We start from the raw sequence: 57,671 nt of genomic DNA on the forward strand, positions 1-57,671 counted from the left end.
CGGTGTACCGGCTGCTGCTCGAGGCGAACCTGCTGATCTACGCGCAGGACCAGGCGCAGCTCGGGATCGACGCGGACACCGGCAGCATCGTGCTGCTGATGCGATTGCCGCTCACGCCGGACGTGACGGGCGGGACGCTCGCCGATCTGTTCGCGCACTATGCGGAGCACGGCCGCTACTGGCGGCAGAACATCATCGAATCGGGCGACGAGATGTTCAGCGGTATCGCGTCCGGCGAATATTTCTGGCTGCGGGTGTAGCGGAGCCCGACGGCGGCACGCGCAACCGGCACGCGTAACCGGCGGGCCAAACCGGCGGGCCATCCGGCGAGCCAATCGTAACGGAACGTCACAAATTGCTGCGCGGATCCGGCGCGAACGAGACGATAGCGGCACGCATCCATGCGCTGCGCCCCGCGACGAGCGGCGGCGCGGCGCGCGGATCGAGCCCGAGCTTCGTATTCGAAACCCGCTTGCCGAGAGGATCCACCATGTTTTCGACACTCTATTTCGCCGCCGCCGCCGCGCTTGCCAATCCGGCTTCGAACGACGCCTACGCAGCGCGCGTGTTCGACGGCCGCTTCGCCGAAGCGGCCACGCTCGTCGCCGCGCGCTGCGAAGCCGACCCGGGCGACCCGGCCAACGACGTGCGCGACGTCAGCGCGTACGCGGACATCCAGCTCGTGCTCGGCCGCTTCGAGGAGGCCGAGGACACGTTCCGCCGCGCGCTGAAGCTGCTGCGCGATTCGCGCGACCAGACGCGCGTGATGACCTGCCGCAACGCGAGCTGGCAGGCGTTCTTCCAGAACCGTTTCGGCGTCGCGCAGGCGGGCTTCCGACGGATCGCCGACGATCGCGCGGCGAGCGTCGGGCAGAAGCTCGAGAGCCTCGTCGGCGCGTGCGTCGTCATGCATCATCTCGGCCGCGCCGAGGACGCGATGGTGGCGCTCGACGGGCTCGACGCAGCCGCTCGCGATGCCGATCCGCGCTGGCGGCAGCTCGCCGGCGCGCTGCGCGCGGACTTGCTGCTGCAATACCGGATCGGTCGCGCCGACGCGCTCGGCGATCACGTCTACTGGTGCTCCGCGCTGGCCGATCTGCCGTTGTCGGCGTTCGCGGAAACGGGCGCGCCGGCGGCCGATGCCGATGCGCTGCCGGTGCTGCGCACGCGCGTCGACTACCTGCGCCAGGCATGTGCGCTCGCCGCCGGCGACCACGCGGCGCTCGCGCGGATCGATGCGTATGTGAGCTGGTGCGCGAAGGCGGGCCTCGTCGATTACCAGCGCAGCGTGTGCCTTGAAGTCGCGCTCGCGGCGCTCGCGGGGCATGCGCCGAATGTCGCCAGCACGATGATCGCGCCGTATCGCGACGCGGTCGGGCGCTGCGGCTCGCACGTGCGCTGGACCCTCGACTATCTGTACTGCGCGGCGAAGGTGTGCGAGCAGCAGGGGCGGATTCGCGAATCGTCGTCGCTGTATGCGCGCTATGCGCTCGCCTCGGTGCGGCACGTGCGCTCGGACGGCGCGGCGCTCGCGCCGTCGCTCGCGATCGCGCGGTGCGGCACGCACGCGGCGGCGCCGAGCGACGACGTCAGCGCGCGGCTGCCCGGCAAGTACCGGCGCGCGTATCGCTATTTGATGGAGCGGCTCGACCAGCGCGACCTGTCGGTGCGGGAGATCGCCGCGCACATCGACGTGACCGAGCGCGCATTGCAGGCGGCGTTCAAGACGTTTCTCGGGTTGTCGCCGAGCCAGCTGATCCGACGGCAGCGGATGGAGCGGATTCGCGGCGAGCTGCTGTCGGAAGGGCCGCGCGCGGCGAGCGTGCTCGAGATCGCGAACCGCTGGGGGATCCAGCATCGGTCGACGCTGGTCAACGGCTATCGGCGGATGTTCGACGAGGCGCCTTCGCAGACCTTCGACCGGTGAGGACGCGGGGTGGCGACGCACGGCGCGTCGCCACCCGTCGGCTGTTGCACGCCGGGCGATCGTTCCTGCCGCGCAAAGCCGGCGCGCGGGCTCGCCGCGCCAATGCGTCACCGCGTTGCTTCGCTGTCGCGTCGACGCATTACGATCGCGACACCGCCTTCTTGATCATGTCGATCAGTTTCATCTGGAAGCTGTTGATCATCTCCGCCACCGCGAGCAGCTGGTTCGCGAAACCGATTGCACGCTGCATCCTGATCGTCTGCGCGGTCTCGTGATTGATCTGGTGGATACTCGGCATCCCGGTCGCGGCAAGCGTCTGTGCATCGTGGGCGCCGTGTGCTTCATGCTCGGCGGCGGATGCGGGTTTCGAAGGCGGGGTGCCCGCGGCCTGCGACTGAGCGTGCGCGGCCCCGAGCGGCGACGGTTGCCCGTGCGCGGCTTGCGGTGCCGGTGGCGGATCGCTCAGGTCGATGAGGTTGCCTTCGTGCGGGTATGCGGAATGAAGCACGGCCGGTTGCAGGACCGCATGATGCGCGACGGTCTGCAATTCGTCGGGCGTTGCCTCGAGCAGCGACGTTGGCGTACCGGTGGGTTTCGTCGTGGACGGCGGGTCGCTGAGGTTGCCTTCGTGCGGGTATGCGGAATGAAGCACGGCCGGTTGCAGGACCGCATGATGCGCGACGGTCTGCAATTCGTCGGGCGTTGCCTCGAGCAGCGACGTTGGCGTACCGGTGGGTTTCGTCGTGGACGGCGGGTCGCTGAGGTCGGTGAGGTTGCCTTCGTGCGGGTATGCGGAATGAAGCACGACCGGTTGCAGGACCGGATGATGTGCCACCGTCTGCAATTCGGCGGGCGTGGCTTCGAGTAGCGACGCGTTGTTTCCAGTCGCTGCCGGCTTGACGGCGCCGCGCGTCAGTGCCGACGCGTTCAGCGGACGGGCCTCGGGTCGAGACGTCGACTTGCCTTGCGGTCGCAAGCCTCCCAGCACGCCTGACGGCTTCGGTTGAGGGGCCGCGGCGCCGGACAGGGGCGCGCCGATCGACGGCGGATTCTGCGAAGGCGGAGTCGAGCCCCCGGTTTGAATGGGGGAATTGATCGATACTGGCGGCACAATCCGGCTCCTGAAGAAGGTAGACCTTGGCGCCCGAGTGCCGCGCAATGGGCGCACCGGGCGACGTGGCGCCACTGTACGTCGACAGGCGCGCCGCGGCCGACCGCGGTGCGAAGCGATACACCCGCGCGCGAACGTCCGAAGCGACGCGGCTCGCGCGATCGCGATTCGCATACGCCGCCGCGGCTTCGCGCGCATGGGGCATGCTCGCGCATCGGCGCCCGACAATCGGCGAGTCCATTCCCTGAACCGGAGCCGCCGATGAACGCCATCCGCCCCCCCGAACTGATCGAAACCGAGCGCCTTCATCTGCGCCCGCTCACCGCCGACGACGCACGCGAAGCCTTCGACGCGCTGTTCGGCGATCCGGCGACGACGCTCGACCTGCCGTGGCCGATGCATCGCAGCGTCGACGAAACGCGCGCGTGCATCGATCGTCTCGCCGAGGGCTGGCGCAGCGGCGCGTTTTTCAGCTGGGGGCTGTTCGAGAAGCGCGACGGCCGTTTGATCGGCACCCTCGAGATGCACGGTCGCCTGCCGCGCGTCGAGATCGGGCTCGTGACGAGCTTCGCGCCGGGGCGCGTGCGGACCCGCGCATGGTCGGAGATGCTGCGCAGGTTTCTCGACTGGCTGATCGCGCAGCCGGGCGTATACCGGATCGAGGCGTTCTGCTCGGTGACGGGCCGCGCCGCGCCGTTCATGCCGAAGCTCGGTTTCGTCAGCGAGGGCGTCGTGCGCAACTACGAGGCGCGTCCGAATCGCGGGATGAGCGCGGGCGACAGCTATCTGTTCGCGATCACCCGGGCGCCGGGGCCGTTGGGCGAGGCCGTCGCGACCCGCGACGCGCAGGCGTCGGCGCGCCAGGCCGCGTGAACCGGCGAGGCGCTTGCACGGGAGCGCCAGGGCGGCGGCGTGGCCGCGACGATCCGCGCCTACGTTCGCGCCGGGCATCGATTGCCTGCGTCCGATTCGTCACCCCATCCCGCTCGCATGCACATGGCGCGCCCATTGATACCGGTCGAGCCGCAGCAGTTGCGAGATGCGTGCGGCGACGTCGCCGTCGTGCGCGCCGGCGCCGTCCGTGAGCTCATCCACTTTGAGGAACCGGCCGACGAGCACCGTCGACGCCCGATCCCCCGACAGCACCACGGTCTGCGCGTAGCGCCGCCAATCGTCGTCTTGCAGCGCGTACAGGCACCAGCTCTGCAGCGCCGTGCACAGCGGCGTGCCGCGCTCCTGGTCTTCGAGCGTGCGCAGAATGTGCAGCGCGCCGATCCAGTCGCGCCGGCTGATCCGCAGCCGCACGTCGCACAGGTCGACCGCGGCGTTGCGCGGCTGCAGGACGCGCAGCGCGATCAGCAGTTCATCGAGGTCCGCGTGTGCGCTCGCGCGCAGCCCGACCGAAAAGGCCGAGAGCAGCGCGCGCAATGCGGCTTTGTTGCACGATTTGATCGCCATGTCGGTGCGATGCGTCGAGAAGAGATGATCCGTCGGCGATGATCGCCGTCGTACGCGCGCGAGCGGCCGGCGCGTGCGAAGCGACATCGTGCGCGGCGAAGCGATGCGCGCGTTGCGGCGGCGGCGCACGATGCGCGACCGATCGTTTCGGCCGCCGCGACGTCGCTTCGCGCGGTTCGCGGCGCGCGCGCACGCGCTGCCTAAGCTTGTCGTCGAACCGCCGGCGCAGGAGCGCCGTGCGCGTTCTGTTCCCTTTCCTTCAGTCGATTCATATTCATAGCGAGACGATCATGAGCGTTAACGGCATTACATCGACGACTATCCACCCGTCGCAGTTCAACTCCTCGTCGACGTCGTCGACCAGCCGCGATCAGAAGCTCGAGGAGCTGCTCCACGAAATCGAAGCGCTGCTGACGCAGGACGATTCGGGAGACGGCGACGACACGGACATCGGTGGCGATTCGAACGGCAACACGCCGACGGGCAGCCACACGCCGACCGGCGACAACACCCCGACGAACCACGTGACGTCGTCGACGGGCGACAAGCCCGGCGAAGACATGCGCGACGTCAAGCTGAACACGAAGGCGGGCGGCGAGGCGCTGCACCTGAAGATGGACTCGCAGGGCAACCTGTACAACGGCAGCGGCAATTCGGTCGGCGTCGTCGACAAGGACGGCAACGTGAAGCTGAACTCCGGTGCGACGAAGGAGCTGGAGCGCCTCGAGACGGGCGGCAATCCGCTCATGAACGCGAACGTCGGCAAGCGCGGCGCCGGCGGCAACATGGAGTTCACGCCGGACGAAGTGACGGTGAGCGCGGGCGACATCGACCAGAAGAACGACTTCTGACCGCGCGGGCGGCGCGGCGCGGCGGCACTGGACACGCGCTTTCGAATCGGTGCACACTGCGCGCTCGCGCCGCCGCGTCGCGGCCCGTCCAATCATTCGCGGACCGCGACGTCCGCCGGAGTCGAACTTGATCGTGTCGCAACGGGCCGACGCCCGAATCCTCGAGGTGATGCAGGCCCGGCAGGCGTGGGGCACGCTCGCGCTCGACCGCGACGGCGCGATCGTCGCGGCCACCGAGCGCGCGCACGCGCTGTTAGGCCGCACGCTCGCCGCAGGGCTGCCGCTGCACGCGCTGCTTGGCGACGCGGCGGGCGCGGATTCCGCCGCGCTATTCGACACGCTCCAACAAGGATTCGAATTCGAAACCGACGACGCGATCCTGTGGCTGACGCTGCAGCCGGTCGAGCACGATCCGGCGATCGCGGCGACGGTCACGGTCGCCGACATCACGCCGCTGCGCCGCGCGCTCGACGAGCGCGTCGCGTCGCTGCGCTTTCTGGCGCACGACCTGCGTTCGCCGCAGAATTCGATACTCGCGCTGACCCAGTTGCACGACGCCGATCCCGACGCGTTCGCCGCGTGCGGCGGCCTCGAACGGATCGCGCAGCTCGCGCGGCACGCGTTGCTGCTCGGCCAGGACTACCTCGTCGCGTCGGCGGCGGACGATCTCCGGCAGCGCCATTTCGTGCGCTTCGACCTGCGCACGATGCTGCGCGAGCTCGTGCCGAAGCTCGAAGTGGGCGCCGTCTATCGCGGCGTCGCGTTGCAGCTGTGGCTCGACGACGCCGTACCGCTGTGGTTGCGCGGCGCGCGCGTATTCGTCGCCCGCGCGCTGCAGAACCTGATCGACAATGCGGTGCAGGCGTCGCGGCAGGGCGCGCGCGTCGAGATCCGGCTGCACGTGCGTGACGCGCACGCGGAAGTGACGATCCGCGATTGGGCCGGCGGCCTGCCGGGCCTCGCCACGGATGGGCGCATGACCGATTTCGCGCCGCTTGCGAAGCGTGGCTCGATGGGCTTCGGCCTCGGGCTGCAGCTCGCCGCGCAGGTCGCCGCCGCGCATGCGGGCACGCTGTACGCCGAATCGAATGGCGGCGTCGGCACGGCGTTCGTGATGCGCCTGCCGATGCCCGCGCCGGCACGCGCGGCAGCTTCGGCCGTGCCGGACGGCATCGCGCGCTGGCGCGCGAGCGTCGCGCCCGACGGCTGAGCGCCGGCATCCTTTCCTTTCCGCTTGACGAACCCTATTTCCGCGATGTCCGAACCGAACATGCAGCGCACCGTGCAGCAGCCCAAGCAGATCGTCGTCGTCGAGGACGATCCGGTGCAGCGCACGCTGCTCGTCACCTGGCTCAAGGCCGAGGGCTACCGCGTCGAGGCGTTCGACGACGGGCTCGACGCGCGCCGCTTCCTCGGCGACAGCTGGGCCGATCTGCTGGTGCTCGACTGGGACCTGCCCGGGATGACGGGCGAGCGGCTGCTCGCGTGGGTGCGTGGCCGCGCGCGCTCGATCGTCCCGGTGATCTTCCAGACCGTGCATTCGGACGAAGAAGACATCGTGAAGATTCTCGACGCCGGCGCGGACGATTTCCTGATCAAGCCGCTCGAGAAGCAGACGCTGCTCGCACGCGTGCGCGCGTTGTTGCGGCGCTTCGCGGCGCTGTCGGTCGACAGCGGGCGCATGCAGCTCGGCGGCTGCGTGTTGTCGCGCGCGACGCTGACCGTGTCCGACGGCAGCGCGTCGCACGCATTCAGCGCGAAGGAGTTCGACATTCTCTGGCATCTGGCCGAGCACCCCGGCACCGTCGTGCAGCGGCAGGATCTGTTGCGGCTCGTGTGGGGCGCGGAAGCGTCCGCGCAGACCCGCACGGTCGACATGTACGTGAGCCGGCTGCGCAGCCGGCTGAAAGCGGCGGGCCTCGGCTGGACCGTGCATGCGGCGTACGCGACAGGCTACCGCCTGAACCTGGGCGCGGACGCCGAGCCGGCGGATCGCGCATCGTGACGCGGCGCGCGGCCGCGTCGGCTGCCGCCATCGCGCTCGCGCTCGCGAGCCATGCGCCGGCGCTGCATGCGGTGCCGCTCGCGTGGCCGCTCGCGCGCTTCGACTATCGCGTCGGGCCGGTGAGCGCCGCCGCCGCGTTGAGCGAATTGAGCCGCCGCTCGGGCGTCGCAATCGACGTGGACGCAGCGGCGTCGTGCCGGCTCGACGTGCGCGACGCGCTGCCGCCGCGGCGTTTCGTCGACTGGGTGGCGCGCACGTGCGGACTGGCGGCGTACTACGACGGCGCGGTGCTGCAGCTCGTCGCGCCCGATGCGTTCGAGCGTGCGGCGGTGCGGCTCAATTACGCGACGCCGGCCGAGCTGCGCGCGACGCTCGCACGGCAGCGGATCGTCGACGCGCGCTGGCGGCCCGGCTACGACGACGCGGCGCGGATCGTGCGGGTCGCCGGCCCGCCGCGCTATGTCGCGCTCGTGCTCGCCGCCGCGCGTGCGCTCGACGAAGCTGCGCAGGCGCGCGTGCGGACCGAGACGCGCGCGTTCAGGCTGCATGCGCGCGCGGCGGCTGACCGCGCGGTGCGCGGCGACGCGGGCGATGCGTCGCTGCCGGGGCTCGCGACGCGGCTGCGCCGCCGGCTCGAGCAGGACGGCGTCGCGCCGCGCGCGGTGCCCGGCGTGCGCGAATTCACGGCATCGCTGCCGATCGTCGGCGCGGATGCACGCTCGAACACCGTGCTGATCCGCGACGTGCCCGCGCGGCTGGCGCGCGATGCACGGCTCGTCGCGCAGCTCGATACGCTGCCCGCGTCGATTCGGATCGATGCGTTCGGCGCGACGCTCGCGCGCGCGCAGATCGACGCGCTCGGGTTGCGGTGGCGCGACGACACGCAGGCGTCCGTATCCACCGGCGCATCCGCCCCGCGCGTGGCGATCGCGCCCGCGCCGGACGGCTGCGCGCCGATGCGCGCGCGCATCGCCGAGCTTGCCGCGCACGGGGACGCATCGATCGACGCCGACGGCTCGACGCTGACGCTCCCCGACGACAGCGCGGATTTCGGCCGTCTGCGGCAGGTGTTCGTCACGTCGGGCGACGGCGATGCGCCATCGCTCGACGCGCAGCGGAACGGATTCGCGATGCGGGTTACGCCGCGCGAGACCGCGCAGGCGGGCCGTTATGCGCTCGACATGCGGATCGTCGAGCGCTGGGCGGAGCGCGACAGCCGCTCGGCCGGCGCATCGTCGACGCGCGAAACCGTGCACGGTACGACGCTCTCCGCAGGGGAATGCGTGGCGCTCGCGCTGCCGCTTGCCGCCGGACATGACGCGCAGCGGCTCGTGCTGGTGACGCCGCGCGCGACGTCCGCCGATCCCGTGCGCCGGCCGCCGCCGGCATCGCCAGCCGCACAGGCGCGACGCGCGCCGGCCGCGGCAAGCGCAATCGCCAGCTTCCCCGACACCGCGAAGCGCGCGACGTTACGCGCGCATTCGTCGGCGACGCCGCCGGACGGCCTCGGCCTCAGCACGCAGACGCGCCTGCTCGGCAATTGATGCAAGTTCCACGCATTATTGAACGACGGTCTGGCAAGATTTAGACGCGCGACGACAATCGGATTTTGAAATGAGTTCCCCCAGTCGTTTAACACGGGATTCGGCATTTTTTTTACATTTTTTTCCGATTTTAGATCGGCATGAAAAATGCCGGATCGGATGCGTGCCTAACGATTAACAATCGACTGCATCATTTCATTCAGCTCGATCCGATTGTAAGTCGCCCGTAATGCGTCCTTCGTCGAGATCCGGTTGCGGGCCGCGAGCGCGGCGAGGTCGTTGTTCAGGGAGCGCGACATGTTGTCCTCGCGGCGCCGCAGGAACTCGTTGACGAGGTGCAGCTTCGTCGGATCCGCGATCAGCTTCGCGACCTGGTTGTTGTTGTTGAACAGCAGTTCGCTCGCGAGCACGAGGCTTTCGCCGTCCGCGCTCGGAACGAGGCTCTGGCAGACGATGCCGATCAGCGATTCGGCGAGCGCGACCGCGTGCCGGTCGCGCTGCTCGACCGGAAAGAACGACAGCAGCTTGTTGAGCGCGCTGACCGCGCTGCCCGTGTGCATCGTCGCGAGCACGAGGTGCCCCGATTCGCCCGCTTGCAGCAGCGTGTCGGCCGTCTGCGCGTCGCGCACCTCGCCGACCATCACGACGTCCGGCTTCTGCCGCAGCGCCTCGCGCAGCCCGTGCGGGAAATTCGGCGTGTCGGTCGGCACTTCGCGCTGCGAGATGATCGACTGGCGGCGCTCCAGATAGTATTCGATCGGCTCCTCGATCGTGACGATATGCGTGTTGCGCGTCGCGTTGATGTGCTCGAGCAGCGACGCGATCGTCGTCGTCTTGCCCGAGCCCGTCGGGCCCGTGACGAGGATGATGCCCTTCGTGTTGTCGAGCATCGAGCGCACGTAGACGGGCAGGCCGAGTTCCTCGAGCGGCAGCGGCTTGAGCGGCAGCCGGCGCATCGAGATCACGATCTTGCGGCCGCCGCCCGCGCGGTACACGTGGCAGCGCAGCCGGCAGCGCGTGAGGACGAACGGGCGGTCGAGCGTGCCTTGCCGAAGCGCGGCTTCCCAATGCTCGTCGATCGCGTCGAGCAGCGGCCGCATGTCGTCGAGGAGCACCGGTTCGTCGCTCGTCTCGACCCAGCCGCGCGGGGTCTTGATCGTGACGGGGCGGTCCTGCTCGATGTGGATGTCGGTGAACATCTGCTTCAGGTCGATCAGGCCGAGCACTTCGCCCGCGAGATCGCGCAGCGGGGCGGCGGCATGCTGGTTCATCTTGGCAGTTCGATTGAATGGATTGGGCGGCGCATTTCGCGCAGTGAAAGAGGAAATTGAATGGTCTATTTAATTTTGCATGCAAACTAGCTTTTGTCAAACCGTTCGGGGTATATTTGCCGCGCAATAATCACTTCAATAATGCGACTGCGTGCGTAGACCTATTATGTAACGCTGCCGTAATCCCATGTTCGGAAAGCCAGTTCCGGCCGCGCACGCGGTCCGGGGCGTCGGACGCGGCATCCGGGATCATCGAGCAGCAAAGCGCGGGGGCCAGCCGCGCACGGCAGCAGTCGAGTAACGAGGACAATCATGATGCACGGCGCTACGGTCGCCGCGGCCGCGTTCATCGCGACCGCGCTTTTTGCAACCGATTGCGCGGCGAGCGGCCCGCCCGCCGGCACCGATCCGGCGATCGGCGGCCCATTTGTCGAGCGCTTCGATCACACACCGCTGACGGCAACGCGCGTCGACGTCTTGCACGCGGTATCGCCACCGGCGTCAGCCGGGGCCGCGCCCACCACGGCCGCGCGGCCCGCGTCGCTGCCCGTTGCGGACGCACCCGTCTGGGACGTGCGCGCGTCCGACGGCACGATCCGCGGCGTCTTGTTGCGATGGGCGCGCACGGCGGGCTGGCAGCTCGTCTGGGATGCGCCGGTCGATTTCAGCGTCGACGCGCAGGCGACGCTGCGCGGCTCGTTCGAGGATGCGCTGCAAGTGCTCGTCGCGAGTCTCGGCCGCACCGCGACGCCGATCCAGGCGATTCTCTATCAAGGCAATCACGTGTTGCGCGTCGTCGCGCAGGGAGCGGGCTGATGCGCGTCTTTTTCGTCATTTCGTTACTGGCCGCCGTGCTGCTGAGCGGCTGCACCGGGCTGCGCGGCGGCATCGAGCGGGACGTGCGACGCGATTCGGACGAATCGGGCGCGCTCCTCAAGCGCACCGCCGACGGCGACAACAGCGTGCACGCTCTGTCGCCCGTCGTCGTCGACAACGGGCTGTGGGTGTCGGCGGGCGCCGTGAAGCTGCAGAGCCGCGAACAGCTCCCCGCGCTGTTCGACGAGCCGGCGTCGTTCGACCGCGCGGTCTCTTCATTATCCGAATTCGCCGAGCAGATCACGCGGCTCACGCAGGTACCGACGCAGGTCGCCGCGAGCGCGCAGCAGGCGGCCGCGCGTTCGCAGCAAGGCGGCGGCGCGGACGGCGGCGCGCGCGGCGCACCCGTGTTCCTCGACGCGGCGGGCGGGCGCTCGGTGCCGCCGCTGCCGCCCGGCATGCCGGGCGGCGGGTCGTCCGGCGGCGGCAAGGCGGGCAGCGGCGCGGGCACCGGCGCGGACGGCGGCGGCGCCGGCACGTCGTTCGCGCCGGCGCGCATCCTGTACGCGGGCGGCACGCTGCGCGGCCTGCTCGACGCGGCATGCGCGCGCTTCGGCGTCTTCTGGAAATACGAGCAGGGGGCGATCCGCTTCTTCTTCACCGATACCCGCACGTTCCAGGTCAACGCGATTCCCGGCGACTCGTCGCTGAACGCGTCGGTGGTGAGCGGCGCGACGAGCGAAGGCACGTCGGGCGGCTCGCAGTCCGGCGGCTCGGGCGGCGGCGCGACCGGCTCGGGCTCCGGCACGACGGGCCTCACCGCGAACAATACGGCGAACACCGCGGTGAATTCGCAGCTGTCCGTGTTCAACGGGCTGCAGAGCGCGATCCAGTCGATGCTGTCGCGCTACGGCAGCTCGGTCGCATCGCCCGCGACCGGCTCGATCTCGGTGACCGACACGCCCGACGTGATCGAGCGCGTCGCCGCGTTCATGACGCAGCAGAACCGCTCGCTGTCGCGGCAGGTGATGCTCAACGTGACGGTGCTCAGCGTGTCGCTGAAGGCGGGCGACGCATACGGGATCGACTGGAGCCTCGTCTACAAGACGGTGTCGGCGCAATTCGGGATCTCCAACCCGTTCACGCCGGCCGCGCTGACGCCAGGCGACCTGTCCGCGACGGTGCTCAGCCCGACGAGTCGCTTCAACGGCACCAAGCTGCTGATTCGCGCGTTGTCGCAGCAGGGGACGGTGCGGCGCAAGACGTCGGCGTCGGTCACGACGCTCAACAACCAGCCGGTGCCCGTGCAGGTCGCGACGCAAACCGGCTATCTCGCGTCGGTGTCGACGACGAACACCGCGAACGTCGGCTCGTCGACCGCGCTCACGCCGGGCACCGTAACGACGGGCTTCAACATGACGCTGTTGCCGCACGTGCTCGACGATGGCACCGTGATGCTGCAGTTCTCGACGAACATCTCGTCGCTGCTCCAGCTGAAGGACGTGTCGAGCAGCACGGGCAGCGGCGCGACGCGGATCCAGACGCCCGACGTCGACATGCGCAACTTCCTGCAGCGGGTCGCGATGAAGTCGGGCGAGACGCTCGTCATCAGCGGCTACGAAGGCACGAACGATTCGCTCGACGAACGCGGCATCGGCACGCCGAAGATGATCGCGCTCGGCGGCGGCTACGAGGCGCAACGCTCGCGCGAGGTGATCGTGATCCTGATCACGCCCGTCACGCAGCGCGGCGGCGCCTGACGGAGCCGGCAATGAGCGCGCAGGTGATTCAAATCGGCCGCCAGCGCTTCGTCGGCGGCTTGTTCTGGCAGTCGCTGTCGCGGCGCAACGAGCTGCGCGCCGAAGCCGTCGAGCTCGCGAAGAAGCTGAAGTTCGACCTGATGGTGCTGCGGATCGATCGCGGCGGCGCGGCGGCGGGCTATGCGAACACGCGCGACGGCTTCGCACCCGGGCATCTGTCGCTCGGCGCGATGGTGTCGCGCGCGATCGCGCTCGAAGGCGCGTTCTACAACGGACGCCGGCAGCCCGCGCCGAACTGGCTCGGCGCGTTCGCGCTGCCCGACGGACGCTGGGCGTACTTCGCGGTGCGCGACCACGCGTTCATGCCGAACGGCGACTGGGTCGGTACTCGCGAAGAAGCGTTGGAACGGCTTCACACCGATTACGCGTGGGGCGGCTGGAACGTCGTGATCGGCGAGCAGGAGCTCGAGAAGCAGGGCTTCCAGAATTTTCAGCCGAAGCGGCTCGACGATCTGCTGCCGCGCCGTGGCGGCCGGCCGCGTACCGAGCGCTGGTGGGCATTGCGGCCCATCGAGCGGCGCTTGTCGCCGCGCGCCGCGCTGGTTGCCGCGGCGGTCGTGTGCGTCGCGGGCGGCGGCGCGTTCGCCTATTGGCATCATCGCGCGAAGGTCGAGGACGAGCAACGCGAGGCGGCGCTCGAACGCGTGCGCGCGGAGCTCGCCGCGCGGCAGGCGAAGAGCGGCCCCGTCGTTCCGCCGTGGGCGGCGCTGCCCGACGCGGTCGGGTTCGCGCGCGCGTGCACGACGCGCTTCGGCCGGCTCGCGCCGGGCGGCTGGCGGCTCGATCGCTACGAATGCACGCCGGACGCTGCGCACTACACGTGGACGCGCAACGGCTCGAACGTGCGCTACCTGCTCGCCGCGGAGCCCGACGCGATCGTCGACACCGACGGCGAACGCGCGACGCTCGAGGTACCGCTCGCCGCGCCGACGGCGGGCGACACGCCGCTCGTCGACGATTCGCTTGTCAGGACGCAACTTCTGTCGCGTCTCCAATGGCTCGATGCCGTGGCTAAACTGGATCCGCTGCTTCCCGATCAGGCGGCGCGCGCGCCGCTCGCGAATCTCGCGCAGCAGGCGGCCGCCGCGGTCGGGTGGCGCGCGTACCGGCTGAACGCGAGCCTCGGCGGCGTCGCGCCGCCCGAGTTCGTGCGCGCGATCGACGTGCCGGGGCTGCGCGTGCAGCGCCTCGCTTACCAGAACAATCAGTGGACTCTCGAAGGAGTGCTCTATGCGAAATAGTCGCGTCCGATGGATGTGCGCACTTGGCCTGGCGGTGCTCGCCGGCGCCGTGCGCGCGGCGGGGCCCGTGTCGTCCGACGACGACGGCGCGACCGCTGCGCGGCTCACGCGGTTGCAAAGCGAGACGGTGCTGCTGCAGGCACAGTTGAAGAAGCTCGAGACCGAGCAACAGGTCGCCGAGCGATCCGCTCAGCTCGCGCGCGTGCGCGGCGGCGCGCCGGCCGCGCAGTTCGCGGTGACGGCGATCGAAGGCGTCGGCAAGCGCGCGTTCGCGACGCTGCGGATGAACGGCGGCGCCGAATTCGAAGTGCAGCGCGGCGACGCGCTGCCGGACGGTGGACGCGTCGTCGCGATCGAGCCGCGTGCGGTCGTCGTGTCGAATCGCGGGCGCACCACGAGGCTGTCGACGGCGTCGCCGTCGTACGCGGGCAATCCGCCGCTGCCGGCCGACCCGGCCGCGCCGCCGCCGATGCTGCCCGCACTGCCGGCGAGCGGATCATGAGCCACCCCGCGCAACGACCCGACGCGCCGCCCGTGCGCGCGCCGCTGCCCGCCAGCGGCGATGCCGCGCCGCCGCGCGGCCCGCGCGCCGTCAGCGAAGCGGGCGACTTCGCGGCGAGCGTCGAGGAACGCAAGTTCGTCTGCCTGTTCGACGACGGGCGTCTGCTGATTGCCGACGGCCACGAGATGAATCCGTTCGTGCTGTCGTATCGCGCGCGGCTTGACCGGATGGGCCGGCCGTACCGGCCGACGCCCGCGACGCTGATGCAGGTGCGCGACGCGTACCGGCAGAATGCCGCGGGCGGCGGCGAGCGGCTCGATCACACGGTGATGCAGGTGCTCGCGAAGGAGCTGATCGGCCGCGCGTGCCGCGAGCGCGCATCGGACATCCATATCCGCGTGCGCCGCTTCAGCACCGAGGTCTACTTCCGGATCCACAACGAGCTCATGCGCGTGAACGAGCACACGCGCGAGCACGGCGAGCGGCTCCTCGCGACGCTGTACGGCGCGATGACGACCGTGTCGGACAACAGCTACCGGCCGAGCGAACGTCAGGACGCGAGCATTGGCGACCGCGACAAGCTGCCGGACGATCTGTACGGCGTGCGGATCGCGACGACGCCGACCAACGAAGGCAGCCTGATGGTGCTGCGGCTCCTGTACAACGATGCGGGCGACGCGACCGATCTCGCGGCGCTCGGCTTCGCGCCCGAGCACGTCGCGGCGTTCCGCGCGCTGCGCGCACAGCCGCACGGAATGAACATCATCAGCGGCCCGACGGGTTCCGGCAAATCGACGACGCTGCAGCGGATGCTCGCCGCGCAGATCGACGAGTCGCGCGGCAGCCTGCACGTGATCACCGTCGAGGACCCGATCGAATATCCGATCGACGGCGCGGTGCAGACGCCCGTCGCGAACGCGCCGACCGAGGACGCGCGCGCGCTCGCGTTCGCGGCGGCAATCACGAACGCGATGCGGCTCGATCCGGACACGATCATGATCGGCGAGGTCCGCGACCGCGCGTCCGGGCAGACGGCGCTGCGCGCGTCGATGACGGGCCACCAGGTGTGGACGACGGTGCACGCGAACAGCGCGCTCGCGATCGCCGACCGCCTGATCGATCTCGGCCTGCACGCGCGGATGGTCACCGATCACACGGTGATCTCCGGGCTCATCAGCCAGCGTCTCGTGAAGCTGCTGTGTCCGCATTGCAAGCTGCGGCTGGTCGATCATCCGGACCGGATCGAGCCGGGCCTGTTCGCGCGGCTGCGGCTCGCGCTCGACAGCCGGATGCACGACGTGTGCATCGCAGGCGACGGCTGTGAGCACTGCCGCACGGTCGGCACGATCGGCCGCACCGTCGTCGCCGAAGTGATCCTGCCCGATGCGCGGCTGTTCGAATTCCTGCGCGACGGCGACAAGGTCGGCGCGCTCGAGTACTGGACCGGCACGCGCGGCGGGATGACGCTTGGCGAGCACGCACTGCGCAAGGTCGCGGCGGGGCTCGTCGATCCGCGCGGCGTCGAGCGCGTCGTCGGCACGCTCGCGCCGGTTGCGGGCGAAGCGCGACAGCAACTGTCGCTCGTCGGATTCAGCTATGGCACTTGAGCTGAATCGCCGCTGGGCGCAGTTCTGCCTGAATGCCGACGAGCGGCTGCGCGTCTATCGGAAGATCGCGAAGATGCTCGGCAACGGGCTGCCGCTCCTCAAGGTGCTGGAGGAACTCGAATGGCGCGCGTCGCGCGAAGGGCGCAAGCCGCGCGAGCCGCTCGCGATCGTGCTGTCCGACTGGCGGCTCGCCGTGCAGAACGGCCGGATGCTGTCGGAGGCGATGGAGGCGTGGGTACCCGCGACGGAGCAGATGATCGTCGCGGCGGGCGAGCAGGCGGGGCGCATCGAGGACTCGCTCGTGTCGGTTGCCGACATCGTGCAGTCGAGCCGCAAGATCCGCCGCGCGGTCACGGGCGGCGTTGCGTATCCAGTCGGGCTCGTCGTGATGGTGATCGGCTATCTGTACCTGTTCGGCACGCACGTGATCCCGAAGTTCGCGCTGATCGCCGATCCGACGCACTGGCGCGGCGCCGCGCGCTCGCTGTACCTGATGTCGCTGTTCGTGCAGGGCTGGATGCTCGTCGTCGTCGCGGCGCTCGTCGCGGTGTTCGCGGCGCTCGCGTGGTCGCTGCCGCGCTGGCGCGGGCCGCTGCGCATCTACGCGGATCGTGTGCCGCCTTATTCGATCTACCGGCTCGTCACGGGCAGCGGCTTCCTGATCGCGTTCTCGGCGCTGCAGGCGTCGGGCGTCACGGTCGAGCGGGCGCTGCTCAAGATCGGCGCGGTCGCGCAGCCGTGGCTGCGCGAGCGGATCGACGACACGCTGGTCGGCGTGAAGTCGGGCCTCAACGCCGGCGAGGCGCTGCTCAACGCCGGTTATCAGTTTCCGTCGCGCGAGATCGTCGAGGATTTGTGCATCTACGCCGAATACGGCGGCTTCGATGCGGCACTCAAGATGCTCGCCGACGAATGGCTCGAAGAGGGCGTCGCGCGGATTACCGCGCAGATGCGCGTGCTGAACGGCGTCGCGATCGTCGCGCTCGCGATGGTGATCGGCTGGCTCGTGACGGGCTTCTTCGGCATCCAGCAGGAAATCGCCACGATGACGCGCGCGATGCATTGACGTCGCGCATTTTTTAATTCAGGAAAACACACTATGAAACCACTCGCCAACCCTCCCGCCTATCGACATGCACCGGCGTTCTGCCGGAGGCACCGCAACGAGCGCGGTGCGTCGCTGCTCGAGAGCATCGCGTATCTGGGCGTCGCGGCGATCGTGATCGTCGGCGCGATCGCGTTGCTCGGGTCGGCGTTCTCGAGCGCGAATACGAATCGGCTGACCGAGGATCTGAATGCGATTCAGACCGGCACCAAAAAGCTTTACATGGGGCAGGTGAACAACTACGGCACGCAGCCGATGAACGCGAATTTGAGTGCGGCGAAGGTGTTTCCGGGGACGCTGACACCGGACGGCAACGGCGGTGTTTCGAATACGTGGGGAGGGACCGTGACCGTGACCGGTGCGAACCAGACTTTCACAGTCGCTTACACGCAGGTGCCGAGAGAAGTCTGCGTCAACACGTTGACGGCCGGCGGAAACTGGAAATCGGCGAAGATTGGCCAAAAGTCCGTCAATTATCCCGTCTCGCCGAGCGACGCGACGGGCGCTTGCACCGATAACGCCACCATTATCTGGACGTCGAACTGACGCCGCCCGATTCATTCGCCATCACCTACTTCACGTATGTACGCCCTCGCCGCCGCACTGGCCTTCGCGTCGATCGCCGCTGTCTATGCGACGCTGCAAGACCCGTCCGCCATTCCCGCGCTGCAACCGGCGCGCACCGCGCAGGCGCTCGCCGAAAACCTCGCCATCTACCGGCAGGCGACGCTCGACTACGCGCGCGTGCATCCTGGCACGCGCGGCGCGGTGCCGAATGCTCGGCTGCCGTTTCCGGCGTGGTATCCGGGCGCGAACCCGCTATGGCGCAACTACGTCATGGACGGCACCGTTGTCGCGTATGCGTCGGCGGCGCCGTCCGTCAATATCACCGGCGAACTCACGACGCTCGCTGACGGTTCGCTGTTCGCGGGCGTCGCGTATCGCAATGCGGTCGTGCGCCCCGGCAACGCGAATCCGAACGCGCCGGTGAGCGGCGTGCCGCTGCCCGCCGGGTTGCAGATTGCGAACGGCATGCCGGTCTGGATGGGGCAGGCGTACTGATGCATTTCAAGTATTCCCGTCGCCGCGCGCGCGGCATCGCGCTGATCGAGGTGCTCGGCGCGCTGGCGATCGCTGCAGTGATGCTCGCGGGCATCGCGATGATGATGGATTCGTCGCTGGACGACGTGCGTGCCGAGCAGGCCGCGCAATACCAGGCGCAGGTGACGGCCGCCGCCACGCGGGCGTTGAAGCGCGATTACGACACCTGGCTGCAGCGCGCGAACAACCAGACGCCCATCGTGATGAAGATTGCCGATCTGCAGGCGTCGAATGATCTGCCCGCAGCACTTCGGCCAACGAATGCATACGGCCAGAACACGTGCGTACTCATCAAGCGGAGCGCGCTCGGCACCGGGCTCGACGCGCTGGTCGTGACGACTGGCGGCGAGACGATCGGCGACAAGGAACTCGGGCTCGTCGCCGCGAGTGCGGGGCCGGGCGGCGGTTCGATCAGCGGGGCGTTTCCGAACGAAGTGCGCGGCGCATTCGACGCGTGGCGGATGCCGCTCGGCACGTTTCTCGGCGGCAGCTCGCCAACCTGCGGTCCGAACGGCGCCACGCCGCCGAATGTGGGACACCTCGCGAACGAGATCTTCTTCAACGGCCCGGGCCAGCAGATCAACAGCGATTACCTGTACCGCGTTGGCGTCGGCGGCCATCCGGAGGCGAACGCGATGCAGGTGCCGATCTGGCTCACGCACACGTTCACGGACGGCAACCCCGACGCGGCGAACTGCGGAACGGCCGGCAACTTCACGAACGGCAAGCTGGGCGCGGACGCACTCGGCAATCTGCTGAGCTGCAAGAATGGCGTGTGGCGCGGCGCTGGCGGCCACTGGAAGGATCCTGTCGAAAAGACCAACGATCTGCCCACCGATGCATCGAACGAGAAAGGCGACGTGCGCCTCACGCTCGACACATTCCGCGCCTATGCGTGGACGGGCGCCGCCTGGCAGGCGCTCGCGGTCGATCAGAACGACAACCTGATCGTGCCTGGCGTCGTTTCCGCGAACCAGTACGAGATCAGCGGGCGTGTCGTGGTCAACACGCCGTGCGCGCCCGACAAAAATCGTCCAACTGCCGGCCTCATATCGATGGGCCAGGATGGACAAGTGCTGTCATGCCAGGACGGCAAGTGGCTGCCGCAGTCGGGGATCAAGATCGGCGGCACCGACACGGCATGCGCGATCCTGATGGAGACGCCTGGCGCGAGTGATTTTTCGTGCGGGTTTACCTACCGTGGCGGGTATCCGAATCCGCCGCTCATCACCTACGAACGGGACGGCACGTACACGTACACGATCGACCGGCCGGTGAAGCTCGACAACAATGGGCTGATTGCGGTGAGCGCATACATGCACATGAGCTATGCGACCTGCGACCTGAAGGGGCGGGAAGGGCAGATGCGCCTGGTCGTCGAAGTCATCGACCGTCAGGGCGACAAGGTGATCGCGCACAACGAGGCGCAGTCGCCGAAATTGCGCGAAGACGCCGCGACGATCAACGTCACGCTGAACGTGGCCGCCGAGCCGCGCAGCGGATACACGGTCAGGCTTTCCAGCAAATGGGCGACGTACGACGGCTACGCGAAGACGCCGTGGACCTCCTCCTATTGCGGCGGCGGCCAGACCTTCCTTCAGACGCCGCTCGCAACCGGCTGGACCATCAATTCGTTCTATTGAACGGACCTTCGCCGCGCGCGGCCGCCGCCGCGCCCGGATGCGGTTAACTGCACGGGTCTCCCATTCGCGGCGCGCGCCTGTCCGACCGACGGGCGCGCGTCCTCACCGGACGGACCCATGAAGGCCAAGATTTCCATTTTGCTGTCCCTGATGTGCTCGCTTGCGAGCCTTTCCGTCGATGCCGCGCCGATCCGCTGGCGCAGCACCGAAATCCAGTACGCGGCGGAAGGCAAGGACGTGAAGGACGTCCTGCGCGACCTCTCCGCGAGCCAGAACATCGCGGCGAACGTCGCGCCCGGCGTGAGCGGCGCCGTCAGCGGCAAGATGAAGATGTCGCCGCAGCGCTTCCTCGACACGCTCTCCGCGTCGTTCGGCTTCGTGTGGTACTACGACGGCACCGTGCTGTACGTGACGCCCGCGAGCGACATGAAGAGCACGCTCGTCAAGCTCGATCACGCGAACATGGGCGACCTGCGGGACTTGCTCGAGCAGATGAAGGTCGCCGATCCGCGCTATCCGGTCACCTACAACGCGCAGCAGCGCACCGCGCTCGTCGCGGGGCCGCCGCGCTACGTCGAACTCGTGACGAGCGTCGCCGCGCGGCTCGACGAGAATTCCGCGCGCACCGGCGGCACGACGATCCGCGTGTTCTCGCTGAAGCACGCGTGGGCCGCCGACCGCGACGTCAACGTCGACGGCACGACGGTGACGATGCCGGGCGTCGCGTCGCTGCTGAACCGGATGTATCACCCGGGCGACGGCAAGCGCGCGTCGCAGACGACCGTCGGCAAGCCGATCAGCCGCGCCGCGCCGATGACGGATCTTGGCGGCGGGCGCGGCGGCGTGCCGCAATTGCCGCCGCTGCCGCCGTACATGCAGGCCGCGCAGTCGGGCGATGGCGCGGGCATGCCGGCCGGCGGCCTCGGCGGCCTCGGCGGTCAGGGCGGTGATCCGCGTCCGAGCGGCATGGTTGCCGCCGCGATCGCCAATCCGGGCGCGGCGCGCGTGTCGGGCGCCGGCTGGCCCGACGCAAGCGGCGGTGCGAACGGCGTACCGGTGGGCGTGAGCGATTCGACCGACCTGCCGGTGATCCAGGCCGATCCGCGCACGAACGCGATTCTCGTGCGCGACGTGCCGGAACACATGGCGCAGTATCCGGACCTGATCGCGCTCCTCGACGTCAAGCCGCGCTTGATCGAGATCGAGGCGCGCATCATCCAGATCGACGAAGGCGCGCTCAAGCAGCTCGGCGTCGACTGGCGCGCGCACAACAGCCATATCGATCTGCAGACGGGCACGGGGCTCACGTCGCAGAACGCGTATGCGAACGGTTCGCTGAATCCGACATTCGGTTCGATCACGCTGCCTGGCAACGATTCGGTTGGCCTGCCGGCGAGCCCGCTCGGTTTGTCGCTGACGGCCGTGCTCGGCGACGCGGGCCGCTATCTGCTCGCGCGGATCAACGCGCTCGAATCGTCGAACCAGGCGCGCACCGACGCGAGCCCGAAAGTCACGACGCTCGACAACGTCGAAGCGGTGATGGACAACAAGAAGCAGTTCTTCGTGCGCGTCGCGGGCTACACGTCGGCCGACCTGTACAGCATCTCGACGGGCGTGTCGCTGCGCGTGCTGCCGATGGTCGTCGAGGAGGGCGGGCGCACGCAGATCAAGCTCGACGTGCGGATCGTCGACGGCGAGCTGTCGCAGCAAACGGTCGACAACATTCCGGTGATCGTATCGAACGAGATCAACACGCAGGCGTTCATCGAGCAGGGGCAGGCGTTGCTGATCGCCGGCTACAAGGTGGATGCGCGCTCGAGCACGCAATCGGGCATACCGGTGCTGTCGAAGCTGCCGCTCGTCGGCGCGCTGTTCCGCTCGACCGACAGGCAGGACGGCCATAGTGAGCGGCTCTTTCTCGTGACGCCGCGTGTGATCGAGCCTTGAACGGGCGGCGGCCGGCTGCTTCGTGGCGGCGGGCGAGCGTGCGCGTGGGCGAGGTGCCGGCGCGCAATGCGTTCGCCCGTCGATCTGTCGGACCGTCAGGCCCAGGCGGTTCGGCCGCGCGGCTGGGCTTCAGGTTCATGTACACAACAGCCTGGATTACCTTCAGACGGTCGAGTTCTCGCATGTTCATGGTGATCAGTCCAGGATGGCCTTCAGTCGATCGACTTCGCGCAGCGTCGTTAAAAGACCGCGTACCTTGAGCGAGGGATTGGGCACGCGGACCGGCATGCTGGACTCCAGCTAAAAATGCTTTGCTAGCGTTAACGGTTCGGGGTCACCCCGGTGGGCTTGGTGGCGGCGGTGGCGCTGCGCAACTCGCCCATGGTGGACAGCAGTGAGCCTTGCATATCGTCGCCATCCAATGACCAACTGAACACGCCGCCCAGCTGCTGGGCTTTGACATAGCCCAGCTTGGTGCGGATCACATCCGGTGTGTCATAACTCCAGAACTGCGTGCCGTCATAGCTCCACAGCTGCTTGGTGACGGGATGCACATAACGCGCGCCTGCGCGGCCCCCCAGCACACGATAGTCCTCGTAACCCGCCTCGTAAGTGCCGGGCGCGGGGCCGGTGGCGTTTTGATACAGGCCATTGCCATTAGGGCCGGCGGCCACGCCGGTCCAGCCGCGGCCATAGAAGGGGATGCCCACATTGATGCGGTTGCGGGCCAGGCCAGCGCTGACCAGGGCATTCACCGCGTCGTCGATATCATAGAACTTGGCGTCGTTCTGGGCCGGATTGGCCGGATCCGGGTAGAGGTTGGACTGGAAGTTGGTGGGGCCCTGCGCTTCCCAGCCGCCATGGAAGTCATAAGACATCACATTGGCCCAGTCCAGGTAAGCGCCGTAGTTGCTCGGTTCGGTATTGCGGATTTTGTCCACTCCGGCGCCCAGCGCGGCGGAAAGGTAATAGCGACGCTTGTTCTGCTGGCCCAGCGCATCCAGCTGACGGCGGAACTCCGCCAGCAGCAGGGTGAAGTTTTGCTTGTCCGCCGCGTTGTAATGATTGGTGGGCAGGCCACCGGCCACCGGGTATTCCCAGTCGATGTCAAAGCCGTCAAACACGCCCAGCGCCACACCCTGTCCCCCAGCGTTTTCTTGTTGCGGCAGGTTGCCCTTGATGTAGAGGTTGATGCAGGAGGAAACCAGCGCCTGGCGGCTGGCGTCGCTGGCGGCTACGGTGGAGAAGTTCTTGGACCAGGTCCAGCCGCCCAGGGAGATCAGTACCTTGAGCTGCGGATTTTTCAGTTTCAGCTTACGCAGTTGGTTGAAGTTGCCGCGTAGTGGGGTGTCCCAGCTGTCTGCCTGGCCGTCCACGGACTCCGCCGCGGAGAAGCCGCGCTGGTAATCCGCCCAGGCGTCGCCGCCATCGCCATTGCCGCTTTCCGCCACCGTGACCATGCCGCACTGGCCGTTGGCGTAGACATTGCCAAAAGCGTAGTTGAGCACGGTGAGTTTTTTATCGCCGCCGCTGGCCGCCAGGCTTTTCACAAAGTACTGGCGCTGATAAATGCCCCATTGGGTGAAATAAGAGCCCACGTTGTAGCCCACGGTGGGCGTGGGTTCCGGCGGCACGCCGCTGCCTGAGCCGCCGCCGCTGATAGGCGCGCATGAGTTGGCGGCGCGCTGCTGCCAAACGGCCCCTTGGCTGGCTGTAGGCGTTTCCCCTCGCGTCCACCATTGCGCTTGCCAGGTTTGGCCGTTGTACAAGGCGTAATCGCCCGCGTTATAGATCTGGCTGGATTGCCAGGCGCTGCAGCTGGGCAGGGCATAGGCCGCAGAGCTGGCCACGATGAGGCTGCTCGCGCCGATCAGGGGCAGGCACAGGCGGTGAATCGAACGTTGCATTACATTCTCCTTTGCTTTACGGCGGATGCCGGTGATGAAGCCTGGCTTACTTTGGTATGTATTTGGTATTAAATTGGTATCAGTATTGGCCAGGATTTGGGAAATGCAAGGAGAATTTCGGGGCGCTTCCGGAAATCTATGGTCACCCCTTTTTTGCAAGACTGATTTCGATGTCGTTGTTAGCTTGCGTAAATCTATTCGGCGTCGTTTAGGGGAATGACTCCCCGCGCCACGATGAGATTCGCGCCTGGCGGTCCTAAAAACGGAAGCAGTCTCGGGCATTGGTGCTTGGAAAACGATTATTTAGAAAAATCCATCTTGATCGGCTGCAGATGTCGGGGGTAATCGATATCCCGAAAAATCCGGCGATGACAATGTGATAACTGTTAAGTCAACCTGAATACGCTGTTGAAGCGCATCGTATTCTTGAACATCGGCACGGATATGCATTTAAATGCGTAACAATGTCCACGGCGGGGCCCTGCGCGAGATCCGCGCTCGCATCGCTCTCCATACCCGAAGCAGGCGCGGAGGGCTGCGAGTCTCGTTGAGACGTCGCAGCCCGAGCACGCGCTCGAGGGCTGGTTCGACCGCAGCTCATTGCGCGGCTCACGGCGCGCACCTGGCAAACCACGGTCCGTGACGGCGTTACGAGGATGGAGCAGGAGGCACCACGGGCATCACCCAGCAATGAGTATGAGCCTCCCGAGCGAGATGGCCGACGGCGTGCGGCAGCGGGTCGCCAGCGGCACCTATACCACGTCAGAAGTAACGAATCCGCAACGCGCTGCGCGGGCTCGCGGCAACAAGCCGAAGTGACCGACCGCCATTCGATTCGGCCGCGCCGTGGCACCCTTGTATCTGGTATCAGATGAACTGCACCATGGTTGCGCTCCGGCAGTCCAAACCGCCGCCAGCATGCGCCGAAACCCTTGGACTACGACATTTCAACTTTGCTCAGATGCGACATTTCTAAAAAGCTACTACAAATTAAAAATTCGATCATCAGCATTATGTCAAGTTAAAAACTTACCCGATGACCGCGTTGAAATTACGTCAGCAGGCCCGCCATAGGGAAAGCACCGTGAACACTTCTGAATCAAATTCGATCTCGGCCGGATGTCGATTTGCTGCAGACGCAACCGCCTGACGTGCCGTGCGCAGCGGACGTGCCCGGGTCATCTCCATGAAAACCCAATCCAAATCAAGCACCTCGGTTGAATCATTGGGTAGACCGCCGCGCCGCTCGCCGGGAAGGCGGCGTTCGAAATTGAAACACAACTCGATTGTCGATGGACGTATTTCCGCAAGCGCTCGCACTGACGACTCGTTGCGCCATATCAGTGCTTGCTTTCCGCTCGGTTGGCATGTTTCTAGCTCTACATGTTGCCACTTGCTCGATAAATACAGCATCTGCATTTGGGCCGCATAGCCTTGAATCGACCCACCGGTACTGCCCCTGCCCGCTGGACATCCGGCAGATCAGGGCCAGCCGCGCAAACCGGATGCGAATGCAACAAGCTGCGTCACGTGCGGCTTCGGATGGAGAACTTGACATGTTGGCGCTGCAATCGGATCTTCACGGCAACCATCTCCTCAGCGCACTGCCATACGATGAATGGCAAGCGCTCACACCGCACCTCGAACTCGTTCGTTTGCGCGCGGAGCAGTTGCTATATGACTCGGGGCAGCGGATCCATCACGTCTACTTCCCGACCACAGCGGTCATCTCCATACTCTACATGATGGAAAACGGCGGTTCGGTCGAGGTAGCCGCAGTCGGCCGCGAAGGCATGACCGGCGTGCCCGTCCTGACCGGCGGAGAAGCGATGCCCAACCGCGTCCAGGTGCAGTACGCCGGCTTCGCGTATCGAATAAGCGCTCAGGCGCTGAGGCTCCATTTCGCGCGATCCGAATGCATGCAGCGCCTGATGCTGCTCTATATGCACGCGCTGCTCACCCAGATCGCGCAGATGGCCGCGTGCAACCGGCACCATTCGTTGAACAAGCAGCTTTGCCGGTGGCTGCTGATCGAGGTCGACCGAGTCGATTCGTACGAACTGGCGGTAACCCAGCAACTGATCTCGGAAATGCTGGGCGTGCGGCGCGAGGGCGTCACCGAAGCGGCCGGAAAGCTGCATCGCGAAGGCCTCATCCTCCATAGCCGCGGCCATATCCGGGTGCTGGATCGCAACGGTCTCGAAGCGAGCGCCTGCGAATGCTATGGACTCGTCAAGCGGGAGTTCGACCGCTTGTTGCCGCATCGGCACCGCGCGGCCCTGCCCGAGGTAGGCCCGGTTGGGCGGCCGGAGGGCGAAGCGATTTGCAGCCTCACCCCGTTGCACAGCCCCTCTGTCTAGCGCGTGAACACGCCCTAACCCGCATGTGAAATGCGGCAGCGGTGCACCGGGCCGCAAACGCGCTCGGCGCGGCGTTGCCGTGCCCGCGACGAACCGACGGCCCGGCACGCGTGGCACCAGGATAAGGCGAGCGACGCCGATGCGGCGGATGTCGCAAGCGCTTCATTCGGCATCACGCGTGCGAGTCGCAGCGCCCATAGCTGTCGTCGAAACGAACGATGTCGTCTTCACCCAGATACGTGCCCGATTGAACCTCGATGATCTCGAGCGGGACTCTACCCGGATTCTCGAGCCGGTGACGCACGCCGACCGGGATGAAGGCCGACTCGTTTTCGGTGAGCAGCACCTGCTCGTCACCGCGCGTGACGAGCGCGGTGCCACGCACGACGACCCAATGCTCCGCGCGGTGGTGATGCATCTGCAACGACAGCCGCCCACCGGGCGATACGACAATATGCTTCACCTGATAACGCTCGCCGCGATCGATCGAATCATAGAAGCCCCATGGGCGATGCACCTTGCGATGCGAATCGGCCTCGGGCGCCCGCTCCGCCTTGATGCGCGCCACGAGCCGCTTCACGTCCTGCACGTGCGCCCGGTCGGCCACGAGCACCGCATCGGCCGTTTCCACCACGACGACATTGGCGGTACCCACGCATGCCACGAGGCGTCCGTTCGAATGAGCGTACGTGGAAGCCGCACCTTCGAACATGACGCGTCCGCGCGCCACATTGCCGCAATCGTCCTTGTCGAGCGCGTCCCAGACGCCATCCCACGAACCGAGGTCCGACCAGCCGGCTTCGAGCGGTATGACAACCCCGTCGCACGCCGATTCGGGCATGCCGATGCGCTCCATGACCGCATAATCGATCGAGTTCGCGTCGACGCGGGCGAACGCGCCCGGCTCGGGATTGAAGACGCTGCCGCTGGACGCGCCTGCGACGAACGCAGCAAGACACGACTCGTGCATGTCCGGCTGCAGGCGTTGCAACGTCGAGAGCCAGACCGACGCGCGTAACACGAAGATGCCGCTGTTCCACCAGTAGCCGCCCTCGGCGAGGTACTCGGCGGCGCGGTCCGCCGATGGCTTCTCGACGAACCGCTCGATCCGGTGCGCGCCGTCGCCGATCGCGGCACCGACGCAGATGTACCCGAAACCAGTCGCGGCGTGAGTCGGCGGCACACCGAGCGTCGCGATCGCTCCGGCTTCCGCATGGCGCGCGGCCAGCGCAACCGCCCGCTTGAGTGCCGGTGTGTCCTTGATCAACTGGTCGGACGGCATGACGACCAGGATCGCGTCGTCGCCGGCGGCGCATGCGAGCGAGGCCGCCAGTGTCAACGCGGGCGCGGTATCCCGCCGCACGGGCTCGACGATGAACCGCGCGTCGATTCCGCCCGCGCGCAGTTGCTCGGCGATCAGGAATTGAAGATCGGCGCCGCACACGACGACAGGCGAGTCCGACACCTGCCAGCCGGCCGGGAGATCGGTCATTCGCGTTGCAGTGGCTTGCAGCAACGAATCCGAGCCGACGACGTCGATCAGTTGCTTCGGATAATGCTCGCGCGAAATCGGCCATAGGCGTGTGCCCGAACCGCCGGCCAGGATGACCGGCAGAATCCGGGTACGCGGCAGCGCCGTCGACTGATCGACGACCGGACGGGACGCCGGCTGCCGCCCTTCGTCGATGTCGCACCTCTCTGCTTGCACTGATGACATGGTATCGCTCCGCTCTCGAGGAACACGCCACCGTCTCCTGCGACTGAAGCGCATTCAGACGCGCGATGCCTTCCGGACGATCGCGCCCGCCCTTTCACGCATTCACTGTAAGTCGCGTCGATTTCGCAGACCGTGCGTAACGACACATTGGACGTTCGATTCGCGACATGCCCGGTTCATCATGTCGTCGCCACCCGCTCCGCGCCGCGGCCGAGCAGCGAATGGACGACGATCATGACTTTCGGTACCCACTCGCGGTCGCCGTTCGAACGTGCCGATCCCACACCATGAGCGATAGATGGTACGCGAACGCACTCGCGGCGGATGCCGCCGTTGCGAGCACGATACCGACGATGCCGAACCATCGGATCAACACGACATTGGCGAGCGCCTTGACGATGAAGCATGTGATGGCCATGCCGGCCAACGCCTTCAGGCGCCCTTCGCTCGCGAATAGCTGCAGCAGCACCAGTTGTGCGAAATAAAACGGCAACTTCACGAGACTCCAGCGCACCAGATGGGCGACGGTGGCCGTGTCCGCATCCGTGAACGCGCCGTGTTGAAAAATCAGCTTGATGACGAACGGCGCGAGCGGCCAGACGATCGCCGTCACCAGCACGCCAACTCCCAGCATCAGGAAGGACCACTTGAGCGCCATCTCGCGTGCCCTCGCCGGCTCGCCGCTGCTCTGGATATCCGAGAACACCGGCAATGTCGCGCGGCCGATGGCCATCGCGCCCACGCCCTCGAGCAGCGTAATGAGCCGGCCCGAATAGGAGAGCGTCGCGATCGCGCCATCGCCCAGCCCCGCGACGAAATACTGATCAAGGGGCACCGCAAGGCTCAGGACGAGCTGGCACAGCATGAACATGCCGACCGTGCGATGGTTGCGCGACCATTGCGGCGAACGCAGCGAAAAAAAGAATCGGGTTTGCACACCGTCGGTGGTGCGCGCGAGCGTGCCGAGCCACGCAGCTTGCAGCAGGAAACCGATCGTCGTGCCCCACATCAGCGGCGCGGGCGAACTCCCTTGCTGCGAGACGACCAGAAAGAGCAGCACCACGACGGCAGGCAGGGCCTCCAGCAAGGTGTTGATGTGGCGCTCGCGCGCCTGCAGGCGCGCCGCGAACACGCAGATCGTCATCATCAGGATGCCGATCGGGCTCATCGTCATCAACATCGTGCGAGACATCTCGCGCGTCTCGGCGGACAGGTTGCGCTCGAACAGTCCGAGCACCCAGGGCCACGCAACAAGCAACACCGTTGCGCAGACGCTACCGAACACGAGCGCCACCATCTGCAATTCGCCCAGAAAGCGGGTCTGCTCGCCCACCGGCTGCGTGCGTAATCCGACCAGCGTGGGCACCAGCATGATCTGAAGCCCGACGACGAATGCCGCCGGCAGAAATGTAATCAGGTTGAACGTGAGCTGGTAGGCATCGACGACCGGGCTGATGCCGTAGTGGTAGGCGATCGCCATTTCCCGCAGCGCGGCCGCGACTTTGCCGAGCAAGACAAACGTCGAAACCCAGATCGCGCCCCGCGCGATCCGCAAATGGTCGGGATGAAGCCGAGACAGGCGGCTCCGCCACGCTGCAATCTGTGCAATCAATTCACCCTCCCTCGAATGCACCGCGTGGCGAACATCGCGCGCGCGACCGGTACCCGGCGAAAGTCGCGCCGCGAACGCGCGGTTCGTGCCCGGCGGCCCTCCGGCACGCCCTCAATTCCCTACCGCGACGGATCGCCCGTGCGCCTCGCATATGGCGTTGTCGACGACCCGCAGAAACTCGGTTCTGAAGCGCTCCGCGGTAAAGCGAACCGCATTGCCGCGACACACCTCCGGACGCATCGGCTCATGCGCTTCGAAGCGCGTGATCGCATCGACGATCGCCGGTACGCTCTGCTGCATGAAAAACAGGCCCGTGCCGTAGTTCGGATCGTGCGACTCGATGACCGTTTCGAGCGCCCCGCCCCGGCCGTACGCGATGACCGGCGCGCCGCACGCCTGCGCCTCCACGATCGTGATGCCGAAATCCTCTTCCGCGGCGAACACGAACGCGCGCGTGCGCCGCATCAGGTCGATCAGCACGGGTGTCGGCTGATACCCGAGCAACGTGACGTTCGGCCCCGCCAGCGCCTTCGCCCGCTTGAAGTCGGGTCCGTCGCCGACGACGATCAGACGTCGATTGGGGAGGCTCGCGAACGCCTCGACGATCAGCGGGATACGCTTGTACGGCACCATCCGCGAGGCGATCAGATAGAAATCCTCACGGTGTGTGCCGATGTCGAAACGCTCGACGTCTACCGGCGGATAGACGACGGTCGAGCCCACTCCATAGATCTTGCGAATCCGGCGGCCGATAAAGTCCGAGTTCGCGACGAATGCATCGACACCATGCGCCGTGCGATGATCCCAGATCCGCATGTAATGCAGCGCGCTGCGTGCGAGCCAGCTCTTCGGTCCCTTCGTCACGCCGGCCTGGATCAGGTACTGGTGCTGAAGATCCCACGCGTAGCGGATAGGCGAATGCACATAGCTGACATGGACCTGGTCGGGCCCGGTAATGACCCCCTTCGCAACCGCGTGGCTCGACGAAATCACGAGGTCGTACGCGGAGAGATCGAACTGTTCGACGGCCAGCGGCATGAGCGGCAAGTACGTGCGAAAAGCCGTTCGCGCACGAGGCAGATGCTGGATGAACGAGGTCTTCGCATGCTTGCCGCCCAGCGCGGCGCGATGCTCTTCGGGGAAGAAGTCGACGATGCTGAACAAGTCCGCGTCAGGCCAGATCCGGATGATCTGCTCCAGCACGCGTTCCGAGCCGGCATACGTCGTCAGCCAGTCGTGCACGATCGCCACCCGGCCGAACCTCGAATCGCTGACGGCCGTATCGCTTTGCGTCACATGAGCCATGTCGACATCTCTTCAGTATGTGCGGGAAGGAATCGATCCCGGCGACAGGATCGTGCCCGGGTGATCAGTACGCGCCGTGGCCCTTGACGACCACCTTGATCGTCCTGAACAGGATCGCTACATCCCGAAGGAGCGACCAGTTCCTCACATAGGCCACATCCAGCGACACGCGCGTCGCATAATCGGTATTGCTGCGGCCGCTGACCTGCCAAAGCCCCGTCATGCCGGGCCTGACCTGCAGGTAGTACTTGACGTCGGCGCCGTAACGCGCGAGCTCTTCATCGACGATCGGCCGCGGCCCCACCAGACTCATCTCTCCGCGCATCACGTTCCAGAGCTGCGGCAGCTCGTCCAGGCTCGTGCGGCGCAGAAAGCGGCCGATACGGGTCACGCGGACATCGTTCTTGAGCTTGAATCCACTTTCCCACTCGGCGCGAGCCTGAGGATCCGTGTCGAGAAGCTGCTTGAGCATCTGGTCCGCGTTCACGACCATCGAGCGGAACTTCATGCATCGAAATTTGCGGCCATGCTGCCCGACGCGAAGGTGTCCGTAGAACGCCGGCCCGCCGTCACACCATACGACGACCACAAGCGTGATCAGCAGCGGCGACAGCACGACGATCAGCAAGGCACCGCCGACCACGTCGAAACAGCGCTTCACGATCTGCCATGCCGGCACGGACGAGCGCGCTTCGCCGGCCGATGCCGGGGCGCCGCCGCCGATGCCGTAACCATGTGCCGTCTGCCAATGCCCGAGCCATGCCGGCCGCGCGACAGAGAATGCAACGAGGGTGACCGTATGTGAAACGAGAAGCGAAATCCCGCTCACCAGGGTCCAGTAGATGAACCACGGCAACAACGGAGGCTCGCTTCGATGAATCATGAACAGCAATACAAGGCCGCACATCTGCACGACGAACCACGCGAGCGTCGTGCGACTGATCGCGCTTGCGAGCGACTTCATGCATCGCGCGGAGTAGGTGCCGCAAGCGGGGAATACGGACAGTGCAAGCGCGGCGACGAATGCGACCAACGAGGGATCCAGTCGGTGTGGACTGCCCATGTCGGCCATACCGACGTGGGACGTGCCGACCGCGCCCAACACGATCAACGTGACGTCGATCGCTCTGTGGAAATATCCAGGCATTTCAGGTTCCCCCAGCATTGCAGCCACCGCGACGGTCGTGACGCGAAACCGCCGACGTAGCTGGTCCTTCCGCTGATGACGACAGCACCGACCGCGGACCGGAAATGGCGGCTGGCCCCGTCCCTGCGATACTCGGCGTCTGTCGCACGCCACCCCGATTCATGACCAATCGTACGGAAGGAAGCACGCGGGCTCTGTTATGAAACCCACAAAGAAACACGGTAATTCCGCAAAGCGTCTCTTGACGGCTCGTTTTAATTAATTGAACTTTTCATACCGAATCGGGCGGGCGAAATTCGTTCGCGTTGATTTCTCATACGATCATGGAACGAGCGATTGCGCCGTTATCACACGCAACGTTTCCCTCTTGAAACGACAGATTCCCGCCACGCCCTGATTCCACGCGCTGACGATTCACTCCTGTAACGTTTTCCATCGAATTCGGCATTTAAAAATGCCGCCTCTCCGCGCTTACCCTTGGCACGCCTCGTTTCTTCCACTGCTGGCATACCGCATGCTGAGATGTGGATCGAGAAAATCCAGCGCGTATTCGTGAATCAATAGCGGCACCACTCGCCATTGATCCGTTCCGGATCGAAGCCATTCCAATCATCCATCGCCATCCGCCCGAAACCATCGCGTCCTGATCCTGCGGCGGAACGGCACGCTCCGAGGTCTCTTATGCAAAGCAAGCGCGTGCTGATCGTGAACGACTACGATGCCTTCGGCGGGGCCGAGCAGGTCTATCGGTTGTCTGTGGAGACGTTGCGGGAGATGCCCGATGTCGTGGTCGAGAAATTCGACAAGGGCGATGTCGCGGAGGCGAGCCTGGCCGCCAATCCCGTATGGAACGTTCGTGCCGCGCTGGCGCTGGACAAGACGATTCAGCAGTTCATGCCGGATCGCATCTGGCTCCACAACTATCACGGCTATATGTCTTCGTCGATTCTCGGCGTAATCAGGCGAAACAGGCAGCGGTTCGGCTACAAGACCTATCTGACCTGCCACGACTACCACCTCGTGTTTCATAACCCACTGATGCTCTATTACCCACGGGGGCGGGTGGTGCCGGTCGCGCTCGATGACATCGGCACGCTGCGTCCGCTGATGACACGCTCCAGCCCGCGCGGCTTCGTCTACGACACGCTCAGGAAAATGCACTGGCTGGCCATGGACCGGCTTACCGATCCGCGCAGCGCCTTCGATCTGTTCCTGTGCCCGAGCGTATTCATGCGGGAAGCGTTGCGCCGGCGCGGCATCACGAACAGCGTGTTCTTCCCCAACCCCGTTGCGATTCCGGAATGTCATCCACGGCGCGCTGGCCGACGCGATTCAGGCCTGCAGCTCGCGTTCATCGGGCGAATTTCGGCGGAAAAGGGCATCGGCCAGTTCCTCGAGCTACTGGCGGCCACGCAATTTCACGGCGTGCGGCGGATCACGCTGTTCGGCGACGGCCCCGACAGACGCCGGCTGGAAAGCCAGTACGCTTCGCTGATTGACGCAGGACGTGTGTCGTTCGCGGGCAGTCTGCCGCACGCCGAGCTGTTTCCGCGTGCGCGCGTGCTCGACGCGCTGGTGCTCCCGTCGATTTGCGGCGAGAACGCGCCGCTGGTGATCGTCGAAGCGGCCGCGCTCGGCATGCCGATCCTGGTTCATGATCTCGGCAGCATGTCGACCTTCGGTGACGAAATCGGCAACAAGATCAAATATTCGGCGAACCCGGCAAGCCTCACGGCAGCACTGCATGCGCTCGCCGATCATCTCGCGAACGCGCAGCTGTCGTACGACATCGGCTTGTACATGAAGTCGCGTTACGCGGGCGAGGTAATGCGTCACTTGTCGCTCGGCGAGCCGAACACCGAGCTGCCCGCCGAAACGCGCGATCCAGTCGCGAACGGAGCGCCCGCCCATGTGCCGTCCCATTGAAATGACGCGCGCGGCGCGCGGCGCGTGCGTTGCGTTTGCGCTGGCGGTACTGGGAAACGCCCTGCCGGCATGGAGCGGCGCCGAGACGAATCCTGCGCCGCGCACGTCGCCGGCGCGACATCGAATCACGGAGCTGATCGGCGCCAATGGATGGCCGAGCTCGGACGAAGATATTCCGTACTGGCAACGCATGGGCCTTGGCTGGGGACGCGATTCCGTCGGCCCGGGTCAGCCCGGCCCGCACGACGGCCGAATCGATATTGACCGGACGGGCCCAAGCTACGGCCTGGAATTGCCACCGATCATATTGCGCAACAACCGCAACGGCATCAAGTCCCTGCTCTTCGTCGGCTATACCCCGGCATGGAATGCGTCCGCGCCCGGAGACGGGTTTTCCGCGCCGAAGGACGTCGCGGTGTGGGAACGGTATGTCGAGGCGGTCGTGAAGAAGTATTCGGCACCGCCATACAACGTCAAGTACTTCCAGATCTGGAACGAGGCGGCCGGCCCGCTTTCGGGCGGCTCGCCTCAAGCCTCGTTCTGGCATGGACCGGGTAACAACCGCAATCCGGCGCTGGCCCGCCCGTACGCCGACGCGATGCGCGACTATGTCGAGCGGATTCACATACCGGCAGCCAGAATCATCCGCAAGTATCACGCGTACGTCGTCTACGGCGGCTGGCCCGACCAGGGCGGCCTCGACAACTACATGCGCTGGCTCGAATACACCAGCCCCACCGCTCACGCCCGAATGCTCGATTGGGTCGACTATCTCGACGTACATTATCTCGGCATCGACAGCCTCGACCGGCTTTACCAGCGCTACGTCGCCACCGGCAAGGTGCGCGGCTTGTGGCAGACCGAGATGGGCGATACCTACATCAGTAATCCGAATTACCTGCCCACGTACTTCTTCGATCTTGCGGCGTGGGCGCTCGATCGGAATTGGGACGACCCCGACAAGTACGTGTCGATGATCTATCACTGGGATGGCAGCGAGCCCTACCGGCTGACGCATCGCGGGTCGACGCGCGTCTATAACCCGTCCGGGCGCTCGCTGATCACGCTCAGGTCCGTCTTGTCGGGCCCGCTCGCTCCGTTTCATCACCGGATCGAATTCAGCCCCGAACTGTCGGGCAACGCGCTGATTTCCGGCGAAAGCATCGTGTTCCAGGTCGGGGGCACACCTGGGCGCAGATGGCTTTCGGTCGACGGCCTGCCGGCACCGGCATCGGGCAGGTTTCGCATCGATTACGTCGATGCCATCCTGGGCACGCCGATTCCGGAACCGCGCCTCGTCTCGTCGTGGGCCGGCGGTCACCTTTCGATCAGCTTCTACGTACCGGAGCCGCGGCCCGGCGCCGACGACAAACCATGCCCGTGTCTTGGCTATCTCGTTGTGACGCCGCTGCGGTAAGCGCCATGCCGCCCGTCGCGGGACGCACCACTTTTGCCGCTGCACCCACGCGCCGCACGCGCCAGGACAGCAGCAACGACACGACCAGCGCAAGAATCAGGACATTCGACGGCGTGGTCAGGCGGTGCTCCGTCGTGCCCATCGCGAGCAGGCACACCGCGGACAACTCGACGAACGTATACGCGCCGACACTGCTGCGGCGAGCAGGCAGCGTCGATGCGGCGCCTTCCACTGCCCATTTGACGAGATACCAATAGAAGGCCAGCATCAGCGCGAGACCGATGACGCCCAGCTCCGCCGCGATATGCAGGTAGGAATTGTGCGCATGCGCATCGGTATGGAACACGGTGACGTCCCGCGGCTGGCCGACAACACCGAAATAGTTCACGACGTCATGCACTTCGTCGTCGAACGACCCGACACCCATCCCGATGATCGGGCTTGCTTCGAAATACGCCAATGCTCGCGGCCACAGCCATCCGAAGCGCACGTCCACATTGGCCGTCTTTGCGTCCGCATCCCGCACCGTGTGCTCGTGGGCCATGTAGTCGACTGCCGGTTGCGTGTGGTTCCAGGCCGCGCCGAAGGAGAACGCCACTACCCCGGCCATCAGCACCGCCACCAACCAGCGCTTGCGGCCCAGCAACAGGTACGCGATTGCGGTCGCCCCCCCCAGCATCGATCCGCGACTGTAGGTGGAAAACACGAACATCGCGTTGAGGATCAGCAACCCGAGCACGAGCTTGTCGGGGCGCTTCACGTAACAGGACAGGCCGAGACAGAACAGCATTGCGAGGAAACCGCCGGCGGCGTTACGGGCAATGAAGTAGCTGCCGAATGAGTCGTTGGCGTTCGAAAATATCGCCAACAGGCCGTTTTGCGCGACATAGACGGCATAGGGCGGCAGGTTCGCGAGAACGGCAAACACGAAGAAGCGTCTCAGCGCCTTGTCGAGATCCAGCTCGTGCGAATACAGGCAACCGGCAAGAATCGGCGCATAAGACACGAAGAAGTTGCCGTCGTGGCGGTAGAAGTCGTACGACAGCAACGCTTGCGGGTCGTAAAGCAGCGTCGACCCCAACGCCAACAGCCCGAAGACGGATAAGCATGTCACGAACGGCGGATAGCGCCGGTCGAACAAGCGCCACGCGCAGAGGCAAATCGGCGCGAAGCCGATCGCACTGACCGGGATGAAGTTCGTGACGCTGAAAAGCAGCGCGAGGAGCGTTATGTAGACCACGGAAAGCAGCTCGAATGGTGTCGGATAGTGTTCTCGCCAGCGCCCTCGGGGGCGCCGGCGACGTCGTTACGTGATTTGCCGCCTGGCCGGCTCGTCGTCGATATAGGCGGTCGTGTATTGGTAAAGGCGCTTGTCGCTGCGCCGGATGGCGACGGCATTGAACACCGGGCCGATCACGCGCGCGCCTGCGCGCTCGAGCCGGCTCAGCGTTTCCTCTATCTCGCGCTCGGTCTGCACGTTTGCACGCAGGACGAGAATCGTCGCGTCGGCGCTGCGCGCTGCCATCGACGCATCGCTGACGGCCAGCACCGGCGGCGAATCGACGATGACGAAGTCGAAACTGGCACGGAACTCGTCCAGCAATTCGTTCATCCGGGGTGTCGACAGCAATACCGACGGATTGGCGGTATACGGCCCCGTCGAGATGAACGACAACCTGTCGTCGAGGATCGGCCGAATCGCCTGACGTGCTTCGATGTGCCCGGCCAGCAGATCGGCAAGACCGCATGCGCGCGGCTGCCCGAAGCGAGCGGCGAGATTGCCGCGCCGCAAGTCGGCGTCGATCAACAGCACCCGACTGCCCGTTTCCGCCAGGAGCACGGCAAGGTTGGACGCGACGAAGCTCTTGCCGGTCGACGGCGTCGGGCTCGTTATCACCAGCACCTTGCTGGGCAAGTCCGCCATCTCGCTCACGACCGCGGTGCGCACGCAGCGCAGCGCCTCGACCGAGACATCCTGAGGGCACCGCATCGCCAGCAGCGTGGAGCGCAAGTCGCACGTCGGCGGCGCAGCTTCATCCGGGACGCCTGCACGTCCGTCCGGAATCCGGGGAGCCGACGCATCGCCGCACGTATCCGGCTCGCGTTGCATTGCATCGACCTGCTGCAGGCAACGCGAGAGCCTGACCTGTTCTTCGCTGAACGGGATCACGCCCAGACCGGATAGCCGGAAGCGCCGCTCGACGGCAACCGCATCTTCGATCTTCGACGAAAACCGGCGCGGAACGGTGACGAACAACACGCCGCACATGAGCCCCAGCACGCTGCCGATGGGGATGATGAAGGCGCTCTGCGGCTTGATCGGCGCCGCGGGTCGCACGGCGGCATCGAGGATGTGCGCGTTGCCGATCGTGCCGGCACGCGTGACCGACAACTCGTTTGCCTTGCCGACCATTGCCACGTAGATCTGCTCGGCGACTTTCGCATCGCGTGTCATATCGGCCGACTGGCGCGCGGCGGCAGGCATGCTTGCAAAGCGGGCCTCGAAGTTCCGCTTCGCCATGTTGAGCTGGCCGAGCTGCTGATCGATAGTCCGGACTTGCGTGCTCTCCGGCGTGAAGCGCTCGAGCATTTGCGTGCGCTGAATCGTGAGCGTCGCAATCTGTCGGTCGAAGTCCATGATCCCTTGCAGGTAGACTTGGCTCTCGCTGGCCGGCTGCAGCGAAGCGGTCGCCGCCTGATGCTTGGTGAGCTTGTCTTCCGCCACCTTCATCTCGGTACGCAGGCGCGGCAACTCGCCGTTGACGAATGCCAGCATCCGGTTGGCCTCGTCCTGACGGTATGCAATATGCGAGGCCATGTAGTTCTGCGCGATATCGTTGGCGACCGCGGTGGCACGCGCGGGGTCGGCGCTCTCGTAGGAAACCTTGATGAGGCCGGTATCCGCGCCCTGCTCGCTTACCCGCAGATCGCTCAAGAAGCGCTGCATGGCGTCGATTTCGTTATAACGGGTGACCCCAAAGCGCATCCCCGACCGCGCCACCAGTTGCGTAATCAGGATCCGCACGCCATTGCCGGACGCCTCCTTGCCCACCGCCCCTTCCACCAGCACACGTCCATTCGGATCGGCAAGCCGATAGCCGCCATGTTGCAGCGCGATCAATTCCAGTTCCTTGCTTTCGAGACTGGCCGGCACGTCCAGGACGGCAATATCGGCTCGCTCCCCGCCCCAGCCGTAGTCGCTCAGTCCCAGCCAGGGCGCGGCGAGATGGCCGGGCGTCGCAAATCGCTCGGCAATCTGGCCGAGCACCGGCACGACACGCGGCGTCACCGACACGAACAACCGGTATTGCTCGATGATCGGCGTCAGCACCGAGCGGCTGCGGATAATTTGTATTTCGGTCTGGCTCAGTTGCGCCATCGGCGTGGCGGGCTGCTGCGTCTGCGTCTGCGTGTTCGGCTGCGCAGCGATGCCCAGCCCGCCGGAATTCGATCGATCGACTTGAAGAACCGCATCGGCCGAGTAGACGCGCGTGGCCAACACGCAGTAAAGGCTCGCCGCCAGCGTAACCGCCGCGGTGATGAGGATGACGGTCCAGATGTTGTCGATGACGAAACGCATCATCTCCTTCGGAGATGAACCGCCGTTTTCATCGCTGGCATCGAACGTCCCCATTTCAAGCTGTCGGGCAATCATGTCAAATGCTCCTTATGCACGACTCTTTCGAAATCCGAAATATATTCAAACCGCAGTTGTCGGGCTTGCGATATCCGTAGTCTGTCATCGGCTGGCGCCGTGTATGTTCACCAGCGCACATTGCACGTTCCATATCTCCGACGCGCTGGCGTATCGATAGGGTCGCGGCCGGATCAGAACTGGGGAAAATGCCCACGCAAACCGCCCCCCTTGCGCAGATAACCCAGAAACAGCGGGATGCCCGTCAAATTGCAGATGAACCACCTGAGCGATGCGCGATCATCGATGATGATGGTTTTCAGACGGAACGCGTCGCTACGGTGATCGTTCCAGCCGACATCGCAGGTTCGCGCGCTCTTGTACCCCGCCGCCTTCAGGAGATTGATTTCCCGCTTGCCGTAATTGCCGTTCGGATAGGCGAAGTGTTCGCAACGGTTTCCGGTCAACGCCTCGACTTCGTGCCGGGATTCGATGATTTCCACTTTGCATTCGCTGTCGCCGCAGCGCGTCAGTATCGGGTGAAAGCGCGTATGCGCCTGAAAATCCACAAATGGGCGCATCGCTTCGAGCTGTTGCGTGTTCAGCCCCGTTGGCTCGTCGTCGCCATCCTGGTCATAGCCGTGGACACGTAGCTCGGCGAGGCGTTGATCATTCGCGAGTCGCTTCAGGCGCTCGACGCCAAGCCGCTCCGCGGCTGGATGCAACCACCAGTGTCTGCGCGGCCGGCAGACAATACGGCTGCACAGGAAAATCGTCGGTCGCACCTTGTGCTTGATGAAGATCGGCAGCAGGCGGGCATTCCCCGCAAGTCCATCGTCAAACGTGATGGCCGCGCGCGGACGCCCGTTCCCCGGCAAACCGCGTGCGTCGAGCGGCACGAGATCGCATATGGTTTTCAGGTAGGTGAGGTGTCGATCCAGCGTCGCCGGATCGGGGTCGTGGTAAAGCAGGATCGCCACGCGATCGCGCCATAGCAACGCGCGAACCATATGGTCGATGCCGAACGTGATGACACATCGCGAAAGGATCTCTTTCAATATGGCTTTACCCGAGATCATCGTCGACTCTCCGTATCGTTGCGCATTCGAGCAACCGATTCGAATGGTTCCGTTCGGCAACGTTGCGCTGGTGCGGGTTTCCTATAACGAACCGTCTCGCTCGCTCGTCGGCTCGAGGAGTTGGCCTGCCGCGCCGCGCCATCCGATCTTTGCCGTCTCGCTTCGATGCGCGTTGCCGATGTGCCATGCCACGTGCGGAGCGGCGTGTTTTGCCCCGTAGACGAAACGCATCACCGGACCAAAGGATTGCGCGGAAGCCGGCCCGATCACGTAAAGCCCGCGCACCGTCGTCTCGAAGTGGCTCGTCAGCACCGGCCCGCCGCTGAAGAGTGAAATCGAATCCATGATTTCTTTCGAAATGAAAGTGTGCCGCGTCATGTCGGTCTTGAATCCGGTGGCGACAATGACATGCGAAGCCGTGACGGTCGACTCTCCGTTCCCGTTCGCGACCCGCAGCGCCACCTTGTCGTCATCGATTGCCGCGCTTCGCACTTCTGTGCCGAAGGCGATCGGGATTGTGTCGACGACGCGATCATGCAGCCACCACGCGCCGGAGGGGCCATGCAGTCGTTCGATGAGGTCCTTGCGCAATCGCTGGCTCAGCGCGTGAAAGACGTGCGGATATTCGCAGAGCACATGCGTTCGCCACCCACGGCCCAGGCCAGCGTCCGGACTCAGCATTTTCGACACGAACGAGCGCTCGGTTTCCGGCGTCGGATTCCACTCCACCGACCGATCTCGCACCAGCACGCGAACGCTTGCGCCAACTTCATTCAGGAGCGCAGCCAGCCCGAGCGCCGATTGCCCGCCACCGACGATGACGATGTCCCGTCCGGCGGCCCAGGTCAGGCTGCCGTACTTTTCGGAATGAGACACGTGGGTATCTGGCAAACCCTGCAACACCGGCGGTGTGTGGGCAAATCCCTTCAGGCCCAGCGCCATCACCACCCTGCGCGCGTCCAGCGTGCTGCCGTCGCTCAGACTCAGGTTGAAGCCATCGTCGCTGCGGCGCAGGTCGACGACTTCGACCGGCCGAGTCTCGGCGGCGAGGCTCGATTGGAACCAAAGCCCGTAGTCCACGAAGGTTTCCAATGGCACCTTCATGCCCACCGGCTGATATTGGATACCCTTCACTCGGCAATAGTCCTTCAGCGTATAGCCGCGTCGCGGCGCAGAGAGATCCGAAGCAAATGCCTCCGAGCGCATGAGCATGCCGGGCGGCATGTAGTTTCTCCACGCGCACATCGGCTGACCGAGGATTTGATGCGGCACGCCGGCGGCCTTCAGATGCGTCGCGAGCGACAAGCCGTACGGACCTGCGCCAATAATTACCGTGTCAGTCGATGGCATTCTTTGCCTCCCTGAGTATTTGTTGCGCAATCCGGGTACGCTTTTTTTCCCGCCATCCTCTGACTAAGCGGCGCAGAGGACCGATTGCGCAGTAAAACTGCAACGCCGGCAACGGATCGTTCCATCGGAAGTAGCCGTCGATCATCCTCGTATCGGCACGCGTCAGGCGAGGCGGAGGCCGGTCGAGGAACGTCGCGCGCCACGCGACCGCTGCATGATTCCTTTCATCGGGCAATGGCGGAAAGCCGAGTTCGTATCGATACGCCGCCGCGGGAATATTGACCCCGCACAGCGTCGCAATTTCCTCCTGCCAATCCGTCCTTCCGACGGTCGGCTCGATCATCACGAATTCCTTGTAGTTATCGTCCCATTTGTATTCCATGCTGCCCATGCCCACCATGCCCGCGCAATCCGCGAAGTCCAACGTCATTGGCTCGAGGACGTCGCGCGCTTCATCCGCGGCGACGCAAATCGCCGTATTGCCGACGTCGGGGGGATTGCTCAGAACCTTGCGGCCGGTGAACACGCTGACGACTTCGCCGCCCGCTCCGCGATAGAAGAGCGTGAAATGAATATTGCTGCCCGGCCCTTCGATCCATTCCTGCGCGACGATGCCGCCCGGTGAACTGAGCATGACGATCGCGTGTTCACGCGCCTCGCTCAACGTCCGCACGCGCACCGCCCGCTCTTTCTTCCCCGTCAGCACGTAGCGCTTGTCGTCCGGCTTCAGCACGCACGGAAAGCGCAGCTCGGCGAGCAGGCCGAGGTCGGCCTGAGTCTGCAGAATGACGGAGCGCGGAACCGGGAAACCGTGCTGCAACGCAAATTCATGAAACGACGACTTGCTGCTCAGGAGCTTGACGTTTCGATCCTCGGGTAGACAGAAGCAGAACCATTTCGCCAGCTCGTCGCGGTTCTCGGAAACGGAATGAACGGCATCCTCATCCGTCAGCAGGAGCACCGGGGGGCGCGCGAACGTCGCGCCGAGAGCGGCCATGTCGTCGACAAACTTCCGCCCCACGAAGCTTCGGATCAAATGCCCGCGGACATGGCGCGACCAGAAGGCCGGCTCGATTCGTTTGCAATCCACTGCGACGATCGGAACCCGCTCGCGGGCTAGCGAGCGGACAACGCCCAGCCCGTTGAGCGAGCAGCCGACCACGACAACCGCGACCTTCTGGTCAGAATCGTATGCGTGCGACATGGAAACTTCTCCATCGATTGTGTCTTTCATACGCCGAATCCCGTCGGCACCCTTTCGTGTTCCGTCAAATCCCGGCATGCGCATCGGTCGACGGGAAAACGCCTTCGTGCGCATGGGCAAATGGCCCGGACTCGATGAATCGAATCAGGTGACGCATCTCAACGAAGAAGGTTATGCGCAAGTTGCCTCCGTTTCGGTGTGTTGGAGCACACTCGCGTACGAGCGCTGATGCGGGACCAAGTGTTGAGATATTCGTCGATATAGGTGTATGAACAACCAATAGCATGACGCATACGCTTCGTCGTTCTAACAACATGATCGATGGGACGGACACGATCATTCAGCGAGCCGCCAAGGCGGCGCGCTGAATGATCGGAAAACAAAATGGTTACAGGGTCCCGTCCGCCGTCAGTACGCAGCGTTTCGCCCGGTGGCGAGGGTCTGCGCGCTCGGCAGGAGCATGTTGATGACGCGACTCCAGCGAACGAGCGGCGCCGCATCGACGAACACGACATCGTTCGGCTTCAGTTCGAAGTCGTTGGCCAGCGCCATTGCAACCGGCGATCGAGCGTCGAGATGGAAAATTTGAGGTTTGCCAGGACGCTTGCTGCGCACGACATACACCTGCCCGGCATCGCCCGAGTATTGGCTGACCCCGCCGGCGGACCCAATGGCCTCGTTCAGCGACAGCCGTCCGTTGTTGAGCGGCAGCGCGGTCGCGCGCCCCACCTCGCCCAGCACGAACACTTTTCGGTCGTTCACGGAGTACACGCGCACGAGGTCGCCGTCGCGCAGCAGGATCTTGTCCGGATTGATGCCCTTTTCGATCATCGCGGCGATGTCGACGACGGCGGTATCGTCGCCGCGCGTCACCGCGACCGCCGCACGATCGCCGTTGGCGGTAAAGCCGCCAGCCCGGTTGATCGCCTCGGGCAACGTCATCGGCAGGTCGTTGAGGATCTGGATGCCCGGATTGCGCACTTCTCCGTCGAGATACACGCGCTTGCTGCGATATGCCTGTATGCGCAGCGTCACCTGCGGGTTGCGGATGTAGCGAGCGATCTTCGACGCCAGCAGGTCGCGCGCTTTCATCTCGGTCAGTCCGCTCAGCTTGATCGGGCCTGCATAGGCAAATTGCACGTTGCCACCGGAATCGATCGTATAGCCGCCGACGACCGAGTTCGATCCGGCTGCGTCAATGCCGGCGCCGATCGTCGGGGGCGGCATGTTGAGCTCCGGATGATCCCAGACGACGATGCTCAACACATCGCCGGGACCGAGCGTATAGGGGCCGGGCGTGGAAAACAGTTTGCGCACTTTCGTTGGAATGCCCGGTTCAACGGCGGCGCGTTCGGTACGGATGAGCTCGTCATTGATCTCGATCAGCGAGCCCGCCGGGGCCGCATCGCTTCCGGATGCAGCCGAGCCCGTCCCGCCGGTGCCTCTGGCATCGTGGACCGCGCGCGACGCTTCGCCAAACCGCGCCGTGGTCGCGGCGCCCCCTGCGGAACTGTCGCTGAAGCTCATGCCCGGCGCCAGCCCGCATCCAGTCAGCACGACGGCCGTTATGGTCAGCACCGCCAGCGACAACGTGCTCGCTGCCACGGCGCCGACTCGTCGACAAGGAGCCGTCCTGTCGCCGGATTCGAGCCCCGGCGCCTTCGCCCGTTCACGTCGATTATGTAACATCGCGTCGTACCTTTTCGTATCGAGGCAGCAATGCACGGGCACCACTGCCGAGGTTGCGTGTATGCGAGCACCGACCATTCATACGATCGCAAGGCCCGCAGCGTTCCGCCAATTGCAGTGCGGGCGCGTGATCGCTCACCGCCTCGGTGGGCGGACCGCTGTCGTGCAGGCGAAGCGCTCATATGCGTCGGCGGTGGCGTTGGCACTACCCCGAGCGCCAGCGAGAAGCGTGCCACCCATCGGAAATCCAGCCCCTTTGCGGGACACGGCGCCGAGCGCACGAGAATCACGACGCAAAAGCGCGTTTTCGTTTCAAATCTGCTACGTGCCGCGTCAAGCGCGCACTGATTTCCGGACCGGACGGGGCCGTGTGCGCGCGGGGCTACGGGCGGCGAACGGGCCGTGCAACGGACGGCCGTGCCGACAACCGACTCTCGTCCAGAGCCGTTGCACACGCACGCGTCGGATGCCGCCAGACATGCGGACTGCGATACCCGCGCCCACGCAACGCACCGGGACAGATTTCGGTGTATCCGCGCTGAAACAAGCGCGCGGGTTTTCTCTACGTGTTTCCCCGCCCGAGAGAGGTGTCCGCGCAGAATCGGACAGCGGAATAAGTGGAACGGGCGAGGTCTTGAGCCAGCGATAACGCTGGCAAAGGAACTGGAAAGATGACGAAGAGAACCCGACGGACGCACTCAGCGGCGTTCAAAGCGAAGGTGGCGCTGGCAGCGGTCAAAGGCGAGCGGACACTTGCCGAACCGGCACAGCAGTTCGATGTGCATCCGAACCGGATCACGGAATGGAAACGGCAGTTGCAGGAATGCGCGGCCGACGTGTTCGGTACGGCCGTGGCGTCGTCAGACGAAAATCAGCACTCGATCTGGCGCTGCATTAGATAGAACCTCATGTCGTCGCGATCCTGCATTGAAATCGGTATCGGGTCGCGATTAAAACCGAGCATTTCATAGAATTGGTACGCCGATTCACGCGCCGTGCACCAGAGCAGAATTCCGCGCTGTTCGCGGACATGGCGAATGGATAGATTGACCAGCAGGCGTCCGAATCCCAGACCACGTACCGATGGATGGACGGCCATGCCGCGAAGGCGCCAGGCTTCAGAGTTCGACACGCCGGATTGTCCTTCTTTACACACTGTCGCCACAGCAACAATATTGTCGTTGTCACGAACGGCAAAGTGCATGGTCGTCGGGGCGAGGTCTCCGTGCAGAGCGCTCCGCTCCTCGTCTCCTGCCATCAAGATTGCAGCCCTGAGGGGATAGGTTTCTTCCGCACGGACGCCGCAGATGGTAAAGCGCACATCTTGTGAAGTCATTTAATGATCAGCTCTCGTCGTGACGCAGATTTTCTTCCGGTTCTCTTTCTGCATACCCACTAGCAAAATTAGCAGTTGCGGGGCGTTACCGGTAAGGGTAATTTCCTACCCGCCACCTCTTTCCCAATCATACGCTGACTGCGATCACAGATGACGTCGAAAGTTTCGACAGATGCAGAGCTTGCCTACGACGAGATCCGATCGAGGATCTTTGACGGCCGGCTTGCGCCTGGGCAGAAAGTATCCCACCGAGGCCTCTCGGACGAACTTGGCTTCGGCCAAATGCCCGTGCGCAGCGCATTGCATTTGCTCGAGTCAGAAGGGTTGGTCGTCGTGATCGAAAAGAGTGGGACCTATGTCGCATCGCCGACTACGAGCGATCTACGCGAAATTTTTGAAATGCGGCTGGCCCTGGAGAGTACAGCAGCGTTTCTTGCAGCCAGGTCGGGAGTCACGGCAGGCCTTCGCGAGGCGGCAGAGAAAATGCAGGAGTTGGTTGACCGAGACGTCGCGGACATCATGCTCGAGCAACGTGTCGGTTGGGTGTTTCATCAAGAGTTGTTTGCCGCCGCAAGGAACGTGCGAATCTCATCGGCGTATGAACTATTGCAGGCCCAAACCCTAGCCCTGAATGAGCTCCCGCGTGGCGACGCTGAAACCGTTCGGCGTGGCACGATCGAGCATCTGCATATCTTTCACGCAATCGAAGCGAACAACGGCGAGCTTGCGCGTCAGCATATGTGGAATCACGTCGTTGACGGTACTCCGGCACGAATTAAACTGCTAAAGGCGCGGTATGAACGCAAAAAATAACGGGGCTTTCCTCCCGATGCAAATGCTTGGCGGACTTGTCCTGGGCGCCGCTTGCGGCGTATTTGCTCCCGGCTTTGCTGCGAAGCTAGGTTTTTTAAGCACGATGTTCGGCCACGCGATCAAGATGGTCGTCATGCCGTTGATCTTCCTGTCGGTCACGGTCGGCATCTTTCGTGCGGGCAGACTTCGCGAGCGGCTTGGAAAGGTCGCACTGTCCAGTATCGGCTTCTTCATTGCGATGACGGGCTTGGCTGCATCGCTCGGCCTACTGCTCAACTTTGTATTTCGACCGGGTCACGGTGCGAGCGTGATTCAATCTGGATCGATGCCCACGGCTCTCGCGTCCAGCATCGACTGGACGAAATTTCTCGTTGATTTGATCCCCGCAAACATCGTCGCTGCGCTCTCCGCCGGGAATTCTCTCCCAGTGCTCGTTTTCGGAGTCATTTTCGGCGCGGCATTGGCGGCCGCCCCGGAGCGTGCCGAGCCTGCGATTGCCGTTTTCGAGGCGCTGCTGTCGGGATTATTCAAGATGACCCAGTGGGTGATCGCATGGTCGCCGCTCGCGATCTTCGCCGCGATCGCGCAGTTGTTGTCAGCCAAGGGCTTTGCCGGTGCGCACTCGCTTATCGAGCTTCTGGGCGTGGCCTATCTCGGCATGGCGATTCTGGCGGTTGTACTCACCACCGTCATTCGGCTTGCCGGCCAATCGCCTCTCGCAGTTCTCAGGAAGGTGAAGGAACCACTGATCCTTGGTTTCACGACGCGTTCGTCTGAAATTACATACCCGTTGCACCTGAAGAAGTTGGTTGAATTGGGCGTTCCCCACGGCGTGGCGTCCACGATTTTGCCTCTGGCATATATTTTCAATCGCGACGGCGCGGTCCTCTACACGGCCCTTGCGGTCGGCTATCTGGCCGACGCATATCACCTTGTCTGGTCGTGGCCGCTGGCGATTTCGATTTTGATTTTGACGATCGTCACCATCGACGGAGCAGCCAATGTGCCCTCCGGGGCGATCGTAGCCATCACCATCGTTCTAACGTCGATAGGGTTACCGGCCGATGCGGTGCTGCTGCTTTTGGGCGTCGATGCGTTTTTCGACATGGGGAGAACCGCCCTGAACGTCTACGGGAGCACGGCGGCAACTGCTGTTGCGGTGAGACTTTCCGGTTCGGACGGCATCTCCGCAGAAACCGTGACTCGGCAGGCAAGCGTGTAGGTGCTTCGGAAGCTACGGGCACTGTGCGTTTCAATGTTGCGCCTGCCCGTGGCAACGCGCTGGGTACGTCCACTCAAGCATCCGGGCACGGCGAGGAGAACAGGATTGAATGAGCATGCGTATTTATTAAATTTCAGTTAATAGAGCGACGTATTGTTTCAGGAGAAACATGATGGTTGGTTCAGAATCCGCAGATTATTTTATGCTGCGCTTAGGCACGCCGCATCCGCCGTGGACATTGACTGACGACAGCAACATGATTTGCATTGGCGATTGCGACGGGGTGGTGAGTGCCATGTTCGAGTTGGATCGCAACCAGGTCGCACGGATTAGAGGTTTGGGCCAATCGGTGGAGAGAATCAGGTTCATTTACGACCGCGCTGGCCGGGAGCTGCACTTTTATCTCCATGGCAGGCAGGTATCTCAAGGAGTGTGGGCCGGGGTCGCGTCGGCCGATCCTGACTATCTTCCGAATGACGCGATGATCGCAAAATGGGACGTACCGAAGCTCGACGATGCCTTCACGTTTCCGGGCGCGAGTGCACACCTGGACGCATCCGCTAGCTTAGCCTAAACTGCGATCACAGATTGTTGCGAGGGATCGAGCCGGAAAGGCCTCGATTTTCGGGACAAATCGTTTGATATGCCTGTCTGTCTGCACGCATACGCCGTTCAAGGCATGTGGTTCTGGCACACTTCAACCTCGGATCGCCAGGACTTTTTGGCTGGCCAGTTCACCGGCCAGCGTTTTTTATTCATTGAGCCGATCGCATCGGTTCCCATCCGGTTGCCGATGTCCGGTGCCGAATTGACATCGTTGCTTCGCAAACAGTGACGTGCCGCCCGCGCCGTTACACCGCCCCATCCCCGGCGCCTTTACGTCGCCCATTGACACGCCGGGCTGGCAAAGCGGCGAGCCCGCGCACCGCCGGCGCGTTCTCGGCGCCATCCTCGCTGTGGCCGGTGATCTCGTCCAGCGCCCGGTTGTTGGTGTACGGCCCGAACACCCCTATCGACACCATCACGATCAGCATGCTGCCGCCGATCAGCACGAACACCGCGGACACCCCGGCGCGTTCGATCAGCAGCGCGACGATGAAACTGCTCGCGATTCCCGTCAGGCGGCCAATCGAATGCACGAAACCGAGCGCGCGCCCGCGGATCTCGGTCGGAAACACTTCCGACTGATACGCGGTGCCGTTGCTCGCGAGTACCGTGTTGGACAGCGTGACGAGCAGGCCGAACGCGATCACGAACGGCGCCTGCGCCGACATCGCGAACGCGGTGCCGAACAGCGCGACGCCGAACGCCGACGCGACGATCAGCCACTTGCGCTCGATCCGGTCGGCGAGCAGGCCGGCGACGAACGGCGACACCGGATACGCGAACGCGATCACGAACGCATACCAGAGGCTCTTCGTGACGGTCGCGCCCTGCGCGGCGAGCAGCGTCGGCAGCCACTGGCTGAAACCGAAGAAGCCGATGCTAAGGAATGCGTTGAACACGATCAGCATCGCCGTGCGGCCGCGATGCCGCGCATCCCACATCGACGGCGCGCGCCGCGCGGCCGGTATGGCGACGGCTGGCATCCGGACCGCGGGCAGCGGCCGGCCGGATTCCCGCTCGACCGCCTGCTCGAGCCGCTGCAGCACGGCTTCGGCCTCCGCCTCGCGGCCGGCGCGGGCGAGCCAGCGCGGCGACTCCGGCAGCCGCGACTGCAGCCACCAGACGACGACCGCGCCGCTGCCGCCGAGCAGCACGACCCAGCGCCACCCGGACATGCCCAGCGGATCGTGCGGCACCCACAGCCACGACACCAGCGCGAGCACGGGCATCGCGAGATAGCCGACCGCGAAGCACAGCGCGAACGCACGGCCGCGCACGGCCTTCGGCACCAGCTCGGTCAGGAACGCGCCGATCGTGATCAGCTCCGCGCCGATGCCGCAGCCCGCGATGAAGCGGCACACGAGAATGCCGAGCGCGTGGGTCTGCACGCACATCGCAAGGCTCCCCGCCGTGTAGAGCAGCAGCGCGCCGGTGAACAGCGCGCGCCGCCCGAAGCGGTCCGCGAGGCGCGACACGAACATCTCGCCGACGAACAGCCCGGCGAACGTCGCCGCGCCGAGTGCACCCTGGTCCGACATGCCGAGCACGCCGTGCGAGCCCGCGTGAAAGATGCCGTCGCGGATCAGCCCCGGCGGCAGGTAGGTCATCTGGAACAGATCGTAGACCTCGAAAAACCCGCCGACGCTCAGGAACAGCACGAGCATCCAGATGCTGGCCGTCGCGGGCAGGCGGTCGATGCGCGCGGCAATCGACGCCGCATGGGAATGGGACATGGCGACTCCTCGATGATTCGCCCGCGCGGCCTGCGCGAAGCGGCGGACCGGGCGCCGGCGCGGGGTGCGCGCAGCGCAGGCGTTCATACGGTGGCGACCGGATTGACCGGCGACCCGACAAGCCCGGGCAGGCGCAGCGGCGGCGCGGTCAGCAGGAAGCGGTTGCGCCGGTGCGCGCGCAACCAGTCGGCGAGCGGCGTCAGGTGCCACAGCTCGCCGAGATGAATGCCGAGCTTGAACAGGCACAGCTCGTGCAGCGGCATCAGCGCGCCCGGTTGCGCGAGCGGCGGCGCATGCTGCGGACGTTCCTCGATCGCATGGTTGTCGGCCACGAGCGCGGCCAGCCCCGATGCGTCGATCCATTCGAGCAGGCGCGGGTCGTTGCCGTCCAGCACGCAGCACACGTCCGGCGCGCCGGCCTCGTCGCGCGCGTCGGCGTCGAGCAGGCGATCGGCGAAGCCCGTATGCACGCACACGATGTCGCCGCGCTCGACGACCACGTCGTCCTCGCGCAGCACCGCCATCCATTCCGCGTAGCCGATCTTGCGCCGCTCGTCGCCGAAGTGGCGGCGCAGGTCGACCAGCACGCCGCGCCCCTGCACGCCCGTCTGCGCCATCACCTCGATGCCGAGCGCACGCGCGCCGCCGCGCGGCGCGCCCGCGGCGGGCACCTGGATGTGCTCGTCCATCCGGTAGCCGTTGTAGAACACGCGGGCTCGCTCGCCGTCGCCCGCCGGATCGAACAGCGAGCCGACATGCGACAGCGCATCCCATTGCGTCGAGAACTGCGAGTGCATGCAGAACGAATCGTCGCAAACCACATCGGTTGCGTTCGCAACCTGTTCGTCCGCGCGATAGCCAAAGTACGGCTTGCCGCCGAGCAGCGCCGGCATGATCGCCGGCGGCCGGCGCCGCGCGTTCAGCCCGCCTCCGCGCGGCACGTCGAGCGGCAGGCTCAGCGAAAATACGAGGCCTTCGCGCACCTCCGCGACGCCGCGCAGCACCGCGTCGGCCGTCAGCCAGTTCAAGCGCCCTTTCTGATCGTCCGGGCCGAAATCCCCCCAGTTCGAGCCGGGCGGCCGATGGGTCCAGCGTGGCTTCATGGTGTCTCCTCCATGGAATGTCCAGGGTGCGGCGGCCGTCCTTCGCGGCCGCGTCGCACGTCGCGCCTAGCGCGCGCGGATCACGCCCAGCCCGGCGAGCCGCTCGTATTCGCGTTCGCCGAGCAGCGGCAGCAGAATCTCGCGGTTGTTCTCGCCGAGCGCGGGCGCCGGCCGACGGAACGTGCCGGGCGTGGCCGACAGGCGCGGCGTGATGTTGTGCATCGGCAGGCTGCCGACGTCGTCGTCCGGCAGCTCGACGAGCGCCTCGCGCTCGATCACGTAGTGATCCTTGACGATCTGCGCGATGTCATGGATCGGCCCGACCGTGACGCCCGCTTCCTCGAAGAACGCGAGATTGGCGTCGAGATCGCGCGCGGCGATGAATTCGCCGACGATCGTATCGAGCGCTTGCGCGTGCTGCACGCGCTGCACGTTGGTCGCATAGCGCGGATCGTCGATCAGGTCCGCGCGGCCGATCGCGCGGAACAGCCGCTCGGCCATCGCCTGCGTCGAGCTCGACAGGCACAGCCACTTGCCGTCGCGGGTGCGATACGCGTTGCGCGGCGCGGTGTTCGACGAGCGGCTGCCGGTGCGCGCCTTGATCTCGCCGGTCATCACGTAGTTCGCGGCGGCCGGCCCGAGGATCGACAGCAGCGGCTCGAACAGCGACACGTCGATCACCTGCCCCGCCGCGCCGTGCGCGTCGCGCGCATGCAGCGCGACCAGCACGGCGATCGCGCCGGACAGCCCGGCCGTCATGTCGCCGAGGAACATCGGCGGCAGCACCGGCTCGCGATCGGCGAAGCCGTTGATCGCCGCGAACCCCGCATACCCTTCCGCGAGCGTGCCGAAGCCCGGCTTGTGGCGGTACGGCCCCGTCTGCCCCCAGCCGGAGATCCGCGCGATCACCAGCTCGGGACGGATCGCGAGCAGGTCGTCCGGGCCGAGCCCCATCTTCTCGGCGACGCCGGGCTTGAAGCTCTCGACGAACACGTCCGCGTCGCGCACCAGCCGGCGGACGATGTCGATCCCCTCGGGCGCGCGCAGGTCGACGCACACGCTGCGCTTGTTGCGCCCGTACACCTTCCAGTTCGTGCTGATCCCGCCCGCGCCGACCGCGCGCAGCGTATCGCCGCGCTCGCTCTCGACCTTCACGACGTCCGCGCCGAAATCGGCGAGCTGCACGCTCAGCATGTTGCCCGCCATCAGGCGCGACAGGTCGACGACGCGCACGCCCGCGAGCGGCCCCTGCGCGCCGGTGTCGAACGGTTTCGGATGGATCGGGCCGGTGGACGCGCGACGGCGCGCGCCGGCCGCGGGGGCGGCCTGCGGGTCGGGAACGAACATGCTTGTCTCCTGGTTGGTGTGTGTGTCGTTCGATGCGGACTTCGAAGTGCGCGCGCTCGGTCGCGCACGGCGCTACTCGAGCAGCGCGCCGAGCTGGTCGGCCGCGCGGAACGCCGCGCCCGCGGCGGGCAGATCGCCGCCCAGCGCATGCGTCAGCTCGGCGGCGGCCGCCTGCACGCGCGGCAGGTAGTCGGCCAGCACCTTCTTGTTGAAGCGATAGCGCGGCACGCCGAGCGAGATCGCGCCGCTCAGCACGCGCCCGACGCCGAACGCCGGGCACGCGATCGCCGCGCTTTCCGGGTCGCGCTCGGCGATCGACACCGCGTAGCCCTGCTCGGCCGTCTTCTCGTAGTCGCCGCCGCGCGTGCCGCTGAACGCGAGCAGTACGCGCCCGGCCGCGCCGACGTCGAGCGGGAAGCGGTCGCCCTCGCGCAGATGCGTGCGCACCGAGCGCTGCGCCTGGATGCGGAACAGGCACACGCGCTGGTCGCCTTCGCGCACGTAGAACGCGGCCGTCTCGCCGGTTTGCGCCGACAGCTTCGACAGGATCGGCATCACGTACTCGCGCAGCTGGAACGACTCGCGATACATCATCCCGAGCTGGAACACGGCGGGCCCCAGCACGTAGCGCCCGTCCGGCAGGCGCTTGATGAAGCGGAACTGCTCGAGCGACTCGAACATCCGCAACAGCGTGCTCATGTTGAGCCCCGTCTCTTCGCTGACCTGCGCGAGCATCAGCCCGCCGGACGCGTTGCCGAACGCCAGCAGCGCGGTCAGCGCGCGGTTGACCGCGGCCACGCCGCCCTCTGTCTGATTGCTTGTCTCCACCTTGTTCATGTCCACCTCGTGCGATGCCGGCAGAGTCGTGCCGCGTCGCGGCTGCCAGTATCAAAAATGAAAGTCACTTTCATTATACGCAGATCATCGATGACATCAACATGAATCCACACGGCTTCGGTCGCTCATCTTCTTGCAACCGCCCATGAAACTAGGCGTTAACGATAATCTTGACGAATGCCCTCATCCATCACAAAAATGAAAGTGACTTTCATTTTTAGAGATCAACGATGAATTCGTCGCCTCAACCCGTCTGGCGTTCGCTGCTGTACGTCCCCGCCCACGTCCCCCGCTTCGTCGCGTCGGCCGCCGCGAGCGACGCCGATGCACTGATCCTCGATCTCGAGGACAGCGTCCCGCCCGCGTGCAAGGCGGCCGCCCGCGACGGGCTGGCCCACACCGTGCCGGCGCTGCGCGCGCCGGGCCGCGACGTGCTGGTGCGCGCCAACGGCCCGCTCGAGCTGCTGGTGCCCGACCTGCGCGCGGCCGTCCGGGCCGGCGTGGACGGCGTCGTGCTGCCGAAGGTGCGCGGCGGCTCGCACGTCGAGGCGATCGACGAACTGCTGGCCGCGCTCGAGGAGGAAACCGGCGCGCCGCCCGGCGGCACGCGGATCGTGGCGATCGTCGAGACGCCGCGCGCGTTCCAGTCGATGGACCGGATCGCGCGGGCATCGCCGCGCGTCGTCGCGATGATGCTGGGCGGCGGCGACTTCGCGCTGAACTGCGAAAGCGGCGCGGGCGCCGACGTGCTGCGCGTGCCGAAGCAACTGCTGATCATCGCCGCGCGCGCCGCCGGCATCCTGCCGCTCGGCCTCATCGGCGGCCTCGACGAGCTGCGCGATCTCGACGCATTCGAGCGCCTCGCGCGCGCGTCCGCGGAGCTCGGCTATGCGGGCGCGACCTGCATCCATCCACGGCAGGTCGGCGCGCTCAACCGCGCGTTCCGGCCCGACGACGACGCGGTGCGCGACGCGAACGCGGTGCTGGCCGCCTACGACGACGCGCGCACGAACGGGCGTGGCGCGCTGCGCGTCGACGGCAGGATGGTCGACGCGCCCGGCGTCGCCCGCGCGAAGCGCGTGCTCGCACGTCACGCGGCCGTGCAGGCGCGTGCCGACGGCGCGCCCCGGTGATGCGCGCGCCGCCCTTCATCGCCGTGCTTCATTCGTGCACAGGCGCGCGTCGCGCGGTGCACGCGTGCGTTCCACCGCGCGGCCGCCCGTTCGCCGCCCGGCCCGGATAGCGTCGTCTCGCAGCACCGCCGCACCGCTCGACCGGCGCGGCGCCGCATTCAAATAAATAACAAACCCTGGAAGGAGACAAGCCATGGGCAAGCGGATGTCCGCACTGTGCGGACTGGGCCTCGTATCGGCCGGCGCCTGCGCGCAGAGCACGATCACGCTGTATGGCGTGGCCGACATCTATACGGAATTCCTCACCCACCAGGCCGCGCCCGGCGACAAGTCGTCGGCCTCGCTCGTGCGGATGGCGTCGGGCGGCAAGAGCGGCTCGCGCTGGGGCCTGAAGGGCGTCGAGGAACTCGGCGGCGGCTGGCAGGCCACGTTCCGGCTCGAAAGCGGCATCAACCTGAACAACGGTACCGGCACCGGCGCGGGCGGCTTCGACCGCTCCGCGTGGGTCGGGCTGCAGCACGCGCGCTGGGGCGCGCTGCGGCTCGGCCACCAGTACTCGACGCTGTTCGACGTCATGGAGCGCTATTCGCCGACGGGCGCGTACTCGACGCTGTACGAGCCGGCCGGCGCGATCGTCGGCGTCAACTTCCGCGAGAACAACGTCGCCAAGTACCTGGCGAAGATCGGCTCGCTGACGCTCGAAACGCACTATTCGTTCGGCGGCACGCCCGGCGCGCTCCAGTCGAACGCCGCCTACGGCGCCGGCTTCGACTATGCCGGCGGCGCCTTCTCGTTCGCCGCCGCGTTCGACAACGTCAACACGCCGCAGCCGGGCGGCTTCGCGCATTTCCGCCGCTACGCCGCCGCGGCGATCGTGTCCGTCGACCGCGCGCAGCTGCTGGCCGGCGTCACGCACGGCCAGGGCAGCGTCGCCACGCCGTCGGTCGTGACCCACTACACGTTCTGGTGGGCCGGCGTGCGCTACATGATCACGCCTTACCTGCAGGCGATCGGCGCGTTCTATTACGAGGACATCCGCGCGCAGAATCCGCCGAACGCGCAGACGACCGCGCCGCACCCGGTCAATCCGCAGCAGGTCACGCTGCAGCTGAACTACTTCCTGTCGAAAGCCGTCACGTTGTACCTGGCGGGAGGCTACGCGCGCCGCGCCGCGCTCGATTTCGACAATTACAACTACAACTTCCTCCACTACTCGCTGGCCGCCGACCGCGCCGGCAGCGCGGGCGCGGCACTCGGCCTGCGCAAGCTGTTCTGAGCTCGCCTCTCCCCCAGTGTCAGGAACCTTCGGAGTCATCGCACCATGAACCGCCGCCACTTCCTTTCCACGCTGACCGGCGCGGCACTCGCACTGCCGCTCGCCCATGCCCGCGCCGGCGCGCTGCCGGCCGCCGGCGTCGTCACCGGCCGCCCGGATCTCGCGCAACAGCTCGCCGACTACGCGGCCGCGCTGCAGTATCGCGACCTCGACGCCGCAACGATCGAGACGATCAAGGCGCATCTGATCGATGCGCTCGGCTGCGCGATCGCCGCGCACGACGAACGCCCGGTGCGGATCGCGCGCGACGCGGCGCTCGCGTCGCCGGGCGGCGTGTCGACGATCGTCGGCACGAACCGGCGCACGAGCCCCGATCTCGCCGCGTTCGCGACCGGCACCGCGCTGCGCTACTACGATTTCAACGACGCGTACGCCGGCAAGGAGACCGGCCATCCGAGCGACAACATGTCCGCGTGCCTCGCCGTCGCCGAAGCGCAGCATGCGAACGGCCGCGACCTGATCCTGTCGATCGCGATCGCGTACGAGATCGCGTGCCGGCTGATGGACGCCGCCGCGATCAGCCCGCGCGGCTGGGACCACACGTGCTACAGCCTGCCCGCCGTCGCGCTCGCCGCCGGCAAGCTGATGCGCATGCCCGCGCCGCAGCTGGTGCAGGCGGTGAACCTGTCGATCAACAGCCATCTCGCGCTGAACCAGACGCGCGTCCAGCAACTGTCGAACTGGAAGGCGTTCGCCGATGCGGACGCGGCGCGCAACGCGGTGTTCTCGACGCAGCTCGCGCGCGCCGGGTTGACCGGCCCGTCACCGATCTTCGAAGGCATGGCGGGGTTCTTTCCGCAGGTGTCCGGGCCGTTCGCCGTCGACACGCGCGAATTCGGCGGGCGCGGCGGCGCGTTCCGGATCGGCAAGTGCTTCGTGAAGTTCTATCCCGCGCAAGGGCTCACGCAAACCGCGATTCCGGCCGCGCTCGACGTCGCCGCGCAGGTCGGCGACCTGCGCCGCATCCGGCGCATCGAGATCCACACGACCGAAGTGGGCTACGTGACGGCCGGCCGCGACCGCGAAAAATGGGCGCCGTCGACCCACGAGACCGCCGATCACAGCCTGCCGTACATCGTTGCGCGTGCGATGCTCGACGGCGACATCACGACCGAGAGCTACCGGCACGACGCGCTGCGCGATCCGGCGCTGCGCGCGCTGATCGAGCGGATCACGGTGCACGAAGACCCGGCGCTGACCGCCCGCTATCCGGCGCAGGCGCCGAACCGGGTGACGGCCGTGTGCGAAGACGGCACGACCTGCGCGAAGCAGGTGGACGACCTGCCCGGCTCGCCGACGCGGCCGATGCGGCGCGACGACTACGACGCGAAGTTCACGAAGAACTGCCGGCGACACTGGAGCCCGACGCAGATCCGCACTGCGCTCGATTACCTGTGGCGGCTCGACGAGCAGCCCGACGTCGCCGCGCTGCCGCCGCTGCTCGTCGTCGGCCGACCCGCGTGAACAGCCAACGCCCGAGGGCGTGTTCACGCTAAGCCTCCGCCGCGACACCGTGCCGCTCGAGCGCTTCCGCGACCTCGACGATGCGGCCGCGCAGCCACGCATGCGCGTTGCTGCCGTCGTAGCGGCGGTGCCAGTACAGCGACCACGCGACGGGCTCCATCGCGAGCGGCAGCTCGCGGATCACGAGCCGCGCATCGTCGAGGCTCACCGCATGCCGCTCCGACATGATCACCGCGTACGGCAGCGCATCCAGCATGTTCGGCACGACGAGCCAGTGCGGCACGTTGAGCGCGATGCGCCGCGTGCAGTTCATGTTCGCGAGCAGGTTGTCGACGAGGCTGTGGTCGACCGGGTTGATCGTCACGTTGAGGAAGTCGAGCGCGAGGAACCGTTCGAGTGTCAGCGGCCTGCCCGCGTCCGGATGGCTGCGGCTCATCACGCAGAC

Annotated in this window: 48 protein-coding genes and 1 pseudogene (2 of these 49 running past the window's edge); 27 read left to right on the plus strand and 22 right to left on the minus strand. The window is 65.8% G+C overall.

The window, feature by feature from the left end; translation table 11 throughout:
* Window positions 1–260, plus strand: the 3' portion of a protein-coding gene (locus tag SB786_RS02270) for a CesT family type III secretion system chaperone (RefSeq protein ID WP_410725988.1). Its footprint begins 196 nt before the window's first position; the window shows 260 of its 456 coding nt (coding positions 197–456); its start codon lies beyond the left edge, outside the window; the stop codon is at window positions 258–260.
* An 88-nt stretch (window positions 261–348) separates the two neighbouring features.
* Here SB786_RS02270 and SB786_RS02275 read toward each other — a convergent pair whose 3' ends face one another.
* Window positions 349–492, minus strand: coding sequence for a hypothetical protein (locus tag SB786_RS02275; RefSeq protein ID WP_410725989.1), 144 nt, complete (start codon window positions 490–492; stop codon window positions 349–351).
* Here SB786_RS02275 and SB786_RS02280 point away from each other — a divergent pair.
* Window positions 491–1,927 (plus strand): helix-turn-helix domain-containing protein, encoded by a 1,437-nt coding sequence (locus SB786_RS02280; RefSeq protein ID WP_410725990.1) that lies wholly within the window; start codon window positions 491–493, stop codon window positions 1,925–1,927. The two genes, SB786_RS02275 and SB786_RS02280, sit on opposite strands and share 2 nt — an antisense overlap.
* Window positions 1,928–2,066: 139 nt before the next feature.
* On the opposite strand, the gene SB786_RS02285 is transcribed toward SB786_RS02280, so the two are convergent.
* Window positions 2,067–3,236, minus strand: coding sequence for a hypothetical protein (locus SB786_RS02285; protein ID WP_410725991.1), 1,170 nt, complete (start codon window positions 3,234–3,236; stop codon window positions 2,067–2,069).
* A 63-nt stretch (window positions 3,237–3,299) separates the two neighbouring features.
* On the opposite strand from SB786_RS02285, the gene SB786_RS02290 reads away from it, so the two are divergent.
* Window positions 3,300–3,911 (plus strand): GNAT family N-acetyltransferase, encoded by a 612-nt coding sequence (locus SB786_RS02290; protein ID WP_410725992.1) that lies wholly within the window; start codon window positions 3,300–3,302, stop codon window positions 3,909–3,911.
* 99 nt (window positions 3,912–4,010) lie between these two features.
* Here the strand turns inward: SB786_RS02290 and SB786_RS02295 are convergent, their stop codons facing one another.
* Entirely contained in the window at window positions 4,011–4,496 is a 486-nt protein-coding gene (locus SB786_RS02295) for an HrpB1 family type III secretion system apparatus protein (protein WP_410725993.1), read from the minus strand.
* Between the two features lie 290 nt (window positions 4,497–4,786).
* On the opposite strand from SB786_RS02295, the gene SB786_RS02300 reads away from it, so the two are divergent.
* The 4 genes from SB786_RS02300 to SB786_RS02315 all read left to right on the plus strand — a co-directional run bounded on the left by SB786_RS02300 (window position 4,787) and on the right by SB786_RS02315 (window position 8,896).
* A complete protein-coding gene (locus tag SB786_RS02300; protein WP_410725994.1) occupies window positions 4,787–5,347 on the plus strand; it encodes a hypothetical protein in 561 nt (186 codons plus the stop codon).
* A gap of 133 nt (window positions 5,348–5,480) precedes the next feature.
* Complete coding sequence (locus tag SB786_RS02305; protein ID WP_410726178.1) at window positions 5,481–6,557, plus strand: sensor histidine kinase; 1,077 nt, start codon at window positions 5,481–5,483, stop codon at window positions 6,555–6,557.
* 45 nt (window positions 6,558–6,602) lie between these two features.
* A complete protein-coding gene (locus SB786_RS02310) occupies window positions 6,603–7,352 on the plus strand; it encodes a response regulator transcription factor (protein WP_006761744.1) in 750 nt (249 codons plus the stop codon).
* Window positions 7,349–8,896, plus strand: a complete 1,548-nt coding sequence (locus tag SB786_RS02315; RefSeq protein ID WP_410725995.1) for a secretion protein — start codon at window positions 7,349–7,351, stop codon at window positions 8,894–8,896. The genes SB786_RS02310 and SB786_RS02315 overlap by 4 nt, the downstream gene beginning before the upstream one ends.
* 167 nt (window positions 8,897–9,063) lie before the next feature.
* On the opposite strand, the gene SB786_RS02320 is transcribed toward SB786_RS02315, so the two are convergent.
* Window positions 9,064–10,167, minus strand: coding sequence for a type IV pilus twitching motility protein PilT (locus SB786_RS02320; protein ID WP_410725996.1), 1,104 nt, complete (start codon window positions 10,165–10,167; stop codon window positions 9,064–9,066).
* Window positions 10,168–10,479: 312 nt separating this feature from the next.
* On the opposite strand from SB786_RS02320, the gene SB786_RS02325 reads away from it, so the two are divergent.
* The 10 genes from SB786_RS02325 to sctC all read left to right on the plus strand — a co-directional run bounded on the left by SB786_RS02325 (window position 10,480) and on the right by sctC (window position 21,949).
* Window positions 10,480–10,983: a toxin co-regulated pilus biosynthesis Q family protein gene (locus SB786_RS02325; RefSeq protein WP_410725997.1), complete on the plus strand. Its 504-nt coding sequence runs from the start codon at window positions 10,480–10,482 to the stop codon at window positions 10,981–10,983.
* Window positions 10,983–12,743, plus strand: a complete 1,761-nt coding sequence (locus SB786_RS02330; protein ID WP_410725998.1) for a PilN family type IVB pilus formation outer membrane protein — start codon at window positions 10,983–10,985, stop codon at window positions 12,741–12,743. Before SB786_RS02325 ends, SB786_RS02330 begins: the two co-directional genes overlap by 1 nt.
* Before the next feature lie 11 nt (window positions 12,744–12,754).
* Window positions 12,755–14,044, plus strand: coding sequence for a type 4b pilus protein PilO2 (gene pilO2, locus SB786_RS02335; protein WP_410725999.1), 1,290 nt, complete (start codon window positions 12,755–12,757; stop codon window positions 14,042–14,044).
* 13 nt (window positions 14,045–14,057) lie between these two features.
* On the plus strand, window positions 14,058–14,546 hold the full coding sequence (gene pilP, locus SB786_RS02340; protein ID WP_410726179.1) for a type IV pilus biogenesis protein PilP: 489 nt from the start codon (window positions 14,058–14,060) through the stop codon (window positions 14,544–14,546).
* Window positions 14,543–16,153, plus strand: a complete 1,611-nt coding sequence (locus tag SB786_RS02345; RefSeq protein WP_410726000.1) for a GspE/PulE family protein — start codon at window positions 14,543–14,545, stop codon at window positions 16,151–16,153. Before pilP ends, SB786_RS02345 begins: the two co-directional genes overlap by 4 nt.
* Window positions 16,143–17,219, plus strand: a complete 1,077-nt coding sequence (locus SB786_RS02350) for a type II secretion system F family protein (RefSeq protein WP_410726001.1) — start codon at window positions 16,143–16,145, stop codon at window positions 17,217–17,219. Before SB786_RS02345 ends, SB786_RS02350 begins: the two co-directional genes overlap by 11 nt.
* 33 nt (window positions 17,220–17,252) lie before the next feature.
* Window positions 17,253–17,804, plus strand: a complete 552-nt coding sequence (locus SB786_RS02355; RefSeq protein WP_410726002.1) for a type 4 pilus major pilin — start codon at window positions 17,253–17,255, stop codon at window positions 17,802–17,804.
* Between the two features lie 36 nt (window positions 17,805–17,840).
* On the plus strand, window positions 17,841–18,320 hold the full coding sequence (gene pilM / locus SB786_RS02360; protein WP_410726003.1) for a type IV pilus biogenesis protein PilM: 480 nt from the start codon (window positions 17,841–17,843) through the stop codon (window positions 18,318–18,320).
* Window positions 18,320–20,002, plus strand: a complete 1,683-nt coding sequence (locus SB786_RS02365) for a type II secretion system protein (RefSeq protein WP_410726004.1) — start codon at window positions 18,320–18,322, stop codon at window positions 20,000–20,002. The genes pilM and SB786_RS02365 overlap by 1 nt, the downstream gene beginning before the upstream one ends.
* Window positions 20,003–20,119: 117 nt before the next feature.
* Complete coding sequence (gene sctC / locus SB786_RS02370; protein ID WP_410726005.1) at window positions 20,120–21,949, plus strand: type III secretion system outer membrane ring subunit SctC; 1,830 nt, start codon at window positions 20,120–20,122, stop codon at window positions 21,947–21,949.
* A 320-nt stretch (window positions 21,950–22,269) separates the two neighbouring features.
* Here the strand turns inward: sctC and SB786_RS02375 are convergent, their stop codons facing one another.
* Complete coding sequence (locus tag SB786_RS02375; RefSeq protein WP_410726006.1) at window positions 22,270–23,856, minus strand: glycosyl hydrolase family 18 protein; 1,587 nt, start codon at window positions 23,854–23,856, stop codon at window positions 22,270–22,272.
* A gap of 1,056 nt (window positions 23,857–24,912) precedes the next feature.
* Window positions 24,913–25,275, minus strand: coding sequence for a hypothetical protein (locus tag SB786_RS02380; protein WP_410726007.1), 363 nt, complete (start codon window positions 25,273–25,275; stop codon window positions 24,913–24,915).
* 137 nt (window positions 25,276–25,412) lie between these two features.
* Between SB786_RS02380 and SB786_RS02385 the strand changes: the two genes are divergently transcribed.
* Entirely contained in the window at window positions 25,413–26,216 is an 804-nt protein-coding gene (locus SB786_RS02385; RefSeq protein ID WP_410726008.1) for a Crp/Fnr family transcriptional regulator, read from the plus strand.
* Window positions 26,217–26,388: 172 nt separating this feature from the next.
* Here SB786_RS02385 and SB786_RS02390 read toward each other — a convergent pair whose 3' ends face one another.
* From SB786_RS02390 to SB786_RS02405, 4 genes are all read right to left on the minus strand, one after another.
* Entirely contained in the window at window positions 26,389–27,933 is a 1,545-nt protein-coding gene (locus tag SB786_RS02390; RefSeq protein WP_410726009.1) for a mannose-1-phosphate guanylyltransferase/mannose-6-phosphate isomerase, read from the minus strand.
* Between the two features lie 232 nt (window positions 27,934–28,165).
* The gene (gene murJ / locus SB786_RS02395) at window positions 28,166–29,446 is read right to left on the minus strand and encodes a murein biosynthesis integral membrane protein MurJ (RefSeq protein ID WP_410726010.1); all 1,281 of its coding nucleotides are present in this window, start codon (window positions 29,444–29,446) and stop codon (window positions 28,166–28,168) included.
* Between the two features lie 210 nt (window positions 29,447–29,656).
* Window positions 29,657–30,850, minus strand: coding sequence for a glycosyltransferase family 4 protein (locus tag SB786_RS02400; protein ID WP_410726011.1), 1,194 nt, complete (start codon window positions 30,848–30,850; stop codon window positions 29,657–29,659).
* Between the two features lie 64 nt (window positions 30,851–30,914).
* Window positions 30,915–31,997, minus strand: a complete 1,083-nt coding sequence (locus SB786_RS02405; RefSeq protein ID WP_410726180.1) for a sugar transferase — start codon at window positions 31,995–31,997, stop codon at window positions 30,915–30,917.
* Between the two features lie 681 nt (window positions 31,998–32,678).
* Here SB786_RS02405 and SB786_RS02410 point away from each other — a divergent pair.
* Window positions 32,679–33,923, plus strand: coding sequence for a glycosyltransferase family 4 protein (locus SB786_RS02410; RefSeq protein ID WP_410726181.1), 1,245 nt, complete (start codon window positions 32,679–32,681; stop codon window positions 33,921–33,923).
* A complete protein-coding gene (locus SB786_RS02415; RefSeq protein WP_410726012.1) occupies window positions 33,907–35,340 on the plus strand; it encodes a hypothetical protein in 1,434 nt (477 codons plus the stop codon). Before SB786_RS02410 ends, SB786_RS02415 begins: the two co-directional genes overlap by 17 nt.
* Here SB786_RS02415 and SB786_RS02420 read toward each other — a convergent pair.
* The 6 genes from SB786_RS02420 to SB786_RS02445 form a co-directional block, all read right to left on the minus strand.
* Window positions 35,252–36,580: an O-antigen ligase family protein gene (locus tag SB786_RS02420; RefSeq protein ID WP_410726013.1), complete on the minus strand. Its 1,329-nt coding sequence runs from the start codon at window positions 36,578–36,580 to the stop codon at window positions 35,252–35,254. The genes SB786_RS02415 and SB786_RS02420 overlap by 89 nt on opposite strands.
* A gap of 66 nt (window positions 36,581–36,646) precedes the next feature.
* Entirely contained in the window at window positions 36,647–38,995 is a 2,349-nt protein-coding gene (locus SB786_RS02425; RefSeq protein WP_410726014.1) for a polysaccharide biosynthesis tyrosine autokinase, read from the minus strand.
* A 173-nt stretch (window positions 38,996–39,168) separates the two neighbouring features.
* Window positions 39,169–40,053: a polysaccharide deacetylase family protein gene (locus SB786_RS02430; RefSeq protein ID WP_410726015.1), complete on the minus strand. Its 885-nt coding sequence runs from the start codon at window positions 40,051–40,053 to the stop codon at window positions 39,169–39,171.
* An 81-nt stretch (window positions 40,054–40,134) separates the two neighbouring features.
* A complete protein-coding gene (locus SB786_RS02435) occupies window positions 40,135–41,403 on the minus strand; it encodes an NAD(P)-binding domain-containing protein (RefSeq protein WP_410726016.1) in 1,269 nt (422 codons plus the stop codon).
* Complete coding sequence (locus SB786_RS02440; RefSeq protein WP_410726182.1) at window positions 41,390–42,607, minus strand: carboxylate--amine ligase; 1,218 nt, start codon at window positions 42,605–42,607, stop codon at window positions 41,390–41,392. The genes SB786_RS02435 and SB786_RS02440 overlap by 14 nt, the downstream gene beginning before the upstream one ends.
* 408 nt (window positions 42,608–43,015) lie before the next feature.
* The gene (locus SB786_RS02445; protein WP_410726017.1) at window positions 43,016–44,296 is read right to left on the minus strand and encodes a polysaccharide biosynthesis/export family protein; all 1,281 of its coding nucleotides are present in this window, start codon (window positions 44,294–44,296) and stop codon (window positions 43,016–43,018) included.
* A gap of 671 nt (window positions 44,297–44,967) precedes the next feature.
* On the opposite strand from SB786_RS02445, the pseudogene SB786_RS02450 reads away from it, so the two are divergent.
* Window positions 44,968–45,159: pseudogene (locus tag SB786_RS02450) on the plus strand (transposase); the annotation flags it as partial.
* Between the two features lie 8 nt (window positions 45,160–45,167).
* On the opposite strand, the gene SB786_RS02455 reads toward SB786_RS02450, so the two are convergent.
* Window positions 45,168–45,632 (minus strand): GNAT family N-acetyltransferase, encoded by a 465-nt coding sequence (locus SB786_RS02455; protein WP_410726018.1) that lies wholly within the window; start codon window positions 45,630–45,632, stop codon window positions 45,168–45,170.
* Between the two features lie 150 nt (window positions 45,633–45,782).
* On the opposite strand from SB786_RS02455, the gene SB786_RS02460 reads away from it, so the two are divergent.
* The 3 genes from SB786_RS02460 (at window position 45,783) to SB786_RS02470 (ending at window position 48,241) form a co-directional block, all read left to right on the plus strand.
* Window positions 45,783–46,445, plus strand: coding sequence for a GntR family transcriptional regulator (locus tag SB786_RS02460; protein ID WP_410726019.1), 663 nt, complete (start codon window positions 45,783–45,785; stop codon window positions 46,443–46,445).
* Window positions 46,429–47,667 carry a dicarboxylate/amino acid:cation symporter gene (locus tag SB786_RS02465; protein ID WP_410726020.1) on the plus strand — a complete coding sequence of 413 codons (1,239 nt, stop codon included), beginning with the start codon at window positions 46,429–46,431 and terminating at the stop codon, window positions 47,665–47,667. The genes SB786_RS02460 and SB786_RS02465 overlap by 17 nt, the downstream gene beginning before the upstream one ends.
* A gap of 169 nt (window positions 47,668–47,836) precedes the next feature.
* Window positions 47,837–48,241, plus strand: a complete 405-nt coding sequence (locus SB786_RS02470; protein ID WP_410726021.1) for a hypothetical protein — start codon at window positions 47,837–47,839, stop codon at window positions 48,239–48,241.
* Between the two features lie 277 nt (window positions 48,242–48,518).
* Here SB786_RS02470 and SB786_RS02475 read toward each other — a convergent pair whose 3' ends face one another.
* The 4 genes from SB786_RS02475 to SB786_RS02490 form a co-directional block, all read right to left on the minus strand.
* On the minus strand, window positions 48,519–50,006 hold the full coding sequence (locus tag SB786_RS02475; protein WP_410726022.1) for an MFS transporter: 1,488 nt from the start codon (window positions 50,004–50,006) through the stop codon (window positions 48,519–48,521).
* 83 nt (window positions 50,007–50,089) lie between these two features.
* Window positions 50,090–51,109 carry a cyclase family protein gene (locus tag SB786_RS02480; protein WP_410726023.1) on the minus strand — a complete coding sequence of 340 codons (1,020 nt, stop codon included), beginning with the start codon at window positions 51,107–51,109 and terminating at the stop codon, window positions 50,090–50,092.
* 66 nt (window positions 51,110–51,175) lie between these two features.
* Window positions 51,176–52,456: a CaiB/BaiF CoA transferase family protein gene (locus SB786_RS02485; protein ID WP_410726024.1), complete on the minus strand. Its 1,281-nt coding sequence runs from the start codon at window positions 52,454–52,456 to the stop codon at window positions 51,176–51,178.
* 72 nt (window positions 52,457–52,528) lie between these two features.
* On the minus strand, window positions 52,529–53,293 hold the full coding sequence (locus tag SB786_RS02490; RefSeq protein WP_410726025.1) for an IclR family transcriptional regulator: 765 nt from the start codon (window positions 53,291–53,293) through the stop codon (window positions 52,529–52,531).
* A gap of 230 nt (window positions 53,294–53,523) precedes the next feature.
* On the opposite strand from SB786_RS02490, the gene SB786_RS02495 reads away from it, so the two are divergent.
* The 3 genes from SB786_RS02495 to SB786_RS02505 all read left to right on the plus strand — a co-directional run bounded on the left by SB786_RS02495 (window position 53,524) and on the right by SB786_RS02505 (window position 57,226).
* Window positions 53,524–54,426 carry an HpcH/HpaI aldolase/citrate lyase family protein gene (locus SB786_RS02495; protein ID WP_410726026.1) on the plus strand — a complete coding sequence of 301 codons (903 nt, stop codon included), beginning with the start codon at window positions 53,524–53,526 and terminating at the stop codon, window positions 54,424–54,426.
* Window positions 54,427–54,619: 193 nt separating this feature from the next.
* Window positions 54,620–55,702, plus strand: coding sequence for a porin (locus SB786_RS02500; RefSeq protein ID WP_410726027.1), 1,083 nt, complete (start codon window positions 54,620–54,622; stop codon window positions 55,700–55,702).
* Window positions 55,703–55,747: 45 nt separating this feature from the next.
* Window positions 55,748–57,226 (plus strand): MmgE/PrpD family protein, encoded by a 1,479-nt coding sequence (locus SB786_RS02505; protein WP_410726028.1) that lies wholly within the window; start codon window positions 55,748–55,750, stop codon window positions 57,224–57,226.
* A gap of 28 nt (window positions 57,227–57,254) precedes the next feature.
* On the opposite strand, the gene SB786_RS02510 is transcribed toward SB786_RS02505, so the two are convergent.
* Window positions 57,255–57,671, minus strand: partial view of a LysR family transcriptional regulator gene (locus tag SB786_RS02510; RefSeq protein WP_410726029.1) — the 3' end only. Its footprint extends 513 nt past the window's final position; only the last 417 of its 930 coding nucleotides appear in the window; its start codon lies off the right edge, out of view; the stop codon is at window positions 57,255–57,257.

The organism is Burkholderia sp. SIMBA_062 (assembly GCF_046534765.1).
Taxonomy (GTDB): domain Bacteria; phylum Pseudomonadota; class Gammaproteobacteria; order Burkholderiales; family Burkholderiaceae; genus Burkholderia; species Burkholderia ambifaria.

Bases quoted from the DNA above. Each gene is read 5' to 3' on its own strand.
- SB786_RS02280 (WP_410725990.1), top strand. From the start codon at position 491: ATGTTTTCGACACTCTATTTCGCCGCCGCCGCCGCGCTTGCCAATCCG.
- SB786_RS02275 (WP_410725989.1), bottom strand. From the start codon at position 492: ATGGTGGATCCTCTCGGCAAGCGGGTTTCGAATACGAAGCTCGGGCTC.
- SB786_RS02285 (WP_410725991.1), bottom strand. From the start codon at position 3,236: ATGCGCGCGAAGCCGCGGCGGCGTATGCGAATCGCGATCGCGCGAGCC.
- SB786_RS02290 (WP_410725992.1), top strand. From the start codon at position 3,300: ATGAACGCCATCCGCCCCCCCGAACTGATCGAAACCGAGCGCCTTCAT.
- SB786_RS02295 (WP_410725993.1), bottom strand. From the start codon at position 4,496: ATGGCGATCAAATCGTGCAACAAAGCCGCATTGCGCGCGCTGCTCTCG.
- SB786_RS02300 (WP_410725994.1), top strand. From the start codon at position 4,787: ATGAGCGTTAACGGCATTACATCGACGACTATCCACCCGTCGCAGTTC.
- SB786_RS02310 (WP_006761744.1), top strand. From the start codon at position 6,603: ATGTCCGAACCGAACATGCAGCGCACCGTGCAGCAGCCCAAGCAGATC.
- SB786_RS02320 (WP_410725996.1), bottom strand. From the start codon at position 10,167: ATGAACCAGCATGCCGCCGCCCCGCTGCGCGATCTCGCGGGCGAAGTG.
- SB786_RS02325 (WP_410725997.1), top strand. From the start codon at position 10,480: ATGATGCACGGCGCTACGGTCGCCGCGGCCGCGTTCATCGCGACCGCG.
- SB786_RS02330 (WP_410725998.1), top strand. From the start codon at position 10,983: ATGCGCGTCTTTTTCGTCATTTCGTTACTGGCCGCCGTGCTGCTGAGC.
- pilO2 (WP_410725999.1), top strand. From the start codon at position 12,755: ATGAGCGCGCAGGTGATTCAAATCGGCCGCCAGCGCTTCGTCGGCGGC.
- pilP (WP_410726179.1), top strand. From the start codon at position 14,058: ATGTGCGCACTTGGCCTGGCGGTGCTCGCCGGCGCCGTGCGCGCGGCG.
- SB786_RS02345 (WP_410726000.1), top strand. From the start codon at position 14,543: ATGAGCCACCCCGCGCAACGACCCGACGCGCCGCCCGTGCGCGCGCCG.
- SB786_RS02350 (WP_410726001.1), top strand. From the start codon at position 16,143: ATGGCACTTGAGCTGAATCGCCGCTGGGCGCAGTTCTGCCTGAATGCC.
- SB786_RS02355 (WP_410726002.1), top strand. From the start codon at position 17,253: ATGAAACCACTCGCCAACCCTCCCGCCTATCGACATGCACCGGCGTTC.
- pilM (WP_410726003.1), top strand. From the start codon at position 17,841: ATGTACGCCCTCGCCGCCGCACTGGCCTTCGCGTCGATCGCCGCTGTC.
- SB786_RS02365 (WP_410726004.1), top strand. From the start codon at position 18,320: ATGCATTTCAAGTATTCCCGTCGCCGCGCGCGCGGCATCGCGCTGATC.
- sctC (WP_410726005.1), top strand. From the start codon at position 20,120: ATGAAGGCCAAGATTTCCATTTTGCTGTCCCTGATGTGCTCGCTTGCG.
- SB786_RS02375 (WP_410726006.1), bottom strand. From the start codon at position 23,856: ATGCAACGTTCGATTCACCGCCTGTGCCTGCCCCTGATCGGCGCGAGC.
- SB786_RS02380 (WP_410726007.1), bottom strand. From the start codon at position 25,275: ATGCAGATGCTGTATTTATCGAGCAAGTGGCAACATGTAGAGCTAGAA.
- SB786_RS02385 (WP_410726008.1), top strand. From the start codon at position 25,413: ATGTTGGCGCTGCAATCGGATCTTCACGGCAACCATCTCCTCAGCGCA.
- SB786_RS02390 (WP_410726009.1), bottom strand. From the start codon at position 27,933: ATGTCATCAGTGCAAGCAGAGAGGTGCGACATCGACGAAGGGCGGCAG.
- SB786_RS02400 (WP_410726011.1), bottom strand. From the start codon at position 30,850: ATGGCTCATGTGACGCAAAGCGATACGGCCGTCAGCGATTCGAGGTTC.
- SB786_RS02405 (WP_410726180.1), bottom strand. From the start codon at position 31,997: ATGCCTGGATATTTCCACAGAGCGATCGACGTCACGTTGATCGTGTTG.
- SB786_RS02410 (WP_410726181.1), top strand. From the start codon at position 32,679: ATGCAAAGCAAGCGCGTGCTGATCGTGAACGACTACGATGCCTTCGGC.
- SB786_RS02415 (WP_410726012.1), top strand. From the start codon at position 33,907: ATGTGCCGTCCCATTGAAATGACGCGCGCGGCGCGCGGCGCGTGCGTT.
- SB786_RS02425 (WP_410726014.1), bottom strand. From the start codon at position 38,995: ATGATTGCCCGACAGCTTGAAATGGGGACGTTCGATGCCAGCGATGAA.
- SB786_RS02430 (WP_410726015.1), bottom strand. From the start codon at position 40,053: ATGATCTCGGGTAAAGCCATATTGAAAGAGATCCTTTCGCGATGTGTC.
- SB786_RS02435 (WP_410726016.1), bottom strand. From the start codon at position 41,403: ATGCCATCGACTGACACGGTAATTATTGGCGCAGGTCCGTACGGCTTG.
- SB786_RS02440 (WP_410726182.1), bottom strand. From the start codon at position 42,607: ATGTCGCACGCATACGATTCTGACCAGAAGGTCGCGGTTGTCGTGGTC.
- SB786_RS02445 (WP_410726017.1), bottom strand. From the start codon at position 44,296: ATGTTACATAATCGACGTGAACGGGCGAAGGCGCCGGGGCTCGAATCC.
- SB786_RS02455 (WP_410726018.1), bottom strand. From the start codon at position 45,632: ATGACTTCACAAGATGTGCGCTTTACCATCTGCGGCGTCCGTGCGGAA.
- SB786_RS02460 (WP_410726019.1), top strand. From the start codon at position 45,783: ATGACGTCGAAAGTTTCGACAGATGCAGAGCTTGCCTACGACGAGATC.
- SB786_RS02465 (WP_410726020.1), top strand. From the start codon at position 46,429: ATGAACGCAAAAAATAACGGGGCTTTCCTCCCGATGCAAATGCTTGGC.
- SB786_RS02470 (WP_410726021.1), top strand. From the start codon at position 47,837: ATGATGGTTGGTTCAGAATCCGCAGATTATTTTATGCTGCGCTTAGGC.
- SB786_RS02475 (WP_410726022.1), bottom strand. From the start codon at position 50,006: ATGTCCCATTCCCATGCGGCGTCGATTGCCGCGCGCATCGACCGCCTG.
- SB786_RS02480 (WP_410726023.1), bottom strand. From the start codon at position 51,109: ATGAAGCCACGCTGGACCCATCGGCCGCCCGGCTCGAACTGGGGGGAT.
- SB786_RS02485 (WP_410726024.1), bottom strand. From the start codon at position 52,456: ATGTTCGTTCCCGACCCGCAGGCCGCCCCCGCGGCCGGCGCGCGCCGT.
- SB786_RS02490 (WP_410726025.1), bottom strand. From the start codon at position 53,293: ATGAACAAGGTGGAGACAAGCAATCAGACAGAGGGCGGCGTGGCCGCG.
- SB786_RS02495 (WP_410726026.1), top strand. From the start codon at position 53,524: ATGAATTCGTCGCCTCAACCCGTCTGGCGTTCGCTGCTGTACGTCCCC.
- SB786_RS02500 (WP_410726027.1), top strand. From the start codon at position 54,620: ATGGGCAAGCGGATGTCCGCACTGTGCGGACTGGGCCTCGTATCGGCC.
- SB786_RS02505 (WP_410726028.1), top strand. From the start codon at position 55,748: ATGAACCGCCGCCACTTCCTTTCCACGCTGACCGGCGCGGCACTCGCA.